The sequence below is a fragment of the Candidatus Binatus sp. genome (assembly GCF_030646925.1).
Classification (GTDB): Bacteria; Desulfobacterota; Binatia; order Binatales; family Binataceae; genus Binatus.
This window is the reverse complement of sequence record NZ_JAUSKL010000114.1, coordinates 1-43,253: the sequence shown is the minus strand read 5'-3', so window position 1 is coordinate 43,253 and position 43,253 is coordinate 1. Positions and strand designations below refer to the sequence as shown.

Here is a 43,253-nt window from a genome sequence, read left to right as displayed (position 1 = left end):
AAAGGCCTGATTGGTCGTGGCATCCACCACCACGCCGCAGGTAGAGCAAGTACCGCCCGAAAAGCTGGTCGTTCCGACTGCGCTACTCGTTAAAGTATTGCTCAAGGTGCTGCCGTTTATGAGGTAAACGTCGGTACCGTTTGAGCTGCATACGGTCTGTCCGGTCGTCGAGTTGGAAGAACACGAATTAACCGCCGTCGGCGTGACGACCGTCGCCCGCGTGATGCCGGTTCCTTCGATCGGAACCAGCTCGACGTTAGGACTGGTCGATCCCCAGTTCCCATCCGGAACGTATGAAGCTACATCGCTGCCCTGAACCAGTACCGACAACGAGCTTGACGGTATGCACGCACTTGCCGGAAGCGGCGTCGGCGTCGAGGTCGGCGTAGTCGTCGGCGATCCGGTCGAGGTGCTCGTGCGGGTCGCCGTCGGACCCACCGGCTTGTGTTTGCAGCTCGGGCAAGGATCGCAACCCTTGATCGAAAGCAGCATCGCGATCACCACCGATAAAGGCACCATCCACTTGAGCGCACGAATCAGCATCGAGAATCCTCCCCCGTCCAGCCCGCCGCCGAGATCTCATCGTCGAATCGCTGAGTCTGCCTCGGGACGGGCGCGGCAACGATAGCGAATTCGCAATCTCGATAGCAATCATTTCTGACCGCCGCTCGACCATGCGCGACCTTCATCTCGCCTCCCGCGGCGCGCCGCTGACCGCATGGTCCGTCGATTGACAGTTCGCCCACCGCATATTAGCCTTAGCCGACTGTAGCGATTTGAGCCTTATCGAGAGCGGCGGAGGGACTGGCCCGCTGATGCCGCAGCAACCGCACCCGCGACGGGTGTCGGTGCTAACTCCTGCAGGATGCTCGGCAGCGAGACATCCTGGAAGATAAGGCGAGTGTGTTCACCACCTCGTCTTTATCGTCATCGCGGGAGAGAGTCCTCGGCTCTCGGGCCTCGAAGTCTCTTCGAGCTTGGGTCGCGGCGGCAGGTTTAGGTGAAGTGGTGACTACGAGAGAATTTTCAATCCTGATCGTGGGAATCGGAGGACTCGGCGTCCCCGCCGCGTGTACGCTCGCTCGCGACGGCGCTCGACGATTGACGCTCGTCGATCCCGACCCGATCGATCTCTCGAATCTCGCGCGCCAGGTGATCTTCACGACTGACGATCTCGGCACGCCGAAAGTCGTCGCCGCCGCGCGATGGATCTCCGCCAAATTTCCGGATTGCGCCGTCGAGACGCACACAACCTCGCTCGATTCATCCAACGCCGCCCGGCTGATCGCGCGTCACGATTTCATTATCGACGCGACCGACAGCCCCGTCGCGAAATTCCTTATCAACGATGTCTGCCTCGATTCGCGCACGCCATTCGTGTACGGCGGCGTGATCGGGATGACGGGACAGGCGATGTCGGTGATTCCCGGCGCGACCGCCTGCCTCCGATGCGTCTTCGAGAACGCGCCCGACGAAACTGAAATCGCGAGCTGCCGCGAGGCAGGAATCTTAGGACCCGTCGCCGGCGCAATCGGCGCGATGCAAGCGGCCGAGGCGATGCGCGCCTCGCGCGCAGAAGAACTCGCACTCACCGGAAAAATTCTGACTTACGATGCCGCCGCGAACGCGCGCGTCCGCCTCACGCCGATATCGCCGCGGCGCGGATGCATCTGCGGCGCATCAAAGTCGCAGCCATCGAGAACATCAAGCACGTCGCGAACATTGCCCGTCGCGCGCCCTTAAGAAACTGGAGCAGGACCAACCATGAGCTACGTCAAATTTCTCAAATGCCGCGAATGCGGCCAGGAATATCCAATCGAGCCGCTGCACGTATGCGAGACCTGCTTCGGCCCGCTCGAAGTCGTGTACGATTATGCGAAAATTCGCGCCGCCATCTCGCGCTCGATTATCGAAAAGCGCCCGCACAACCTCTGGCGCTACCGCGAACTGCTGCCCGTCGATAGCGACACCGACATCGGCCCCAACAGTGGCTTCACCCCGCTGCTGCACGTCAAACGCCTTGGCGCGGAACTCGGCCTCAAGCATCTCTACGTCAAGGACGACACCGTCAATCATCCGACGCTCTCGTACAAGGATCGCGTCGTGGCAGTCTCGATCACCAAGGCGCGCGAGTTCGGCTTCAAGACGGTGTCATGCGCCTCTACCGGCAATCTCGCGACCGCGGTCGCCGCCCACGCCGCGCGCGCCGGCCTGCAATGCTACATCTTCATGCCCGAGGGCGTTGAATCGGGAAAAATCGTCGGCTCGACGATCTACGGCGCCCGCGTGATCACGATTCGCGGCAACTACGACGACGTCAATCGCCTGTGCAGCGAAATCGCCGACAAGTACGGCTGGGCCTTCGTCAATATCAATCTCCGCCCGTACTACACCGAAGGCGCCAAGACCTTCGGCTTCGAAGTCGCCGAGCAACTCGGATGGCGTCTGCCGGATCACATCGTCGTCCCGACTGCCGGCGGCACGATTCTGCCGAAGATCGCCAAGGCATTTAAGGAGTTCAAGGAAGTCGGCCTGATCAAAAGCGGCGATTTCAAGATTCATTCGGCGCAGGCCGCTGGCTCCGCGCCCGTGATCCACGCGCTGCACAAGGGCACCGACCTGATCACGCCGGTGAAACCCGACACGATCGCCAAGTCGATCGCGATCGGCAATCCCGCCGATGGCTACTACGTACTGAAAGCGGTGCGCGAGTCCGGCGGATGGGGCGACGTTGCGACCGACGCCGAGATCATCGACGGGATCAAACTGCTCGCGCGCACCGAAGGAATCTTCGCCGAGCCGGCCGGCGGCACTACGCTCGCGGTCACCCTGAAGCTGCTGAACCAGGGACGCATCAAGCCCGACGAAACAGTAGTCGTCTCGATTACCGGCAACGGCTACAAGACGCTCGAGGCGGTTGTGAGCGCGATCGAGCAGCCCTCGATAATCGACGCTCGCCTCAAGGATTTCGACGCGTTGTTCGAGCGCCTCACCAACGGCAAGCGCGCCGCCGCGGGCGCCGCGTGATCGGCTCGCCGCGAGGGGCGCCTTGTTTGGATGACTGACACCGCATAAATCTAGAATTTCAACTCGGAGGCATTGTTCATTCCATGGGAGTACGGGTCAGGGTTCCAACCCCACTTAGAAGGTTCACCGCAGGTGTCGATGAAGTCCCCGCCGATGGCGCGTCGATCAAGGCCGTAATCGAGGATCTCGAACGGCGGCATCCCGGGATGCGCGAGCGGCTGCTCGACGAGAAAGGCGACATCCGCCGCTTCGTCAATATCTACCTGAACGGCGACGACGTCCGCTTCCTCGATTCGCTGAATTCCAAGGTCAAGGATGGCGACGACATCTCAATCGTTCCCGCGATTGCCGGCGGACGCTAGACCATCCGGCGGCTCGACGCGGGCAGGCGTGGAAGTCGCCCCGATCGCGCGCGCACAAAGCGTGCTCGATCTGGTCGGCAACACGCCGATCCTCGAAATCAGGCGCCTCACCGAGGGCTTGATTCCGCGCGGCGTGCGTATCTTCGCCAAGCTCGAGGGCTTCAATCCCGGCGGCTCGGTGAAAGATCGCCCCGCCAAAAACATGCTCGAGGTCGGCATCGCAGAGGGCAAGCTCAAACCCGGCAAAGTGATCCTCGAATCCACCTCAGGCAATACCGGTATCGCGCTTGCGATGCTCGGTGCGACGCTCGGCTACCCGGTCGAACTAGTGATGGCGTCGAATGTCAGCCGCGAACGCAAAAAAATTATCCAGGCCTTCGGCGCGGCCATCCACTATTCCGATCCGCAGGAAGGTTCCGACGGCGCGATTATCATGTGCCGCCAGATGCTCGAGCAAAATCCCGATCGCTTCTTCAAGCCCGATCAGTACAACAACGAGGCGAACTCGCTCGCCCACTTCAAAACCACTGGCCCCGAAATCTGGCGCCAGACGCGCGGCGAGGTCACGCACTTCCTCGCGGCGATCGGCACCGGCGGCACCGTGATGGGCGTCGGCCGATTCCTGAAAACGCAGAATCGCAACGTCCAGGTGATCGCGGTCGAGCCCGACGATCCGTTCCACGGCCTCGAGGGCCTCAAGCACATGGCGTCGTCGATCGTGCCGGGCATCTATCACGAAAATCAGCTCGACGGGAAAATCCCGGTCAGCACCGAAGACGCCTACGAGATGGTCTACCGCCTCGCCGAGACCGAAGGCCTGCTGGTCGGACAATCGTCGGGCGCGGCGATGGTCGCCGCGATCAAGCTCGCCAACTCGATCCGCCACGGCACAATCGTCACCGTGTTTAGCGATTTCGGCGACAAGTATCTCTCCACCAACTTGTGGATCGGATGGCAGGAGTGGCGCCTCAAGCGCAACAAGTGACTATTCAAGTGACTATCTGGGAAAAGTGACTGACTAATGGACCGAATTCACGAACGTTACTACCTGAGTTATCCGCGCGCCCTGATCAAGGAGCCGATCCTTTATCACCTCGTGAAAAAGTTCGACCTGATTTTCAATATCCGCGGCGCGAGCGTGTCCGAGGAGATGGGCCTGGTCGCCGTCGAGTTCGAAGGCAGCAGCGATCAAATCGAGCGCGCGCTCACCTGGCTGCGCGACACTGGTGTCACCGTCGAGCCGATTGAAAAGAACGTCATCGAGTAGCGGCGCGCGCCCCGCGCGGGCCGAATTGCAATCCCACGATGCCCCTGACTGACGCGCAAATCGAACGCTACAGCCGCCAGATAATCGTTCCTGGCATCGGCGGGCGCGCCCAGGAGCGCCTGCTCGGCGCCAAAATGCTGCTCGCCGGCGAACTGCACGATATTGAACAACCGCTCGCATATCTCGTCGGCGCCGGCGTCGGCTCAATTCGACTCGCGTTAGCTGATAACTCCGATCGCCTGAAAAAATCCGATCATCTAGATAAAATGCGCGTGCTGAATCCCGACGTCACCATCGATCTGGGTAGCGTCCTCGATATCGATTCGCCGAATCGATTCGACCTCGCGATGCTCCTCATAGGCGACGACGCATTGCGCGATCTCGCCGCCACGCTCGCGGATCGCATCGACGCAACCGCATACGTCATCGCGCGCCTCGACGATCCATCGAGGCTCGCAATTCTCGCCGCGGCATCGTCGTGTCCGCGATGCGCCGACGCATCGTTGCTCGCACAATCCGTGTCGAATCATTCCGCGTCAGCAGATTTCGTCGCGATGCTCGCGACCACCGAGTCCCTCAAACTGCTGGCGGGTTACTCCGAGAATCCGTCTTCGGTGATAATCGATTTCGAGGGCTACGCCACCCGCCCGCACCCGGTGACTTCCGCCTGCACTTGCGGCGCCCACGATCGCTCCGTTCCGTCATCCTGAAAGTCTGTGAAACTTTCTCTAGCCAGCGAACTTCACCACCTTCGCCTCAGAATGACAAGGTTGGTCTGGTTCGCTCGCTATTAAAAATTCACAAATTCTGAGCGAAGAAAAGAATCCCGGTCCCGAAATGATCGCGCGGGCCCGCCGAATTGCGAAGGATGAATCCAGGGGTCGCGATGCTACCCTCAATCACGATGACAAAGTTCTGGATCTTCGATTTCGATAACACCATCGCCCGCCTCGAGCCCGAGGTCGATTGGGCCGGCGGCCGCCTACAGCTCGAGCCGTTTCTCCGCTCGGTCGGCGCGCCGGCGGATATTTTCGAGCGGATTCCGCGCGGCAATCTCCCGCTCTACGACGCCTACCGCAAACTGCTCGTCGCCGACGGCATCGGCCCGAGCGAACGCCAGAATCTCCGCTCCGCCTCCGCGATGATTGAGAAGATCGAACTGGCCGGCGTCGATCGCGCGAAGCCGCTCGAAGGCGCAATCGCATTGCTCGCGGCACTGCGCGACCGCGGCGCACAGGTCGCGATCGTCTCCTCGAACTCCTCGCGCACGATCCGCCGCTGGTTCGAGCTCCACCCCCTCCCCCCGCTGCCGCCCGCCGCTCCCCTCCATAATCCGGAGTCGTCGCCTGCCTCACACCGTCATCCCGACGCGCAAGCTGCCGGCTCTTATACCTCGCCCGTTATCAGACCATTGAGAGCCTGCCCTGAGCCTGTCGAAGGGAGGCCGAGTCCCGCCGGGGACGAGGTAGGTGAGGGTGCCGGATCGCACGCTAACGCACCGCGCGATGCCCAGTCCGTTCCTCCCCTCCGTCATCCAGCAGCCGAAGCCCTGAGCGAAGTCGAACGGGGCAGGCTGCCTCCCCTCCGTCATCCTGAGCGGAGGCTGCCGGAGTCGAAGGATCTCAATGCCGTAATCTCCGACCCGCCCGATTGGATCGCAGTAATCGTCGGCCGCGACTCGATGCTCCCCCTCAAGCCCGCGCCCGACATGATCATTCGAGCGCTCGAGCAATTGTCCGCGCGCGCCGACGACGCAGCATTCGTCGGCGACAGCGAGGCCGACTTCGTCGCGGCCCGCTCCGCGCACGTTCGCTTCTATGGAATCGCGCACGACGATAAATCGCGCGATCGATTACTGGCCGCCGGCGCCGGCGAAATCTATTCCTCTCCCGCCGCCCTCTCGATTCATCTCAACCTGATTTTCTCTTCATCCTGAGGTTCCAGTTCTTTCTCTCCGCCATTCGCCCTCCCGCGGCCCCTTGTCACATCACCCCCGATTCAGTAACTTCGCAGGGTTAATCAACCTCACCAGTTCGCCAAGTAATCTATTCGATTAAAGGGAGCTATACATCGCGCATGGATCAGGGTTTTACCTTGTGGTTTACAGGTCTGTCCGGGGCCGGAAAGTCCACCCTCGCTGAATTGCTCGCGACTGAACTCCGCGAACGGGGCCATCGCGTCGAAATCCTCGACGGCGACGAAGTCCGCACCAATCTCTCCAAGGGACTCGGTTTTTCGAAGGAAGATCGCGACATCAATATTCGCCGCATCGGCTACGTGAGCCATCTGCTTGCGCGCAACGGCGTGATCGTGATCTCCGCCGCCATTTCCCCCTACCGCGAAGTCCGCGACGAAGTCCGCCGCCTCCACGATCGCTTCGTCGAAGTCTTCGTCCGCTGCACCATCGACAAACTCGTCGAGCGCGACGTCAAAGGCCTCTACAAAAAAGCCCTCGCCGGCGAAATCAAATCCTTCACCGGCGTTTCCGACCCGTACGAGGAACCGCACACCCCCGAACTGGTTGTCGATAGCAGCATCGAAAGCGTCGCGGAGAGCCTCGGGAAATTGATCGCGCGCCTCGAAGAGCTGAACTACATCAACAAAGGAGCACGCCGATGAGCGTGCATGAAGATCCAATCACGGCGCACGGCGGCGGCGAACTGGTCGATCTGAAAGCGACCGCCTCCGAGCAAGCCAGTCTGCGCGCGCGCGCCGCGACGCTGCCGGTCGTCACGCTCAACGCGCGCGACCTCGCCGATCTCGAGATGCTCGCGTCCGGCGCGTTCTCGCCGCTCACCGGCTTCATGGGCGAGGCGGATTACAAGCGGAGCCGCGACGAGATGCGTCTCGCCTCGGGAATACCGTGGTCGATTCCGATCACGCTCGCCGTCGATGAAGCCACGGCGCGCTCGCTCAAAATCGGCAGCGACATCGCACTCGCGACCGAAGACGGCAAGCGCCTCGCGATCATGCAGCTCGCGGAAATCTACCAGGTCGATCGCCGCGCCGAAGCCAAAGCCGTGTTCGGCACCGACGAGGATGCGCACCCCGGCGCCAAGAACGTCACCTCGATGCCGCCCTATTGCCTCGCCGGATGCATCACGCTGATCGACGAAATTCCCGGCCGCACGTTCCTCGAATATCCGCGTGAGCCGCGCCAGACCCGAGCCGAGTTCCGCAAGCGCGGATGGCGCAAAATCGTCGCCTTCCAGACCCGCAACCCGACTCATCGCGCGCACGAGTATATCCAGAAGGCCGCGCTCGAAATTTGCGACGGCATCATGATTCATCCGCTGGTCGGCGAGACCAAGGGCGACGACGTGCCGGCCGCGGTCCGGATGGAAACCTACAAGGTGCTGCTCGATCATTACTATCCGAAGGACCGCGCGATGCTCGGCGTGTTTCCGGCGCACATGCGCTACGGCGGTCCGCGCGAAGCGATCTTGCACGCGATCGTGCGGCGCAACTACGGATGCACCCACTTCATCGTCGGCCGCGATCACGCCGGCGTCGGCAGTTACTACGGCAGCTACGACGCGCAGAAGATTTTCGATCGCTTCAAGCCGGAAGAAATCGGCATCACGCCGCTGATGTTCGAAAACACCTTCTACTGCAAGCGATGCAACGGGATGGCGTCGTTCAAGACCTGCCCGCATACCGAGGAAGACCGCTTGATCCTGTCGGGCACCAAGGTGCGCGAAATGCTGCGCGCGGGCCAGCCGCCGCCGCCGGAATTTACGCGTCCCGAGCTGGCCGCAATTTTGGTCGCCGCGATGAAGGAATCGAAGTAGTTTTTCAGCTCATCTACTGTCGAGCGCCGGTGCTTTCTCGGAGGCGGCTGTGATTCAGCCGCCTCTTTTTTTCCAATTACTGGCAGCGCGTAGCGCGCATCTGCTGATCGCGATTCAACCGCTTAGCCGGCGACTCGTCGCCCAGGGAAGCGCGAAACCCGGGTGGGTTTCGCACTCCGAAGCTTCTCTCCTACCCGCGGGGCTTCAGCTTGCGCGCGACGACGATCGCGGTGCGATGCGTGAAAAACAGCTCGCCATCGACGCGGCGCGGATTCGCCCCGGTCAAATCTTCGGCGAGGTCGCGCTCGATCATTGCGAGCGCCTCGGCGCGCTTGTCGGCCGGCGTGAAGCCCGCGTCGAGCCATCGCTCGACCGGATTCATCAAACCGTCGGAGCCGAAGCGCACGAGCTCGAGTCCGACCGATGCTATCGTGCGCACCAACTCGCTGAGGGGCAGCGCCCGCGTATGCGACGAATCGCGCAGTCGCTCGTAGCGATTGTAATAGTCCGCGCGCTCGGGATGCTCGCTCGAAATCAGATCCTCGATCGCGACGGCGCCGCCGACGCGGCATAGCCGGCTCATCTCGGCGATCACTTTTTCGGGATGCTCGAAGTGATGGACCGCGAAGCGGCAAATCACGACGTCGAACTCGCCGTCGGCAAACGGCAGGCGCGCTTCAACGTCGCCCTGCATGAAGCGGGCGTTCGCGAGGCCGCGTTCGGCGCGCATCCGCTCGGCAATCTTGAGCGGCGCCTCGGTCAAATCGACGCCGATGACCTCGCGGCACACGCGCGCGAACGCGAGTGCGACGTGGCCGGGTCCGGTGGCGATTTCGAGCACGCGCGCGGCGGCATCCGGCTTGACCTGGTCGAGCAGTTTTTGCAGATGAAGCGGATCCTTGATCACCGGCGCGTCGGCGTAACCGGGGGCTTGGCGGGTGAACTCCTCGCGAACCAGATCCTTATGTTCCATCGTAAACTCCGCGCTTGGGATCGCGCATCTTTCAAGCGTAGCCGCTTACTCTCGCGAATCTTGCACAAACGAATCAAGCAGGACCAAACCGCGATCGACGGCCGTGGCGCGCTTGCGCGCGCGAAAGCGTTAATGGTAGCTGAATCATGGATCCGAGCGCGGTCTGGCGCCGGATTCCCCCATCGAAGCAACGGAGGTTCAATCAAGTTGGATTTCGGGTTTTCAGAAGAACAAGAGATGCTGCGGGATGCGGCCAAGCGCTTTCTGGCCGACAATTGCCCGACCAAGTTTGTTCGCCAGATGATGGCGGATGCCACCGCGCACGACGCCGGTTTCTGGAAGAAACTGGTCGATCTGGGATGGCCGGGACTTTTGATCCCCGAAGAGTACGGCGGCCAGGGCGGCAACTTTCTCGACATGACGGTTGTCGTCGAAGAGGCGGGCAAGGCGCTGGTGCCGGGACCGCTCTTCACGACCGCGCTGCTCGCGGCGCCACTGGTGATCGAGGGCGGCTCCGAGGAGCAGAAAAAGAACATCCTGACGCGGATGGCCAAGGGTGAGTTTATCGGGACGGTCGCGATTGCGGAAGCATCGGGCCGATTCGACGCGGACGGAATCCAGATGAAGGCCACCAAGAGCGGCAACGAGTACACGCTGAGCGGCGAGAAGTTCTTCGTGCCGGACGCGCACGTCGCCAACGGGATGGCGGTGGCGGTCCGCACCGGTGGCAGCGGCGAAAAAGGCATCACGCTGGTTGCGCTGGCGACCAATTCGCCGGGCGTGACGATCACGCAGCTCAAGACCGTCGATATGACGCGGCGGCTCTGCCATGTGAAATTCGACAACGCGAAAACCTCGGAACTGATCGGCAAGGAAGGCGAGGGATGGCCGATTCTGCGCCGCACGCTCGATATCGCGACCGCGGGCCTCTCGGCGGAGATGGTCGGGACCGCGCAGAAGGCGCTCGACATGTCGGTCGAGTACGCGAAGACGCGCGTGCAATTCGGCAAGCCGATCGGATCGTTCCAGGCGGTCAAGCATAAGTGCGTCGATATGATGGTTGCGGTCGAGAACGCGCGCTCGCTGACCTACTACGCGTGCTGGACGGTCGATACGAAAGGCGAGGAGGCCGCGACGGCGGTGCCGATGGCGAAAGCATACGCGTCGGACATGGCGAAGAACGTCACGTCGGAGGCAATCCAGGTGCACGGCGGAATCGGCTTCACGTGGGAGCACGATATGCATCTGTATCATCGGCGCGCGCTGGCTGGAGAAGCGAATTTCGGCAACGCACCGGTGCATCGCGAGACCGTGGCTAAGTCGCTGCTCGGCTAAGTCGATTTTGGTTCAATGCGTAAGGGCCGCTGGAATTTCCGGCGGCCCCTTTTTTTGGTTTGCGCCTATGCCGCTATCCCAGCGCTACATGGCGCGCGGTCTACATAGATGGATCGGCGTGTGCGTGCGCAGCTACCGGCATCGGCAGAAAGATTCCTGGCGGCAGAGTGAGGTACCCGAGCGCGGGTTCAACCTGGTAGTCGGCCTGGTCGCGGACCTGGCGTTGGTCGTCGAGCTTGGCGCAGGCGGCGCGATCGTCGCTTTGGCATCGGCTGGCCATCGCCTTGGTTTCGCTGTTATCAGCGCATCCGGCAGCTAACAGAGAAGCAAGCAACAGGATTGCGGCCACGCCTGGACGGTTCGGCGCAAGCAGCCCCTTCGGACGGCGCGCTACCTGAATTGGATCTAGGTCAATTTTGCCGGCCAGCATAATGCGTACAGTCGAGTACGATGCTCCTTTGCAAAGGCTACCGCAATAAGGAGGGTGACCAGGCGAGCTTGAATTGCGGAATGCGAGCGCCCACTTCAGGTCAGACGCCTTGCTCATCTCAAGCGGTTGCGCGATGGCTCACCCTTGCGCCATCATCGGGCAGGAGAGTTCTCTCATAGCGTTCGCAGCGATCGCAGTGTGGGCTCAAGCTCTCGATGGTGCGGTTTCAACGACCTTCGCGAGGGTGGGTCCATGAAAAAGACGGCGACGAATCTTCTCTTTTCGATCTCGGCGGTTTTGGTTTTCGCGCTATCGCTCGCGACCAGCGCATCCGGCGGAACCAACACCGGCCTCGGGGACGGCGCGTTCATTGGGGGCAACACTGGCGGCTACAATACCGGGCTCGGGTACTATGCATTCTCCACCCACAGCTCGGGTTGGGAGAATACGGCCGTGGGAGCGCAAGCGCTGTTGAACGACACCACCGGCTATTACAATACCGCGACAGGAGTGAATGCTCTCTACAGTAACTCGAGCGGTTACTACAATACTGCCGACGGGGATAGGGCGCTCTTTTCCAACACCGGCGGCTACTACAACACCGCCACCGGATACTACTCCTTGGAGCTCAACACCACGGGCCAGGAAAATACTGCCACTGGAGTGCAAGCGCTGTGGCACAACACCATCGGCAATGACAATACTGCGACCGGAGCAAACTCACTCCTGAGCAACACCAGCGGCAGCTACAATACCGCCACCGGATGGGACTCACTCTTCAGTAACACCACTGGCAGCTACAATACCGCCACCGGATTGCAAGCCCTTTACTCCAACACCACTGGCCATGACAATACCGCTGATGGAGTGGGCGCCCTCGCTTTCAACACCACGGGCTACAGTAATGCTGCCGATGGCGTGGACGCCCTGTACCACAACATCGCTGGTTTCCGCAACGTCGCGGTCGGAGAGTTTGCTCTGTTCGGCAACACTAACGGCTACAACAACACGGCCATTGGATACAACGCCCTCGATCAGAACACGACGGGCAATGACAATACCGCCGCCGGGATGTCCGCTCTTAGGAACAACACCACGGGTAGGAACAATAGCGCCCAGGGAGCGAGTGCTCTTTTCAGCAATACCACCGGCATCCAGAACACCGTCAATGGAGCGCAAGCTCTGTACAGCAACACGAGCGGCAGCTATAACACGGCGGCTGGACTGCAAGCGCTATACAAGAACACGACCGGCCCATCGAATACCGCGCTTGGGTTTCAGGCTGGCTTTAACCTAACCACTGGTAAAGACAATATCGAGGTCGCCAACCTGGGCGTTTCGACCGACACCGGCACCATTCGCATCGGCACGGCGGGCAAACAGACGGCGACTTACATCGCGGGCATCACCGGCAGCGCGGTATCGGGTAGCGACGTGGTAGTCAATGGCAGCGGGCGGCTAGGTGTCGTAGTGTCGTCGGCGCGCTACAAGCGCGACATCCATAGCATGGATAACTCGACCGACGGCCTTATGAAGCTCCATCCGGTGACATTCCGCTACAAAGACGACCCGCAAGCAACCAAGCAATATGGCCTCGTCGCGGAGGAAGTCGATCAGGTCTATCCCGAGTTAGTAGTTCATGGTTCGGATGGCAAGGTCGAGTCGGTACGTTACTCGATGCTCACCTCGATGCTACTGAACGAACTGAAGAAGCAAGCTACCCTGAACCAGCAACAGGCTGAGCGGATAGCTCGGCTGGCCGCGGAAATAGCATCACAGACGGCTTCAACCGAGCATCGGGTTGCCCGGCTGGAAGCAGCCCGCGAGCGGGAATCGGCGACGCGCATTACGCTCGAGCAGCGACTCGCGAAGCTGGAGCAGACGATTGTCGCGGAGCATCGCGGGCGCGAGGTGCAGGCGGCTTTCAATCATTAGTCAGATCCCGCAGCTATAGCGCGCGAGGATAACTCTGGCAGGCTGGTCGCAAAGGCCAGCCTGCTGCAACGTACCTATCATTGGTGAGTAGAGTCTTTAGCCGCGGCCGTTGCTGTGCAGCGCGGGCGACGCGATGACGGTGATAGGAAGCGCCTCGCGCGGCCATCGCCATGCGAATATCAATCCTATCGCCATCAGCACGAAGCAAATCTCGGAAAACAAATCGCCCACGCGAGTGTACGCGGTTTGCACGCGGCGCCACCTGACGGTTTCGATCTCAGTGCCGCGCTTGAATAGCGGCGTGCGATGCGTGATTTCCCCCGACGGCTCGATGATCGTGCTGATGCCGGTATTCGCGACGCGCACCATCGGCACCTTGGTCTCGACCGAACGCATCGCGGCCATCGCGAGCGCCTGATACGGCGCGGAGCTTTGCCCATACCACGCGTCGTTGGTGATATTGATGAGCACGGTGGCGCCGTCCGCGACCTCGCGCCGCGTGAAGTCGGGAAAGATGCTCTCGTAGCAAATCAGGATGCCGAGCGTCGCGCCCTTCACGGAAAAGAGCGTCTGCCGATCGCCGGGGATCAAATCGCCGAAGCCCTCGACGATGCGATTCACAAAAGATCCAAGCAGCGCGCGGGCGGGCACGTATTCGCCGAACGGCACCAACTGCATCTTGTCGTAGTGGCTGGTAACCTCGCCCCTGGCGGAGACGAGGTACGCGCGATTGTAGAATCCCGGGCGGCCGTCGCTATGCGCCATCGCAGGCGCGCCGAAGAGAATCGGATCGCCGATGCGCTGCGCCATCGTAAGCAGCGCGGTTCGGTACGCGGCGTCCTCGGCCCAATCGGCGGGGTATCGATCGTCGGGCTGGAAGAGGAAGGCCGCCGCCGCTTCCGGCCATACGATCAAATCGGCGCCGCGCCGGGCCGCCGCGACGCTTTCATCCTGATAGACCTTGTAGCTATGCGGCAGGAATTCGGGATTCCACTTTAGCGATTGCGGGATGTTGCCTTGCACCATCGCAACCCTGAAACTGCCTTCGGGTGCGATGGTCTTGAGGTTGGCGATTCGCCACGCGCCGAAGCCGAACAGGATCAGCATCAGCGAGGTCAGCGCGGCGAGGCTCGCGATCAGCAGGCGATTACTGCCGCGGCGAAAAATCACGGTGTACACGACCGCGTTGAAAAACACGATCAGCGCAGAGATGCCGTAAACGCCGGTGAATTCGGCGAATTGGATCAATTCGAGATTGCGATAGGCGGTGTAGCCGAGCAGGTTCCACGGAAAGCCGATGGGATAATAGGTGCGAATCCATTCGACGGCGGTCCACGCGAGCGGCATCGTGACGACGATAGGAATGCGCGCGCGGCGCGCGACGAATTCGCCGCTCCAGATCGCGAGCGCGGTGAAAAGCGCGACGATGCCCGCGAGCAGGAACATCGGCAGGATCGCGAACGCGAGGTGAACGTCAGCGAAGTCGTGAATCGGAATCGGAATCCAGTAAAGCCCCACGAGGTTGGCGGCGAAGCCCTGCAGAAACGCCCACCAGAACACGCGGCGCAGGGTCTCGCCCTCGAGCGCGTAGAACATCGGCACGAAGCCAATCCAGGCGAGCAGGCTCAGGTCGAATTTCGGGAAGGCAAGTCCGACCGCGAGGCCGCTCGCGATCAGCAGCCCCGCGCGCGTGAGGTTGTTCGACGAGATCATGCGTTGCGCGGCGCGAAGATTTCGCCGATCGGAATTACGCCGGCGCACGGCGGCCGTCCGTCGAAGCGATCGAAAATTTCATCTACGTCCTTCCAGCTCTCCACCAGCGCCGCCGCTTCGTTCGGCTCGAACACGAGGTCGCCCGCAAGGCGCCATTCGCGCTCGAAGGTCCAGTCGATCGGCGGCGCGCCATTCAAATCGATCGTCACGACGCGCCAGCGCTCCTCTTCATCCAGAATTTGCCGCGCCTCGATTGCCGGCAGGTAAATCACCGGCCGCGCGCCCGTTTTGAAAGCATAGCGTTTGTCGATCGCGATGCCGAAAGGTTCATAGCGGCGGCGATTTCGGCGATCAAGCAGCGCGCCCAATTCGGCGATCGGGACGTCGAAGAGGCATACTGCGGCGCGTCCTCCGCCGACCATCCGGCGGCCGCCGCGAATCGTGCCGCACTTCAAGATCGCGATCAGATTGTCGAGTGCCGACGCGGTCTTCGAGGCGCGGGTAAAATGCGTGAGCATCGCCGCCGCGGGAATCTTCACGCTCACGCGTTTCATCGTGCGATGACGCGGCCGGATGCGGCCTTGCGAGCGCGAGTTTTCGTTCGCGGTCTGGAGATTTCTTTCGGCGGCGCGATCCTGGATTCGAGCGCGCGCGCTCGCGCGAACATCCGCCGCGCCTCGGCCGGCGAGCGCTCGTGATCGTATCCGATCAGATGCAGAAAGCCGTGAATCAAAAGTGCACGCAGCCGCGATGGAATATCGATGCTGAGTTCGCGCGCTTGCCGAGCCGCGGTATCGATCGAGATGACGACGTCGCCGAGCGGCAATCCGCGCCGATTGATCAGCGCGCGAGGATCGGGTGGCGGCACATCGACCTCTTCGAGTTGCGAAAATGAGAGCACGTCGGCGGGCAGATCGAGATGGCGGTAATTGCGATTAAGCGCGCGGATCGCGCGGTCCGATACGAGCATCACGGAGAGTTCGCAATCGGGCACGCCGGCCGCGCGCATCAGAAGTTCGGCGTCCGTGCGAAGAGCGCGAGCATAGCCGCGCGCGCGCGCCGTCGCGGATCGGAACTCCACCGCCACGCGGTCAGTCTCGATGATTGCCGTCGGATGGCGGCGGCGGGGGAAGCGCGTCGTCGCTGAAAGACTCGTAGGCCTTGATGATCGATTGCACCAGGCGATGGCGCACCACGTCGCGATCGTTGAAGCGGATGAATTTGATTCCCGCCGTGTTGCCCAGCACGATACTCGCTTCCTTCAGCCCCGACAGTTTGCCGCTCGGCAAATCGATCTGCGTGACGTCGCCGGTGATGACGGCTTTCGAGTTGTAACCGAGCCGCGTGAGAAACATCTTCATCTGTTCCGAGGTGGTGTTCTGCGCTTCGTCGAGAATGATGAACGAGTCGTTGAGCGTGCGGCCGCGCATGAAGGCGAGCGGCGCGACTTCGATGGTGCCGCGCTCGAGCATCCGGCGCGCGCGGTCGAAATCCACCATGTCGTGCAGCGCGTCGTAGAGCGGCCTGAGATAGGGATTGACTTTCTCGGCGAGATCGCCTGGCAGAAAGCCGAGCTTCTCGCCGGCCTCGACCGCGGGGCGGCATAGCACCATCCGCGTGACCTGGTTTTTCATGAGCGACGCGAGCGCCATCGCCATCGCGAGATAGGTCTTGCCGGTGCCCGCGGGGCCGATTCCGAACACGATATCGTGGCCCCGTATCGCGTCGATATAGAGTTTCTGATTGGTGCTCTTCGGCGAGATGACGCGTTTGTTCGCTGACACGTAGACGGTGTCGAGAAAGATATCTCTCAGCTCGGCGTTGCGATCGCTGCGGATGATACGAATCGCGTATTCGACGTCGCTCGGAAAAACCTGATAGCCGCGCTTGAGCAAATCGTAGAGTTCGCTGATCACCTTGCCGGCCAGCGCCTGCTCGGCGTGCGCTCCCGAAATTTTGAGCGCGGTCCCCGCCACGCCGATGCGGACGCCGAGCGCATTCTCGACCGTACGCACGTGCGCGTCATGTTGGCCGAGTAGATCGGTGAACAGGCGGGGATCGTCGAAATGAAGTTCGAGCGAGTCTTCGCTAGCTAACTGGGAAATCGCCGGGGCCTCTGGAAGTGCTGCTTTCGTCGCTAACGCCAGCCGATCCTGCGTACGCCGGCTACATAATCGTAGTCCAATTCAGCGGTGATGTGAAAGTGGGTTCGCGAATTTTTCATTGAATAACGGGCGAAGCATAAGACGAGATCTTTCGACTCCGGCGGCCTCCGCTCAAGATGACGGACGGGACGGCTACTGCGGCTTGATCATCGAAGCGACTTTCGCGAGCGCATCGTCGAGCTTGCTTGCGTCCTTGCCGCCGGCCTGCGCGAGGTCAGGACGTCCGCCGCCGGTACCGCCAACGATCGGCGCGATCGCTTTGATGATGTCGCCCGCTTTGATTTTATCGATCAGATCCGGCGTCACCGCGACCAGCAGCGCGACTTTTCCCTCGCCGTGAATCGAGCCGAGCGCGACCACAGCCGAGCCGTGCTTTTGACGCATCCGATCGGCAATTTCGCGCATCGCGCGGGGCTCGACTCCGTCGAGCTTGCGGATGACCAGCTTGACGCCCGCGATCTCGCGGACATCCTCGTCGGTGGCAGCGCCCGCCGCGCCGCCAGCCAGCTTTTGTTCCATCGCGCGGAGTTTTTTCTCGAGCTCTTTTTCACGCGCGAGCAATTTTTCCAGGCGATCGACCGCGGCGGAATCGCGCGCGCCCAAGTGCGCGCCGATCTCCTCGAGAATCTTCTCGCGTTTGCGAACGGTCTCGAGCGCGCCCCGGCCGGTGACGGCCTCGATTCGGCGCACGCCCGCCGCTACGCCCGATTCGCTCTCGAGCTTGAAAAATCCGATGTCGCCGGTGCGCGAGACGTGCGTGCCGCCGCATAGCTCGACGGAGAAATCGCCCATCCTGACCACGCGCACGCGGTCGCCGTACTTGTCGCCGAAGAATGCGAGCGCGCCGGCTTTCAACGCGTCGTCGTGCGCCATCTCCTCGGTGGTGACTTCCGCGTTTTCGCGGATGCGCGCGTTGATTTCTTCCTCGATCGATTCGAGCGCGTCGTCCTTGATTGCTCCCTGATGCGCAAAATCGAAGCGCAACCGATCCGGCGCCACCAGCGATCCCGCTTGATGCACCTGATTGCCCAGCGCCTCGCGGAGTGCGTAGTGCAGAATATGCGTCGCCGAATGATTCAGCATCGTGGCGTCGCGCCGCAGCCGATCGACCGTCAGCTTGACCCGCGCGCCGCGCCCGAAGTCGGCGGCGTCGCCGCGAATGATTCGTCCGAGATGCACGATCGAGCCGTCGGACTTCCGCGTATCGGACACTTCGAGAATCGCGCCTGCTTCAGTTTCGATCACGCCGCGATCGCCGACCTGGCCGCCGCCCTCGGGGTAGAAGGGCGTCTCCGCGACGACGACGGCGACCTGCTCGCCGGTTTTGCCACCGGTGGCGAGCACTTCCGACTCGGCCTGGTAGTTGTGGTGACCGACGAAGCGCGACGATACGTGCGCGCCGAGGCTGATTTCGGGTGCGATAGCGTCGTCCTTGCGCGCCGCGCGTCCGCGCTTCTTCTGCTGCTCCATCAGGCTATCGAAGCCCGCGACGTCCACGGTAAATCCGTCTTCGCGTAGAACGTCCTGCGTCAGATCGAGCGGGAAGCCGTACGTGTCATAGAGTTTGAAAGCAGAGTCGGCGGGCAGAATGCTTTTTCCTCGAAGACGCAGTTGCTTGATCGCGTCGCCTAACAAGGAAAGCCCAATGTTCAGGGTTTTCCCAAAACGTTCTTCCTCTATGTGTACCTCGTTGATGATTTTGTGTTTCTTTTGATCGAGCTCGGGATACGCCGAACCCATCGCGGCGATAACCGCCCGGCAAACGTCAAACAGAAAGCTATCGTCGAACCCAATGCGTCGTCCGTGGCGTGCAGCGCGGCGAATTAGCCGTCTCAGAACGTACTCGCGATCGGTGTTCCCCGGAATGAGACCGTCTGCGATCAGGAAGCATATCGCACGGGCATGATCCGCAATTGCCCGATACGAGACATCGGTTTCGATCGAGTCACCATACCTCGCAAGGGACACCACACGGTCAGAAGTTCTCGCTATACTCTCGAATTGCTCAGCTACTCGCTCGATTGATTTAATGATCGCCTGAAACAAATCGATGTCGTAGTTGCCGAGCAGCTTGCCTTGCTCGATGCTCTGCATCACCGCCGCGACCCGCTCGAGCCCGGTGCCCGTATCGACGTGCTTCTTCGGCAGCGGCGTCAGCGTACCCGACGCGTCGCGGTTGTACTGGATGAACACCAGGTTGCCGAGCTCGATAAAGCGCGAGCATCCGTCCACGTTGACGAAACATTTCTCGCCCGGATGATTTTTCTCGGGCTCGCACGCGCCTTCGCCGCGATCGATATCGATTTCCGAGTTGGGGCCGCAGGGCCCCGTCTCGCCCATCTCCCAGAAATTGTCCTTGTCGCCGAAACGCAGGATGCGGTCCTTCGGCAGCACGCCGAGCTTTAGCCAGATGTCCTCGGCCTCCTGATCTTCGTGATGCACGGTCGCGTAGAGCAGCGCGGGATCGATTTCCCAGACTTTCGTGATCAGCTCCCAATGCCACCGAATCGCGTCTTCCTTGTAGTAGTCGCCGAACGACCAGTTGCCGAGCATCTCGAAAAAGGTGTGATGATAAGTGTCGCGGCCGACCGCTTCGAGATCGTTGTGCTTGCCGGAAATTCGGAGGCACTTCTGGCAATCGGCGACGCGCGGATTCGGCGGCGTGCGGAGTCCGAGAAAATAATCCTTGAACGGCACCATGCCCGCGTTGGTGAAGAGCAGCGTCGGGTCGCCCTTGGGAACCAGCGGCGCCGACGGCAGGATCGCATGGCCGCGCTCCTCGAAGAAATCCAGGAACGATTTTCTGATTACGTCAGTAGTCCAGCGCATAGGACCACTAATAGTATGAGAGATTGGGGCGTTTGGCATCCGCCGCGACGCCCGACCTTTTCGATACGCTCCAGCTATTCCACCGTGACTGACTTCGCGAGGTTGCGCGGCTGATCGACGTCGGCGCCCCGCTCGGACGCGATATGGTACGCGAGCAACTGCAACGGCACCGTCATCAGCACCGGCGTGAGCATCCGATTCGTCTCCGGCACCTCGATAATTTCGGCGGCGATCGCGCGCAGTTCGTCGGTCGCGCGATTCGTCACCGCGATAATCCGCCCGTTGCGCGATTCGACTTCCTTCAGATTCGACATCGACTTGTCGAACAGCTCGTCGTTGGGAATGATCACCACCACCGGCATCTGGTCGTCGATCAGCGCGATCGGCCCGTGCTTCATCTCACCCGCCGAATAGCCCTCGGCATGGATGTAGGAAATTTCCTTGAGCTTCAGCGCGCCTTCGAGCGCGACCGGATAGTTGATTCCGCGTCCGAGGAACAGAAAATCACGCGCCATCGCGAACTTGCGCGCGATCTGCTGGATTTGCGGCTCGAGTGCGATGATCGCCTCGATCTGGCCGGGAATCGCAAACGCCGGACGCAGAAGTTCTTCGGCCTGGGCGTCGGTGAGCTTGCCCATCCGCGACGCGAGATGAATCGCGAGCAGGTAAAATGATTCGAGCTGCGTGATGAAGCATTTCGTCGTCGTCACGCTGATCTCGGGGCCGCATCGCGTGTACAGTTGTGCATTGGCCTTGCGCGCGATCGACGAATCGACGGTGTTGGTGATCGCCAGCAGATGCGCCGCGTGCGCGCGCCCTTCCTCCATCGCGGCGAGCGTGTCGGCCGTCTCACCCGATTGCGACACCGCGATGATCATCGTGCGATCGTCGATCGGCGGACGGCGGTAGCGGAACTCCGAGGAGTAATCGACCTCGACCGGAATCCCGGCGAGATCCTCGATCATGAATTTGCCGATCTGCGACGTGATCCACGACGCGCCCGCGCTCACCATCACGATTCGCGAGATCGCCGGCGGTCCCGCCGCGGGCAGCAACTCGCTCTCGAAGCGCACTTTGGGCGAGCCCGCACTGGCGCGTCCCGCCATCGTGTCGATCCAGGCCTGCGGCTGGTCGTTGATTTCCTTGCGCAGGAAGTGGCGAAAGCCGCCCTTCGTCGCTGCGACCGCGTCCCATTCGATATCGCGATGCGCTCGCGTGACCGGCGTGCCGTCGAACTTCATCAGCCGGATACTGTCGGCGGTGACTTCCGCGATTTCGCCGTCTTCCAAAATGATTGCGCGCCGCGTGTGTTCGAGAATCGCGGGGATGTCCGACGCGATAAAATTTTCGCCGTCGCCGAGGCCCAGCACCAGCGGCGTCGCGGTTTTGGCGGCCACTAATTTGTCAGGCTCGGTTTCAGAGAGCACGACGATCGAGAACGATCCGCGAAGGCGCAGCACCGCTTCGCGCACGGCCTCGGTCAGCGCGAGCCCGCGCGCGATGTTCTCCTCGATGAGGTGAGAAATCAGCTCGGTGTCGGTTTCAGATCGGAGTTTGTGGCCGCGACCGATCAATTCCGCGCGCAGCTCGATAAAATTTTCGACGATTCCGTTGTGGATGACCGCGACCGGGCCGGCTTTGTGCGGATGCGCATTCTCTTCGGACGGCCGCCCGTGCGTGGCCCATCGCGTATGTCCGATTCCGATATTGCCGCCCAGATACGGCGCCTCGGCGAGTAGCTTGCGCAGGTTCTCGAGCTTCCCCTTGGTGCGCCGAATTTCGAGCTTGCCGTCAGCGAGCAGCGTCGCGACGCCGGCCGAATCGTAGCCGCGATATTCGAGACGTCCAAGCCCATCGAGCAAAATCGGGTACGCTTCGCCCGTTCCTACATATCCGACGATTCCACACATCTGATTCTCTCCCGTTCCCGGTTGCGGAGTTATCGCATCGCACACGGACATCCGTGCGCTCGTCAGGGAACGATGCGGCCGGTACCGGGTTTTCTGACCCGGATACAACCACGCGATGAAACGGCTAAGCGGGAGAGTTTAGAAATTCAGAACCGGGCCGATTGCCCTGCCACCTGAGATACGTTTGTCGCGCGGTCACCCGCGCGGTTTGAAGCATCTCTTTCGACTGTGGAGCCGGGAAGCCATCCGCCGATCACTCTCGATACTGCTTCCACCTCGTCAACTCACGGCTTCGAGCCATGAGTCCTGGCGCTACTCTCGAAAATTTTTCGCTCGCTGGCGCCGTCACCTCTTCGTTGTGATTTGGCGCATCGCGCCCCTTAGTTTCGATTATTCATTTTAATGCATCTTCAAACAAGGAAAAAATGCAGCCGTTCGGATCAGGCGATTTCTCGGTGCGTCACTTGCTCTTGATTTCGGCCTGATGCTCGCCGTTGACCGCGCGCGTATCATTGTGACGCCGCCGCCAATTCGCGACCCAGCCGAGCTTTTCGCGCTGCGGATGATGCGACATCGCGAGCGCGCCGTTGGGCACCTCGCGCAGGATCGTCGTGCCCGACGCGACGTACACGTCATCGCCGACCTTCACCGGCGCGACGAGCTGCGTGTCGCATCCCACCATGCATCGATCGCCGATCGTCGTGTGATGCTTTTCGTAGCCGTCGTAGTTCACGGTGATAACGCCGCATCCGACGTTGGTATCGTCGCCGATCGTCGCATCGCCCAAATAGCTGAGGTGGCTCGCCTTGCTGCCATGGCCGAGCCGCGCTTTCTTGGTCTCGACGAAATTGCCGATCCGATTGTGCCCGAGGAGCTCGGTGCCGGCGCGCAGATGCGCGAAGGGTCCGATGTCGCAATCCTCGCCGATGGTGCAATCCTCCGCGCGCACGCCGAGCTTCAAGTGACTACGCGCGCCGACGGTGACGTTCGACAGCCACGCGGTGCCATCCATTTTCACGCCCGCGCCGATTTTGCATTTGCCGAGGATTTGCACGTTGGGCCCGATCACGCAGTCAGGCGCAATCGCGGCCTGCTCCGAGATGTACGCGGTCGCAGGATCGATTAAGGTCACGCCCGCATCCATCAGCTTACGGTTAATCGTCTCGCGAGTTTGCTTTTCCATCGATGCCAACTCCTCGCGCGAATTGATTCCGGCGAACTCAGCCGGATCGTGCGCAATCCACGCTGCAACTTTTTCGCCGCGACTCACCGCGTCCGCGACAATGTCGGTCAGGTAGTATTCCTTTTGCGCATTGTTGGGTTTCAGATTTGCCAACGCAGAGCGCAGCAACGATGCCTCGACCAGGTAAACGCCAGTGTTGATTTCGCCGATCGCGCGCTCGGCGGGCGACGCGTCGCGTGCTTCCCTGATCGATATCACGCGGCCCGCGCTGTCTCTAATCACGCGGCCGTATGCCGCAGGATCGGCAAGCCTGATGCTGATGAAGGACAACTTCGCGCCGCTTTGGCGATGGGACTCGACAAAGTCCCGCAGTGTCGCCGGCGAAATGCTCGGCATATCGCCGTACGTAATCAGCACCTCGCCGTTGAACGTCGGAGCAATCTCGCTGAGCCCGCATCGTGCGCTGTCGCCGGTGCCGCGCTGCGGCTCCTGGAGCGCGAATCTGCATGACGACGTTGCATCGCTGGCAGCGACTGCCGCCTCGACCTCGGCTGCCTGATGCCCCACGACGACCACCAGCGGATCCGGCGCGAGCGCGCGCACCGATCGAATCACGCGCGCGATCATCGGCTCGCCTGCGATCTCGTGCAGCACCTTGGCGCGTGCGGATCGCATCCGGGTGCCCTTGCCGGCGGCCAGAATAATCGCGGCAACGCTCATAACGTTGAGGTTATCACTCGTACTCGCCGAAATTCGAAACCTTCCACGTATCGCCGTCCTTGCGCGCCGCGATCAGCCAGTTGCGCTGAAACGAGCCGCCCTCGGGCACGTCGATCGTCGCGCGGAACAGGAACTCGGTATGATCCTTGGCGTCGCGCTGCGCCGTGAGCTTGTAATGCACCACGGGCTTGCGCGTGTTGGCGTCGATTCGCTGGCCCGCGGTCAATTCAATTTCGTGATGAAGTTTATCGAGCGCGAGGCCGACACAATATGGTTCGGCTGCTTTGAGATTGATTGCCAAGTAATACTGATCGACGAATCGATCGACGACGCCGCGCGCGGAATTGGCGGGATGGCATCCGCTGGAAATCAGTGCAGCAAACGCAAACAGAGCAATCAACAGACTGAAATCGCGGCGCGATCGAAAGAGGCTCGTGTGGGTCGTCATGATTTTTTCTTGAACAGAGCCTCCAGTTTTTTCTGCGCCTCGGACTTCGGCGGCGCCGCTTGAACTGACCTGCCGCCGGCCGGTTTGAAATACTCGCGGAAGTTCGCGCGTTCCTTGTCGGCTACGAGTTCGGCCATCGGTTCCCGGCAACTGTTGTTAAAGGCCGGGTCGTAAAATCCGCAGTTGCGGCAGACGTGCAGCGGCCGGCCGCATGATGCGCAGTCTTCGCGAAAGCCGACGCGATCCTTGCCTGCAACGATTTCGATCGCGCGGCCGCAATGCCAGCAATTCATCTCTCACCGAACGGGAACCGGCGCTGCACGCGGCGCGGTTTGCACCCGCTTTTCCCCCCAAATCGCCGCTGATAGCATAGCTGCGGCACTTTGGTTGTGCGAGACGATGCGGCGAGACGATGCTTGATGCAATCGAGGATTTCGCCGCGGCGCTGCAGAAGGCGTCGCGCGCTGCGGAAAATACCGTAACGAACTATCGCCGCGATCTGCTCGCGTTCCGAAATTTTCTCCTCGAACGCGCATCGCTGATTGGCAAAGCGGTCGAAGAAATCAGCGTCAGCGGCATCACCGCCGATCACGTCCGTTCGTACCTTGCCGACTTGATGAAAACCGCGCGGCGAGCAACCGTGCAACGACGCCTCAGCGCGATAAAAGCATTTTTTCGTTACCGGGAGACCACACTCGGGAAAGCCAGTCCAGCCCGCACAATTCGTTCGCCAAAGAACGAACGCCGCCTGCCCTCGGTGCTTCAGCAAAATGAAGTTCAACAATTGATCGAAGTCAATTCTGAAAATTCATCGCCCGCGGCGCTCCGCGATCGCGCGATCTTCGAGACGCTCTACTCGTCGGGCCTTCGCGTCAGCGAACTGGTCGGGCTCGATTGGCGCGATATTAACGAGGAAGTAGGCATGGTTATGGTGCGAGCGGGCAAGGGCAACAAGGATCGCCTGGTGCCGTTGGGAGAGCCGGCGCTCGATGCGCTACTGGCGTGGCGGCGCGCGATGCCGATCGCATGGGAGCCCGACGGCCCCGTGATCGTCAATCTGCGCGGCACGCGCCTGACCACTCGCAGCGTCGAAAAGATTCTCCAGCAGCGAATTGTGGACTCGGGGCTGACCGCGGGATTTACCCCGCATGGGCTGCGTCACTGCTTCGCAACGCATATGCTTTCTAATGGAGCGGACTTACGATCGATCCAGGAAATGCTCGGTCATGCGAGCCTGGCGACTACGCAGCGCTATACTCATGTGAGCGTGAATCATTTGAAAGAGGTTTATAAGCGTGCCCATCCGCGAGCGTGACGCCGAGATTTTTCGCCACACCACCATTTTGTGCGTGCGCCATAGCGGGCACGTGGTGATGGCGGGTGACGGGCAGGTGAGCGTCGGCCAGACCATCATGAAAGGCACCGCGCGAAAGGTTCGCCGGCTGCATCAGGATCGCGTGATCGGCGGATTCGCCGGCTCGACCGCCGACGGGCTCACGCTGTTCGACAAATTCGAATCGAAGCTGCAGGAGTACAATGGCGTGCTGCGCCGCGCGGCGGTCGAACTCGCGAAGGATTGGCGCACCGATCGAATACTGCGCCGGCTCGAGGCGATGCTCATCGTCGCGGATCAGGAAAGCTCGCTGCTGATTTCTGGCGTGGGTGACGTGCTCGAGCCCGACGACGGCATCCTGGCGATCGGCTCGGGCGGCAATTTCGCACTCTCGGCAGCGCGCGCGCTGGTGCGGCATGGTAACGGCATGAGCGCTCGCCAAATCGCCGAAAGTTCGCTCAAGATAGCCTCGGAGATTTGTGTTTACACCAACGATCAATTTGTGATCGAGGAGATTTAATTTCTTGACGCATCGTGGCGTCGTAACCTGATGTCAGTTCCACAAGTAATGACCCCGCGCGAGATTGTCTCCGAGCTCGACCGCTACATTATCGGCCAGCACGAAGCCAAGCGCGCCGTGGCGATCGCGCTGCGCAATCGCTGGCGCAGGCAGAATGTCGCGCCCGAGTTGCGCGACGAAATCGCGCCGAAGAACATCCTGATGATCGGGCCGACCGGCGTCGGCAAGACCGAAATCGCGCGGCGGCTCGCCAAACTCGCGCAAGCGCCGTTCATTAAAGTTGAAGCCTCGCGCTACACCGAAGTCGGCTACGTGGGCCGCGACGTCGAATCGATGATCCGCGATCTCGTCGAAATCTCGGTCAAGATGGTGCGCGAGGAAGCGCGCGAACGGGTCGCGGTGAAGGCGCGCGAAAGCGCCGAAGAACGCCTGCTCGATATCCTGTTTCCCGCGCCGACCAAGGTGCGCAGGGCGGCGGGTATCACGCCGGACGGGCATATCGAGCCGGTCGCCAGCGACTCGCACAAGGACACGCGCGAAAAATTGCGCAAGCTGCTCCGCGATGGGCATCTGGACGATCGCGAAGTGGAACTCGAAGTCAGCGCGAACGCCTCGCCGATGGTCGAGGTTTTCACCCCGCAAGGGATGGAAGAGATGGGCCTCAACATGAAGGACCTGATGAATCAGTTGATGCCGAAGAAAACGCGCAACCGCAAGGTCAAGATTCCCGAGGCGATGGAATTGCTGATCCAGGAAGAGGCGGCGCGGCTGGTCGATATGGAAAGCGTCGCGCAGGAAGCGATTCAGCGCGCGGAGCAATCGGGCATCGTGTTTATCGACGAGATCGACAAGATTGCGGCGCGCGACGCGCACGGTCCGGACGTCTCGCGGGCCGGCGTGCAGCGCGACTTGCTGCCGATCGTCGAGGGCTCGACGGTCAACACCAAGTACGGCGCGGTCAAGACCGATCATATATTGTTCGTCGCGTCGGGCGCGTTTCACACCTCGAAGCCGTCGGACCTGATTCCGGAATTTCAGGGCCGCTTTCCGATTCGCGTCGAGCTGAAAGCGCTCACTCGCGAGGATTTCATCCGCATCCTGACCGAGCCCGAGAACGCGCTGACCCGCCAATACGTCGCGTTGCTCGCGACCGAGGGCGTGCGGATTGCGTTCACCGCCGAAGGCGTCGGCGTGCTCGCGGATATCGCGGCCAAGGTCAACGGACGTTCGGAAAATATCGGCGCGCGCCGCCTGCACACGATCCTCGAGCGCCTGCTCGAAGAGTTGTCGTTCAACGCGCCCGAGATGCACGATCACGAACTCACAATCGATGCTGACTACGTGCACGGGCGCCTCGACGCAATCGTCGAGGACGAGGATCTCTCGCGCTATATTCTGTGATTTGCTTCGCTCGCCTCGATACGGGAGAGGCGTGACCGGCCGAGTCGAATTAATTAGCCGGCGGAGCGATTGCGCCGCGCGTGCAATACTGTTTTGATTTTCTTTTTTCAGAGGACCAGCCCCACACCGTGAAAGACACCATCCACCAGCGCGCCGAAATGCTAATCGAGGCGCTGCCGTATATCCGGCGCTTTCGCGGCAAAACTTTTGTGATCAAGTACGGCGGCCATGCGATGCTGACGCCGGAACTGCGCGAAAGTTTCGCGCAAGAGGTGGTGCTGCTCGACTTGGTCGGGATCAATCCGATCGTGGTGCATGGCGGCGGTCCGCAAATCACCGAACTGATCGGCAAGCTCGGCCTCAAGTCGCGTTTTGTGCGCGGGATGCGCGTGACCGATCCGGCCACGATGGAAGCCGCCGAGATGGTCCTGCAGCGAATCAATAAGGATATCGTCGCGACGATTTCACGCAACGGCGGCCGCGCGGTTGGACTCTCGGGCAAGGATGGCGACCTGATCAGATCGCGCAAGATGCGCATGGTCGTCACCGACGAAAACGGCAAACGCAGCCGCGTCGATATCGGATTGGTCGGCGAAGTTGACCGCGTGAATCCGGAATTGTTGCGCACGCTCGAGGCCAACAATTTCATACCGGTGATCGCGCCGACCGGATTTGGCAGCGACGGCGAGACCTACAATATCAACGCGGATGTCGTCGCGGGCGAAATCGCCGCGTCGCTCAAGGCGGAGAAATTGATTCTGCTGAGCGACGTCGAAGGCGTGAAGGATCAAAACGGCAAATTGCTGCCGACGCTCGATGCGGCCGAGGCGAAACGGCTGATCGCGCGCGGCGTGATTCACGAAGGGATGATCCCGAAGGTCGAATGCTGCATCGACGCGCTCAGCAAGGGCGTCGCGAAGACGCATATTATCGACGGCCGCGTGAGGCACGCCGTGCTGCTTGAGATTTTCACTCGCGCCGGAATCGGCACCGAAGTCGTCGCGCGGCGCGCGAAAGTATCGGACCTCTCGGCCAATTCGCGCCGAGCATCGAACGGTCGCAGAGCAAACAGTTAGCCAAGGCATGAGCAATGTGGAATCGCGATGAACAATACTGAAATCATCGAACTCGCGCATCGAAACATGGTCGATGTTTACGGATGTCTGCCGCTCGCCTTCGCGCGCGGTCACGGCTCCTATCTATATGATGCGGACGGCAATCGCTTTCTCGATTTCTTTTGCGGCTTGGCCGTCACCAGTCTCGGCCACGGCCATCCGCGCGTGGTTCGCGCGATCAAGGAGCAGGCCGAAAAGCTCACTCACGTCTCGAATGTATTTCACACCGAACCGACGGCGCGCTTGCTCGAGCGGCTCGCAAATCGATTCGGCGGAGGCAAAGTATTTCTGGGCAACTCGGGCGCCGAGGCCAACGAGGCCGCGATCAAGCTCGCGCGTCGATGGGGCAGCAACGAAGGCGGCGGACGTTTCGAAATTCTCGCGACGCTCGGTTCATTCCACGGCCGCACGCTCGCGACTTTGAGCGCCACCGGCCAGGAAAAATATCACCAGGGATTTCATCCGCTGATGCCCGGGTTCAGGCTCGTGCCGTTCGACGATGTCGCGGCGTTCGACAAGGCGCGCCAGGACCAGACTGTCGGCATCCTGATTGAACCGATTCAGGGCGAGGGTGGCGTCGTCGTCCCGCACAACGATTACCTGAAGCGGATGCGCGAATGGTGCGATCGCAACAACGTGCTGCTGATTCTCGACGAAGTGCAAACCGGCATCGGCCGCACCGGCAAATTCTTCGCGTACGAGCACGCGGGCATCAAGCCCGACATCGTGACGCTGGCCAAGGCGCTCGGCGGCGGACTGCCGATCGGCGCGATGATCGCGCGTCCGGAAATCGGCGCGAGCTTTACGCCCGGCAGTCACGGCAGCACCTTTGGCGGCAACCCGGTCGCGTGCGCGGCGGCGCTCGCGGTGCTCGACGCCCTCGAGCAGGACGGCGTGATGGATAACGCCGCGACGGTCGGCGCGTACATGCTCGAGCGGCTCGGCAAATTCGCGAAGACCTGCGATCGGATCGTCGAAGTGCGCGGCCTCGGCATGATCATCGGCGTGGTGCTGAAGCATGACGCGCGCCCGATCGTCGATGCGTGCGTGAAGGATCGTTTGCTGGTCAACGGCACCGCGGGCAATGTTTTGCGCTTGCTGCCGCCGCTCAATCTCACGCGCGAAGAAGCCGACGCGGGCCTCGCGATTATCGAAAACGCGCTCACGACGGTGCCGGTCGCGAAGTGAACGCCGCCACGCAGACCAAGCGCGACTTTCTCGATTTCAGCTCGCTCAGCGAGGCCGAACTGGCGGGCCTGCTCGCACTTGGCGCGCGCCTCAAGGCCGAGTTGAAAATCGGTATCGAGCATCCGTATCTGCGCGGCAAAACGCTGGCGATGATTTTTCAAAAGCCGTCGCTGCGCACGCGGATCACGTTCGAGACCGGGATGGCGCAGCTCGGCGGCCACGCGATTTATCTCGCGCCCAACGATATCGGGATCGGCGAGCGTGAATCGGTCAAGGATGTCGCGCGCAACATGGCGCGATGCGTCGATCTGATCATGATTCGCACGTTCTCGCACGAGACTGCGGTCGAGTTGGCGCGCGAATCGACGGTGCCGGTGATCAATGGCCTCACCGACTTGCTTCATCCATGCCAGTTGCTCGCCGATCTCCTCACGATGCAGGAGCGATTTGGCCGCGACTTGAGCAAACTTCGGGTTGCGTTCGTCGGCGACGGATTCAACCTCGCGCAGAGCTGGATCGAAGCGGCGTCGCTCGCGGGATTTGAACTGCGACTCGCGTGTCCGAAGGGCTATGAGCCTGAAAAAAGTTTCGTGGAGCTCCTTCGCAACGACGAAAGCGGCACCATCAGCGACAATCCGGTCGAGGCGGTCACCGACGCCGACGTGGTGTACACCGACACGTGGACCTCGATGGGCCGCGAGAAAGAGGCGGCGCAGCGGCGGCGCGATTTCAAGGGCTTCCAGGTTAACGACGCGCTGTTGAAGCATGCGCGAAAGGACGCGATCGTGATGCATTGTCTGCCGGCGCATCGCGGCGAGGAAATCACCGACGACGTGATCGACGGCCCGCGCTCGGTCGTGCTCGATCAGGCAGAGAATCGTTTGCACGCGCAAAAAGCCGTGATGGTCTGGCTGTTGCGGCCCGACATTTTGCGGATTGCCCCATCGCCGGACTTGCGGCGTTTCAAGAAGGATCACTGAGGCGTTTCGCAGAGGAATCGTGGCGCAAGAGAAGATCAAAAAAGTAGTGCTGGCCTACTCCGGCGGTCTCGATACGTCGGTGATACTGCGCTGGATCAAGGACGAGTTCGGCTGCGAGGTGGTCGCCTACTGCGCGGACGTCGGGCAGGCCGAGGAGACCGAAGGCCTCGAAGAAAAGGCGCTCAAGACCGGCGCAAGCAAATTTTACCTCTCCAATCTGCGCGAGGAATTCGCCCGCGATTTCGTTTTTCCGATGATGCGCGCGAACGCCGTGTACGAAGGCTACTATCTGCTCGGCACTTCGATCGCGCGGCCAATAATCGCGAAGAAGCAGGTCGAAATTGCGATCGCAGAAGGCGCCGACGCCGTTGCGCATGGTGCGACCGGCAAGGGCAACGATCAGGTTCGCTACGAGCTGACTTTTGCGCGGCTCGCGCCCGATTTGAAAATCATCGCGCCGTGGCGTCGTCCTGAATGGACGTTCACGGGCCGCGCCGACATGATCGCCTACGCCAATCAAAAGAAAATCCCGTTGCCGGTGACCGCCGAGAAACCGTACTCGATGGATCGCAACCTGGTGCACGTCAGCTACGAGGGAGGGATTCTCGAGGATCCGTGGCGCGAGCCATACAACGACATGTTTCGGCTGACGGTCGCCGCCGAAGATGCGCCGAATCAGCCCGAGTACGCCGAGATCGAATACGCGCACGGCAATCCGATCGCGATCAACGGCGAGCATCTTTCGCCCGCGCGAATAATCGAGCGCGCGAATGAAATCGCGGGCCGCCACGGTATCGGCCGCGTCGATATGGTCGAGAACCGCTACGTCGGCATCAAGTCGCGCGGCGTTTACGAAACGCCTGGCGTGACCCTGCTCTTTCACGGGCATCGCGCGGTCGAGCAACTCACGCTCGATCGCGAAGTGATGCATCTGCGCGACTCGCTTATCCCGCGCTACGCCGAAATGGTGTATTACGGTTACTGGTTTGCCCCGGAGCGAGAGGCGTTGCAGGCGCTGGTGGACGACACGCAGAAAAACGTAAACGGGATCGCGCGCTTGAAGATGTTCAAGGGCGGCGTCTGGATTGCCGGCCGCAAATCGCCCAACTCGCTCTACGATCAGAAAATCGCGAGCTTCGAGGAAGCGGGCGGCTACAATCAGGCCGATGCGGAAGGCTTCATCCGGCTCGCCGGCGTGCGGCTTCGCGCATTGGCGCGCGCGACCGCGAAGGATTAACGAGGTCGTGGGCAAGGTACTCCAGTTCAAGCCGCCGCGCTCGCAGCCGAAGCTGGTGCCGCGTCCGCGCACCGGAGAATGCGATCATTGCCATCACAAGCTCGACGTTCACATCACGCATCCCGACGGCTCGATGAGTTGCGCGGCGCGTGGATGCTCGTGCCATTTGCGGCCCACCACTTGATGCGCATCGCAAATACTTCGCGTCTCCGATCGCTTCTCCCACAGTGAAAAAATCGCGCGATCGCAAACCGAAGCGTGGTTCCGTCGCGCCCGCCGGCAGCGGCAAGAACCTGATTCGGGGGCGATTCGCGCGCGCGCGATTGCCGGAGGTCGAGGCCTTCACCGCGTCGCTGCCATTCGATCGCCGGCTCTTTCGCCACGACATACTGGGCTCGATCGCGCATGCGCGGATGCTCGCCAAAGTTGGATTGCTGACGCCTGCCGAGCTGGGCGCGATCATCAGCGGTCTCGAGCAGATTCGGGTCGAGATCGAGAGTGGCAGCTTCAAGTTTGATATCGCCGACGAAGACATTCATCTCGCGATCGAGCGCCGACTGATCGCGATCGCAGGAGCGCCGGGACTCAAGTTGCATACGGCGCGCTCGCGCAACGATCAGGTCGCACTGGATTTGCGGCTTTTTCTGCGCGACGAAATCGCCGCCGTGATCGAACTGATCGAACATTTGCGCCGTTCTCTAATCGCGGTCGCGAAGCGGCACGTCGAGACGATCATGCCGGGCTACACGCATATGCAGCGCGCGCAGCCGATCACGCTCGCGCACCATTTGCTCGCGTACATCGAAATGCTCTCGCGCGATCGCGAACGATTCGAGCAAACCGCGGCGCGCATGTCCGTGATGCCGCTCGGCGCGGGCGCTCTCGCCGCGACGACGCTGCCGCTCGATCGCCGGATGGTTGCGCGCGAACTGGGATTCAAGTCGGTCACCGCGAACAGCCTCGACGCGGTAGCGGATCGCGATTTCGCCGTGGATTTTCTTTCGGCGTCGGCGCTGACGGCGGTTCATCTATCGCGAATGTGCGAGGAGATCATTCTCTGGACGACCGCCGAATTTGGCTTCGCGCTTCTGCCCGATGAATTTTCGACCGGCAGCTCGATGATGCCGCAGAAGAAAAATCCCGATCTGCTCGAATTGATTCGCGGCAAGACCGGCCGCGTCATCGGCGACCTGGTTGCGATGCTGACGGTGCTGAAAGGCTTGCCACTCGCCTACAATTCCGATTTGCAAGAAGACAAGGAACGCGTGTTCGACGCGCTCGATACGCTGAAGCCCGCGCTCGACCTGACGGCGAAATTCTGGCCGGCGCTCATTTTCGAGCCCGCGCGGATGAAGGCGGCGGCGGGCGGCTTCGCGCTCGCGACCGATTTGGCTGAATATCTCGTGAGCCGCGGGATGGCGTTTCGCGAGGCGCACGAGATCGTCGGCGCGATCGTGCGCGAGGCAATCGGCGCAGGGAAATCGCTCGAGGATTTGAGCGTGGCAGATCTCCGCCGTCATTCAACTACTTTCGGCGACGACGCGAGCAATCTGCTGCGCGCGGAAAATTCCGTCGCGGCGCGTACAATCGAAGGCGGACCAGCCCCTTCGACCGTGAGGCGGCGTCTCAAGGAACTCGAACGGCGATGATGGACGCGCGCCTGCAACGAATCGAGCGAAATCAAGAATGACGAGAACCGAAATCAATCGATCGAGAGCATTTCTCTATTTCGCGGTCCTCGTCGCGATCTGTGAATTGACGTGGCTCGGATGCGGCGTTAAGTCGGCGCCGATTCCGCCAGAATCCGCACGGCCCGAACGAATTCTCGACCTTCAAGCGGCGAGCGCCAAAAATGGCGTCCGCCTGACCTGGAGTCGTCCTGAGAAATATGCCGGCGGCGACAAACTCACCGATCTCAGCGGCTTCACCGTGTCGCGCGCCGAAGCGGACGGCGCGTTTCAGAATGTCCGCGATGTGCCGGTCACCGATCAGGGCCGCTTCCAGGTTCAGCCGACCTTCACGATCACCGACGACGCGACGCAGGTCGGCAAGACGTATCGTTACACGGTGACGTCCAACACCACCGATGACTATCACAGCCAGCCGTCGAACGAGGTGACGATTCTCCGCAAAGTTCCGCCGCCGCCGCCCAACCCGGAAACCTTTATGCTGCCGACTCCGACCCAGCTCCCCTAGCCGCCCACCGCACCCGCTAGTGCGCGGTCGTTTATTCGCACGGCCCGCGTGTGATAAAAACGACGCTCACCAGCTCACCGTGGCGATGCGCGCAGAGGGCCGCATCCGGAACCAATGAACTACTTCGATTATCGAGACGACCAGCTTTACGCGGAGGATGTATCGATCGCCGATCTCGCGGCTCGAATCGGCACACCGCTTTACGTTTACAGCGCGCGCACATTGCGGCGTCACTTCCGCGTTTTCGACGAGGCTTTCGCCGGCACCGACCATCTGATTTGCTACGCGATGAAGGCGCTGTCGAATCTCAGCATCCTGAAACTGTTCGCGTCGCTCGGCGCCGGCTTCGATATCGTTTCGGTCGGCGAGCTGATGCGATGCCTGCGGGTCGGCGCGGACCCCGGCAAAATCGTTTTTTCGGGCGTCGGCAAGACCGACGAGGAAATCGCGGCCGCGCTCGAAGCCGGCATCCTGATGATCAACGTCGAGTCGCGCCCCGAGCTGCATCGAATCGCCGAAGTCGCGGGCAGGATGAAACGCCGCGCGCCGGTGAGCCTGCGGGTGAATCCGGATCTCAATCCGGGCACGCATCCGCACATTTCGACGGGGCATCGCGACAGCAAATTCGGCGTGCCGCTGTCGCAGGTTGATGAGTATTACGCGGAGGCGCGCAGTCTAAAGAATCTCGAAATCGTCGGCCTCAGCACGCATATCGGATCGCAGATTTCCGAACTGGATCCATTCACCGAAGCGGGCGAGAAGGTTGCTGCGATCGTTGGCCGGCTGCGCACCGCCGGTATCATGCTCAAATGCCTCGACTTGGGCGGCGGCCTCGGCATCCCGTACCAGGAAGCGATGCCCCTGCCGTCGGAATACGCCGCCGCTTTGCTGAAGCCAATCGCCGGCCTCGGACTCAAAATAATCACCGAGCCGGGCCGCGTGATCGTCGGCAACGCGGGTATCCTCGTCACGCGCGTGCTGTACAACAAGGAAACTGACGTGAAGCGATTCGTCGTGATCGACGGCGCGATGAATGATCTGATTCGTCCCGTATTATATGAGGCGTATCACAACATCATTCCTGTCGATCGCCGCAAGCCCGGACATTCGGTAACTGCCGATGTGGTCGGCCCGGTCTGCGAGAGCGGCGATTTCTTCGCGCGCGATCGCGAGATGCCCGAGCCCAAATCCGGCGATCTGCTCGCCGTGATGAGCGCCGGCGCTTACGGTTTTGTGATGTCGTCGAATTACAACAGCCGCCCGCGCGCGCCCGAGATTCTCGTCGATGGCGCCGACGCCCACGTGATCCGCGAGCGCGAAAGCTTCGACGATCTGGTGCGCGGCGAAAACATCGTCACGCTGAAGCCGGCGTCGGCATAGTCGCATGGCCAAACTCGAATTCACCAAGATGCACGGATGCGGCAACGACTACATTTACGTAGTCGCGACGCGGACCCGCCCCGCCGATCCTGCCGCGCTTTCCGTCAGGCTCTCCGATCGCCACTTCGGCGTCGGCGGCGACGGCTTGATCATGCTGGCGCCGTCGAGCAACGCCGACCTGCGGATGGAGATGTACAACGCCGACGGCAGCCGCGGCGACATGTGCGGCAACGGCATCCGATGCCTTGCGCGGCTCGCCTTCGAACGCGGGATCGTGCGCGCAAATCCGATGATCGTCGAGACCGACGCGGGGCTCAAAACCGTTTCGCTGAAACTCGAAGGCCGCCAAGTTGTCGCCGCGACGGTCGATATGGGCGAGCCGATTCTCGAGGGCCGCGAGATTCCCGTCAATGCCGAAGGACGCATCATCGACTATCCGCTCGAAGTCGCGGGACAGATCGAGCAAATCACCGCGGTCTCGATGGGCAATCCGCATTGCGTCATTTTCGTCGGCGACGACGCCGTGTTCGGACTCGGCGATCTCGATTTTGCCGCGCTGGGCCGGAAGTTCGAGCATCACCCGTTTTTTCCGAAGCGCGTGAACACTGAATTTATCCAGCCGATCTCCCGCACCCGGCTCAAGATGCGTGTGTGGGAGCGCGGTTCGGGCGAGACCTGGGCCTGCGGCACTGGCGCTTGCGCGGCGCTGGTCGGCGCAGTGCTCACGGGACATGCGGAGCGCGCCGCGACGGTCGAACTGCGCGGCGGCAATCTCGAAATCGAATGGCGTGAGAGCGGTCCCGACGCAAATCACGTCTTCATGACCGGTAACGCAATCGAAGTGTTTCGCGGCGGAATCGAACTCGGCGCCGACGAACTAATTTCCGCCCGCAAAGCGTAGCAGACGCGGAGGCCCATCATGTTCAACGGTGCATTGACCGCGCTCGTTACCCCGTTTCGCGACGGCTCGGTGGACGAAACCGCGCTGCGCGATTTGATCGAATGGCAAATTCAAAGCGGCATCGACGGCCTCGTGCCGTGCGGCTCCACTGGCGAATCCGCCACGCTTTCACATTCCGAGCACGACGCCGTGATCAAGATCACGATCGAGCAAACGCGGAGGCGCGTGCCCGTCGTCGCCGGCACCGGCTCGAACTCGACCGCCGAGGCGATTCGGCTCACCGCCGCCGCGCGCGAGATGGGCGCCGACGGCGCGCTGTTGATCTCGCCGTACTACAACAAGCCCACGCAGGACGGCATCTTCCGCCACTACAAGACGATCGCCGCGAGCGTCGATCTGCCGCTGATCGTGTACAACATCCCGGGCCGCACCGGCTCGAATATCGCGCCCGAGACGTTCGCGCGGTTGGCCGAAATCAAGAATGTCGTCGGCGTGAAGGAAGCTTCCGGCTCGATGGATCAGTCGTCGGACATCCTGCACCTATGCGGCGAGAAATTGACGATCCTGTCCGGCGACGACGCCTTGACGCTGCCGCTGATGTCGCTCGGCGCGAAGGGCGTGATCTCGACGACCAGCAACATCATGCCGCGCGAGATGCATGATCTCGCTGCCGCCGCACTGGGCAAGGACTTCGACCGGGCGCGCGAAATTCATTTCCAGATGCTGCCGGTGATGCGCGCGCTGTTCATCGAGACCAATCCGATCCCCGTGAAACAAGCGCTGGCGTTCATGGGCAAGTGCGCCAACGAACTCCGGATGCCGCTGGTCACAATGACCGCCGGTCTCGCCGAAAAGCTCCGCACCGCGATGAAAGAGTCGCACCTGATCTGAGGTGCAAATTCGCGCGGCGCATCAACGCGATGAAGATAATCTCCTTTGGCGACGTTCACATGGCGACGCGCAATCTGGCGCGCATGGATGAGGTGATGCGCGATTGCGATCTCGTGATTGTTTCGGGCGATCTCACCAACTTCGGCGGCGCGGCCGAGGCCCGCAAAGTGCTCGACGAGGTGCGCGCGGCGTGCCCCAACGTGCTCGCGTTGCCGGGGAACCTCGATCAGCTCGAAGTGATTCCGTATCTCGAAGCGGAGGGAATCGCGCTGCATGGGCGCGGGCAGGTCGTCGATGGAGTCGGCATCTTCGGATGCGGCGGCTCGAATATCACGCCATTCGGCACACCGACCGAACTCACCGAAGACGAAATCTACGAGAAGCTGCGCGCCGGCTACGAGATGGTCCGCGATGCGCGCCCGCTCCTGATGATCTGTCATACGCCGCCATTCGAAACGAAGTGCGATCGAATCAGGAGCGGCATGGCGGTCGGCAGCACGGCGGCGCGGCGCTTTATCAGCGAGGTGCATCCGGACGTTTGTATCTCGGGGCACGTCCATGAATCGGCGGGCGTCGATCAAATCGGGCCGACCAAAGTTCTGAACGCCGGACCGTTCAAGGGCGGCGGATATATCGTGGTGCGCGCCGAGGGCGGGACGCTGGATGCGAGGCTCGAATTTCTTTGACGTGCCGCGAATTTCGCGCGCCGATCAATCGCTCAGGATGTACGCGAGCAAAATCGCCAACGGCTGGCCGCTGGTACTGCGCAACGCGTTGCGATTATTGTGGCGCTTTCGACCCGGCCGCGCCGCGCGATAAAGCGGTCATTTCGAGACGGTGCGCCAGCGGCGCAGCTTCCATTGCAGACGAATCGCTTTGACGAAGGATTTGCAAACTTGAATTGAGGTTTGCCGCGCTCACGAGCGCATCGAGGAAAAGGGAGATTGGCCCGAAGATGGCAGGGACTGACGACATCAGGATGAGGTTCGACCACGTTTCGATCGCGGTGAAGTCGATCGATCGCGCGTACGATTTCTTCTCGAAGTATTTTCCGATCACGCTGCGCAGCCCGAAAACGATGGACGAGCAGGTCAGCGGCTCGTTCTACTGGCAGGACTTTCATCTCGGCGGATTCGTCGTCGAGCTGATCGAGGATCCCGCCGGCAAGCCCGGCTTCGTCACCAGGTTTATCGAGAAGCAGGGCGAGGGGATGCATCATCTGTCGATTGAGGTGGACAATATCGAGGCGCTGACCTCGAAGCTGAAGGCGGGCGGCGTGCGCGTCGTAGATGAACAGCAATACGATTCGGGCTCGGCGACGGCGTTCATCTCGCCGCGGTCGTCATTCGGCACGCTGATCCAGTTCTGGCACGTGCCGGACTGGAGCCAGTTGCATCCGAAGCCCGCGCCCGACGGCAAGGCGAATTTCGATCACGTCTCGATCGCGGTGAAGGATATCGACGCGGCGTACTCGTTTTTCCGCACTTATTTTCCCGGCACCAAAATCGAGCACGAGCCGCACGTCAGCAATTCGGAGGGCAACTTCAGGCTGGGGCATCTCGAGGTCGCCGAATTCAAGCTGGAATTTATCCAGAGCCCGCCAAATCGGACGGCGAACGATTTCGTGGGGAAGTTTATCGAGCGCTACGGCGAGGGGATGCATCACATATCGATCGATCTCAAGGATTTCGACGAGACGCGCGAGCGGCTGAAGCGCGACGGCGTGCGGGTGGTCGATGAAAAGCTCAACTGGCGCGGCGAGCGGCAGTATTTCATCTCGCCGCAATCGGCGTTCGGGGTGTTGATCCAGGTTTGGGACGGGTTGAATTAGGCGCGGAGCGAGTTCGATGATTCGCGCGGCATACTTCGATGCGGCCGGGACGCTGTTCGACTCGCGCGAGCCGATCGGGCGAAGCTATGCGCGGATCGCGCGGCAGTTCGGCGTCGATGCTTCCGAAGACGCAGTCGCGGCGCGCTTCCGCGAGGCGTTTCACGCATCGGAGGGATTGGCGTTTGGGCAGGGCCATCGCGCCGACGAGATTCGCCGCCTCGAGCGCGAGTGGTGGCGGGCGCGGGTCGTGGCGACGTTCGAGCCGTTCGGCCGGTTTCGCGATTTCGACGCCTATTTTGCCGCGCTGTTCGAGTACTTCGCCGACCCCGCCCACTGGCGCGTCTTTCCTGAAGCAAGCGAGACCCTTCTTCGTCTAAAGAATCGTGGATTCAAACTGGGCGTGATCTCGAACTTCGACCATCGGCTGTATCGAATTCTCGACGGCCTCGACCTGGCGCGCTATTTCGATTCGATTTCAATTTCATCGGAAGTCGGCTACGCCAAGCCGCGCCGCGAGATTTTTGAGGCGGCGCTGGGCCGGCTCGGCGTAGCGGCCGGCGATGCGATGCATATCGGCGACTCGGAGCGTCTCGACTATGCGGCGGCCGAAGCGGCGGGGATCGCGGCGGTATTGGTGGATCGAGGGCGGGGGAATCGCGCCCCACAAATCGAAGCGCGGCGGGCGAAAATCGCTTCGCTTGCGCAAGTGATCGAGGTTACGCAAGTATTTGGATCTGCTTGACGCCAAAGACGGGTTATCCTTATGTAAGGCAACCCGAATCCAGAACATTTCACGTGGGGACTAGACAAATGAATCTTGTGCGCTTTTCGCATCGCATGACGGTGGCGTTGATCGTGCTCTCCGCCGTCGCTCTTTCCGGCGGTATCGCCGCCGCTCAGAGTCTGGCCGATTTGAACGGTCAACTCGCCGGCCTGTCAGGCGAGATGAGCGCGGCTGAATCCAACGAAGCGACCGCCGACCAGGTAATCGGCAAGCTCGACGCGGCGGAGGCGACCTTCGCCAAGCTAGCCTCGGCCGGCAAGGTCGATAAGGGCGCGTTGATCCCGATGTACCGCCAGCTCGATTCGATGCTGGACAAGATGTACACGACGTATCGCAAAAAGAAGGACGACTGTATTGCCCAGATGGACAGCGGCAGCCAGTGCGACTACGACAAGCCTGAGCAGTACGCGCTGCGCGCGCTGTATCCGCTGTCATGGCTGCGGTTTCAGGCCGCGACCACGCTGTTCGACGACAACGCGGAACAATCGAAGAAGCTGCTGAACCAGGCGATCGACGGGTTTACCGAAAGCACGCTCGCGATGCCCGATCCGAACCTGGTGCGCGAGAACACGCTCGGCCGCGCCTATTGCGAACGCGAACTCGGCAAGTTCAACAAGGCTGACTATGACCGCGCGATCGCCGACTTCAAGCAGATCATGGAAGGCGGCACCGGGACGCAGCAATACAAGGCGGCGCAGGAAGGACTCTCGACCACCTACATGAAGATGGGCAAGGCGGACGAGGCGCTCAAATACCAACCCGCCGGTGGTGGCAGCAAGGGCGGCGGCCAGATGCTGCATCTGCAGACCCTGTTCGCGGCAGAGAAGGCGAATAGCGACCCGGCGAAAAAGGCGGAGATTCACAAGCAGATCATCGACGCGATGAAGAGCCAGGAGAACGACAAGGAAGGCTGGGCAATCGACGTCGCGGCGGCCTCGAAGTATCCGAACAACGTGGTTGAGGAATTCGGCAATTCGAGCGATCCGTTCGAGAAGTGGCTGCTCGCCAACGTGTTGCTCTCGCGCAAGGACGAGAACGCGGCGGCGAAGTATTACGCGGAAGCGGCGGCGTCGGGGAAATATCCCAAGGGCTACAAATTTGCCGCTGACATCTATCTGAAACAGAAGCGCTACGATCAGGTCGAAGCCTTGCTGAGCAAGATTGCGGGCGGCGGCGGCGCCGACGCGCAATGGGCGCAGTACACGAAGTTCGCGCTTGCGCGTCATCGCTGGGAAGAGGGCGGGTCGAAGGACAAGGCGCTCGAGGATCAATGGACCAAATCGGGACAGGATTACCTGGCGAAGAATGCGCAGGGTGAGCATTCCGCCGAGATTCGATTGGCGTTGGCCGAGCAAATGCAGCGCACTGGCAATTTCCTGGAGGCGGCGAAGCTCTATGGCGAAGTGAAGGGCAATCCTGAGTTCACTTTCACCGCGAAGTTCAAGAGCGCCGAGTGCTACTATAAGGCGCTGCTGGCGGCGGGCACCGAGAAGGACGCGAAAGCCCCGAAGGACAGCAAGGCACCTAAGGTCGATACGGCTGCTTTGAAGAAGTTGGCGGTCCAAAATCTGAACGAAGCAATCAAGATGGCGCCGGAAGCAGAGCGGAGTTCGCCGGGTGCCGCGAAGAAATCGATTCATGAAATTCGCGGACAGGCGATCTTCATGCTGGCGGCGTTGCTGGAAGAGGATCCCGCCAAAGTCGACTACCCGCAAGTCGCGTCGCTGCTGGACAATTACGAAGCGCAGTACCCGAAGATGAGCGAGAAGTTTCACGACATCGCCGAATGGCGGATCACGGCGCTCGATCATCTGGGCAAGTATGACGAGGTCAATCGCGATGTCTCAGCGCTGGTCGAGCGCAACAAGGGCAACAGCGCGCAGAGCGATTTTATCAAGGGGCTCGGCATCGATTTCTGGAAGGCGGCGCAGGAAGCCAAATCGAACAACGATCAGAAGGCTTTCCTGGCCAACGCGAAGTTGACCGTGACGGCGTATTCGTACTTCGCGGACATGGCCGCGGCCGGCAAAATCCCGGTGAAAAACCTGACCGGTACGTTGTCGATCTACGCGCAGGCGTTGCAGGCAACCGGTCAGAATGACAAGGCCGACACGATCTTCCAGCAGGTCGTCAAGGCTGACCCGGCGTCGCCCGATGCGAATGCGGGGCTCGCGCGTATCGCACAGGCGAAGAAGAACTGGAAGGACGCGATCACAAGCTGGACCGCGGTCGAGAATACCGCCGCCGAGTCGGACAACCTGTGGTACGAGGCGAAGTACAATATCGCGCTGGTGTACGTCGAGCAGAAAAATGTCCCGGGCGCTTGCAGCAAGCTCGCGCAGACCCGCGCCGAGCACCCGACGCTGGGCTCCAAAGAAATGCAGAAGCGGTGGGACACTCTGCAGAAACAGATCTGCCTCGATCACAAGAAGTAGTAGATGCTGAAGAAGATCCATCATGTGGGCGTGGTCGTGCCGAACCTGGATGAAGGTCTCAAGTTCTGGCGCGATACGCTCGGCCTGCATTTCACCAAGAGCGAGACGATCGAGGAGCAAGGTGTCAAAGCAGCCTTGCTGAAGGTCGGCGAAAGCGAGATCGAGCTGCTGGAGCCGCTTAACCCGGATAATGGCGTCGGCAAGTTTCTCGCGCGGCGCGGCGGCGGACTTCATCACGTGTGCTTCGAAACTGACGATATCGATCGCGAACTGGAAATAGCGCGCGGGAAAAATATCCAGCTTATCGATCAGAAGGCGCGGCGCGGACTCGCCGGGATGATCTGTTTTCTGCATCCCAAGGCCACCCGCGGCGTGCTGGTCGAGTACGCGCAGCCGATCGACGAGTGAGGGGTCCATGCCAATCTACGAGTATCGATGCGTCGAGTGCGATCGTTCCTTCGAGGCGTTCGTGCGCGGCGGCGGCGACGAGGCGAGCTGTCCCGAATGCCACGGCTCGCACCTGACGCGCGAGATGTCCACGTTTGCGGCGCGCGGCAGCAATGGCGACGGCGCCAGCGCTGCGATGAGCGCGATCGCGGGCAACGGCGCGTCGGCGGGCCGGATGACGGGCGGCGGATGCTGCGGCGGCGGCTGCGGCTGCCACTAACCTCGAAAGCTTTCCACAGCAGCATCACCGATCGCGGTGACCATAGCGCCGCGCGCAGCGGGCTACATCCTCGGCGGAGCTGCCTGAAGGGTTCGCGGCGCTCGCGCATCCGCGGGCACCGTTAAACCTTCAGGCACAATGAATCCAGCCCCGACTCAAAAGGCGGCAGTCCGTGCCCGCAGGTTCGAGGCTTTCGGGAACTCGCACTGAAGTCGAGACCGCCTAGATAACGTACTTGTCGCGGAACTGTCTGTAATGTGCTCGCGCACGATCATTCAGCGGGAGCCTTTCAATTGAATCGAGCAA

Annotated in this window: 41 protein-coding genes, 1 pseudogene and 1 riboswitch; of the genes and pseudogenes, 30 read left to right on the top strand and 12 right to left on the bottom strand. The window is 61.4% G+C overall.

Going from position 1 to position 43,253, the window contains the following annotated elements:
* Positions 1 to 543, bottom strand: a pseudogene (locus tag Q7S58_RS19880) (hypothetical protein); the annotation flags it as partial.
* Positions 544 to 780: 237 nt separating this feature from the next.
* A riboswitch (SAM riboswitch) is annotated at positions 781 to 899 on the top strand.
* A gap of 109 nt (positions 900 to 1,008) precedes the next feature.
* Here Q7S58_RS19880 and Q7S58_RS19875 point away from each other — a divergent pair.
* From Q7S58_RS19875 to sat, 9 genes are all read left to right on the top strand, one after another.
* A complete protein-coding gene (locus Q7S58_RS19875) occupies positions 1,009 to 1,743 on the top strand; it encodes a ThiF family adenylyltransferase (RefSeq protein WP_370655557.1) in 735 nt (244 codons plus the stop codon).
* 21 nt (positions 1,744 to 1,764) lie between these two features.
* A complete protein-coding gene (locus tag Q7S58_RS19870) occupies positions 1,765 to 3,027 on the top strand; it encodes a threonine synthase (RefSeq protein ID WP_304830200.1) in 1,263 nt (420 codons plus the stop codon).
* A gap of 83 nt (positions 3,028 to 3,110) precedes the next feature.
* The gene (locus Q7S58_RS19865; RefSeq protein ID WP_304830198.1) at positions 3,111 to 3,389 is read left to right on the top strand and encodes a ubiquitin-like small modifier protein 1; all 279 of its coding nucleotides are present in this window, start codon (positions 3,111 to 3,113) and stop codon (positions 3,387 to 3,389) included.
* A complete protein-coding gene (locus tag Q7S58_RS19860; RefSeq protein ID WP_304830196.1) occupies positions 3,343 to 4,374 on the top strand; it encodes a PLP-dependent cysteine synthase family protein in 1,032 nt (343 codons plus the stop codon). The genes Q7S58_RS19865 and Q7S58_RS19860 overlap by 47 nt, the downstream gene beginning before the upstream one ends.
* 36 nt (positions 4,375 to 4,410) lie before the next feature.
* Positions 4,411 to 4,656: an NIL domain-containing protein gene (locus Q7S58_RS19855; protein ID WP_304830194.1), complete on the top strand. Its 246-nt coding sequence runs from the start codon at positions 4,411 to 4,413 to the stop codon at positions 4,654 to 4,656.
* A gap of 38 nt (positions 4,657 to 4,694) precedes the next feature.
* Positions 4,695 to 5,366 carry a ThiF family adenylyltransferase gene (locus Q7S58_RS19850; RefSeq protein ID WP_304830192.1) on the top strand — a complete coding sequence of 224 codons (672 nt, stop codon included), beginning with the start codon at positions 4,695 to 4,697 and terminating at the stop codon, positions 5,364 to 5,366.
* 176 nt (positions 5,367 to 5,542) lie between these two features.
* The gene (locus tag Q7S58_RS19845) at positions 5,543 to 6,592 is read left to right on the top strand and encodes an HAD family hydrolase (protein WP_304830190.1); all 1,050 of its coding nucleotides are present in this window, start codon (positions 5,543 to 5,545) and stop codon (positions 6,590 to 6,592) included.
* A gap of 140 nt (positions 6,593 to 6,732) precedes the next feature.
* On the top strand, positions 6,733 to 7,275 hold the full coding sequence (gene cysC, locus Q7S58_RS19840; RefSeq protein ID WP_304830188.1) for an adenylyl-sulfate kinase: 543 nt from the start codon (positions 6,733 to 6,735) through the stop codon (positions 7,273 to 7,275).
* The gene (gene sat / locus Q7S58_RS19835; protein ID WP_304830186.1) at positions 7,272 to 8,447 is read left to right on the top strand and encodes a sulfate adenylyltransferase; all 1,176 of its coding nucleotides are present in this window, start codon (positions 7,272 to 7,274) and stop codon (positions 8,445 to 8,447) included. Before cysC ends, sat begins: the two co-directional genes overlap by 4 nt.
* A gap of 190 nt (positions 8,448 to 8,637) precedes the next feature.
* Here the strand turns inward: sat and Q7S58_RS19830 are convergent, their stop codons facing one another.
* Positions 8,638 to 9,420 (bottom strand): class I SAM-dependent methyltransferase, encoded by a 783-nt coding sequence (locus tag Q7S58_RS19830; protein ID WP_304830184.1) that lies wholly within the window; start codon positions 9,418 to 9,420, stop codon positions 8,638 to 8,640.
* On the opposite strand from Q7S58_RS19830, the gene Q7S58_RS19825 reads away from it, so the two are divergent.
* Positions 9,334 to 10,755: an acyl-CoA dehydrogenase family protein gene (locus Q7S58_RS19825; RefSeq protein WP_370655556.1), complete on the top strand. Its 1,422-nt coding sequence runs from the start codon at positions 9,334 to 9,336 to the stop codon at positions 10,753 to 10,755. The two genes, Q7S58_RS19830 and Q7S58_RS19825, sit on opposite strands and share 87 nt — an antisense overlap.
* 100 nt (positions 10,756 to 10,855) lie before the next feature.
* Here the strand turns inward: Q7S58_RS19825 and Q7S58_RS19820 are convergent, their stop codons facing one another.
* On the bottom strand, positions 10,856 to 11,185 hold the full coding sequence (locus tag Q7S58_RS19820) for a hypothetical protein (RefSeq protein ID WP_304830181.1): 330 nt from the start codon (positions 11,183 to 11,185) through the stop codon (positions 10,856 to 10,858).
* Positions 11,186 to 11,437: 252 nt separating this feature from the next.
* On the opposite strand from Q7S58_RS19820, the gene Q7S58_RS19815 reads away from it, so the two are divergent.
* Entirely contained in the window at positions 11,438 to 13,120 is a 1,683-nt protein-coding gene (locus Q7S58_RS19815; protein WP_304830180.1) for a tail fiber domain-containing protein, read from the top strand.
* A gap of 96 nt (positions 13,121 to 13,216) precedes the next feature.
* Here the strand turns inward: Q7S58_RS19815 and lnt are convergent, their stop codons facing one another.
* From lnt to Q7S58_RS19770, 9 genes are all read right to left on the bottom strand, one after another.
* Complete coding sequence (lnt, locus tag Q7S58_RS19810; protein WP_304830179.1) at positions 13,217 to 14,833, bottom strand: apolipoprotein N-acyltransferase; 1,617 nt, start codon at positions 14,831 to 14,833, stop codon at positions 13,217 to 13,219.
* Positions 14,830 to 15,387 carry a hypothetical protein gene (locus Q7S58_RS19805; protein ID WP_304830177.1) on the bottom strand — a complete coding sequence of 186 codons (558 nt, stop codon included), beginning with the start codon at positions 15,385 to 15,387 and terminating at the stop codon, positions 14,830 to 14,832. Before Q7S58_RS19805 ends, lnt begins: the two co-directional genes overlap by 4 nt.
* Positions 15,384 to 15,920 carry an rRNA maturation RNase YbeY gene (gene ybeY, locus Q7S58_RS19800; RefSeq protein ID WP_304830174.1) on the bottom strand — a complete coding sequence of 179 codons (537 nt, stop codon included), beginning with the start codon at positions 15,918 to 15,920 and terminating at the stop codon, positions 15,384 to 15,386. Before ybeY ends, Q7S58_RS19805 begins: the two co-directional genes overlap by 4 nt.
* A gap of 4 nt (positions 15,921 to 15,924) precedes the next feature.
* Positions 15,925 to 16,848, bottom strand: a complete 924-nt coding sequence (locus Q7S58_RS19795) for a PhoH family protein (RefSeq protein ID WP_304830172.1) — start codon at positions 16,846 to 16,848, stop codon at positions 15,925 to 15,927.
* Positions 16,849 to 17,130: 282 nt separating this feature from the next.
* Positions 17,131 to 19,827, bottom strand: a complete 2,697-nt coding sequence (gene alaS, locus Q7S58_RS19790) for an alanine--tRNA ligase (RefSeq protein ID WP_304830170.1) — start codon at positions 19,825 to 19,827, stop codon at positions 17,131 to 17,133.
* 74 nt (positions 19,828 to 19,901) lie between these two features.
* Complete coding sequence (gene glmS, locus Q7S58_RS19785) at positions 19,902 to 21,737, bottom strand: glutamine--fructose-6-phosphate transaminase (isomerizing) (RefSeq protein WP_304830169.1); 1,836 nt, start codon at positions 21,735 to 21,737, stop codon at positions 19,902 to 19,904.
* Positions 21,738 to 22,197: 460 nt separating this feature from the next.
* Positions 22,198 to 23,640, bottom strand: a complete 1,443-nt coding sequence (gene glmU / locus Q7S58_RS19780; protein WP_304830167.1) for a bifunctional UDP-N-acetylglucosamine diphosphorylase/glucosamine-1-phosphate N-acetyltransferase GlmU — start codon at positions 23,638 to 23,640, stop codon at positions 22,198 to 22,200.
* 13 nt (positions 23,641 to 23,653) lie between these two features.
* Positions 23,654 to 24,088, bottom strand: coding sequence for a hypothetical protein (locus tag Q7S58_RS19775; RefSeq protein WP_304830165.1), 435 nt, complete (start codon positions 24,086 to 24,088; stop codon positions 23,654 to 23,656).
* Entirely contained in the window at positions 24,085 to 24,381 is a 297-nt protein-coding gene (locus tag Q7S58_RS19770) for a hypothetical protein (RefSeq protein ID WP_304830163.1), read from the bottom strand. The genes Q7S58_RS19775 and Q7S58_RS19770 overlap by 4 nt, the downstream gene beginning before the upstream one ends.
* A 119-nt stretch (positions 24,382 to 24,500) precedes the next feature.
* Between Q7S58_RS19770 and Q7S58_RS19765 the strand changes: the two genes are divergently transcribed.
* The 19 genes from Q7S58_RS19765 (at position 24,501) to Q7S58_RS19675 (ending at position 42,947) form a co-directional block, all read left to right on the top strand.
* Positions 24,501 to 25,403 (top strand): tyrosine recombinase XerC, encoded by a 903-nt coding sequence (locus Q7S58_RS19765; RefSeq protein ID WP_304830161.1) that lies wholly within the window; start codon positions 24,501 to 24,503, stop codon positions 25,401 to 25,403.
* Positions 25,404 to 25,410: 7 nt separating this feature from the next.
* Entirely contained in the window at positions 25,411 to 25,941 is a 531-nt protein-coding gene (hslV, locus tag Q7S58_RS19760) for an ATP-dependent protease subunit HslV (RefSeq protein WP_304830204.1), read from the top strand.
* Between the two features lie 30 nt (positions 25,942 to 25,971).
* Positions 25,972 to 27,342: an ATP-dependent protease ATPase subunit HslU gene (hslU, locus tag Q7S58_RS19755; RefSeq protein ID WP_304830158.1), complete on the top strand. Its 1,371-nt coding sequence runs from the start codon at positions 25,972 to 25,974 to the stop codon at positions 27,340 to 27,342.
* Positions 27,343 to 27,500: 158 nt separating this feature from the next.
* Positions 27,501 to 28,418 (top strand): acetylglutamate kinase, encoded by a 918-nt coding sequence (gene argB, locus Q7S58_RS19750; RefSeq protein ID WP_370655559.1) that lies wholly within the window; start codon positions 27,501 to 27,503, stop codon positions 28,416 to 28,418.
* Between the two features lie 27 nt (positions 28,419 to 28,445).
* The gene (locus Q7S58_RS19745) at positions 28,446 to 29,645 is read left to right on the top strand and encodes an aspartate aminotransferase family protein (protein WP_304830154.1); all 1,200 of its coding nucleotides are present in this window, start codon (positions 28,446 to 28,448) and stop codon (positions 29,643 to 29,645) included.
* Positions 29,642 to 30,625: an ornithine carbamoyltransferase gene (argF, locus tag Q7S58_RS19740; RefSeq protein ID WP_304830152.1), complete on the top strand. Its 984-nt coding sequence runs from the start codon at positions 29,642 to 29,644 to the stop codon at positions 30,623 to 30,625. The genes Q7S58_RS19745 and argF overlap by 4 nt, the downstream gene beginning before the upstream one ends.
* A 16-nt stretch (positions 30,626 to 30,641) precedes the next feature.
* Positions 30,642 to 31,862 carry an argininosuccinate synthase gene (locus Q7S58_RS19735; protein ID WP_370655558.1) on the top strand — a complete coding sequence of 407 codons (1,221 nt, stop codon included), beginning with the start codon at positions 30,642 to 30,644 and terminating at the stop codon, positions 31,860 to 31,862.
* Positions 31,863 to 31,869: 7 nt separating this feature from the next.
* On the top strand, positions 31,870 to 32,046 hold the full coding sequence (locus Q7S58_RS19730) for a hypothetical protein (RefSeq protein WP_304830148.1): 177 nt from the start codon (positions 31,870 to 31,872) through the stop codon (positions 32,044 to 32,046).
* Between the two features lie 43 nt (positions 32,047 to 32,089).
* Positions 32,090 to 33,511, top strand: a complete 1,422-nt coding sequence (gene argH / locus Q7S58_RS19725) for an argininosuccinate lyase (RefSeq protein ID WP_304830146.1) — start codon at positions 32,090 to 32,092, stop codon at positions 33,509 to 33,511.
* 37 nt (positions 33,512 to 33,548) lie between these two features.
* A complete protein-coding gene (locus Q7S58_RS19720; protein ID WP_304830145.1) occupies positions 33,549 to 34,058 on the top strand; it encodes a hypothetical protein in 510 nt (169 codons plus the stop codon).
* A gap of 114 nt (positions 34,059 to 34,172) precedes the next feature.
* Positions 34,173 to 35,438 (top strand): diaminopimelate decarboxylase, encoded by a 1,266-nt coding sequence (gene lysA, locus Q7S58_RS19715; RefSeq protein ID WP_304830144.1) that lies wholly within the window; start codon positions 34,173 to 34,175, stop codon positions 35,436 to 35,438.
* A 4-nt stretch (positions 35,439 to 35,442) separates the two neighbouring features.
* Positions 35,443 to 36,339 carry a diaminopimelate epimerase gene (dapF, locus tag Q7S58_RS19710; protein ID WP_304830142.1) on the top strand — a complete coding sequence of 299 codons (897 nt, stop codon included), beginning with the start codon at positions 35,443 to 35,445 and terminating at the stop codon, positions 36,337 to 36,339.
* Between the two features lie 18 nt (positions 36,340 to 36,357).
* A complete protein-coding gene (gene dapA, locus Q7S58_RS19705) occupies positions 36,358 to 37,230 on the top strand; it encodes a 4-hydroxy-tetrahydrodipicolinate synthase (RefSeq protein WP_304830140.1) in 873 nt (290 codons plus the stop codon).
* Positions 37,231 to 37,259: 29 nt separating this feature from the next.
* Complete coding sequence (locus tag Q7S58_RS19700; RefSeq protein ID WP_304830138.1) at positions 37,260 to 37,916, top strand: metallophosphoesterase; 657 nt, start codon at positions 37,260 to 37,262, stop codon at positions 37,914 to 37,916.
* A gap of 269 nt (positions 37,917 to 38,185) precedes the next feature.
* Entirely contained in the window at positions 38,186 to 39,061 is an 876-nt protein-coding gene (locus Q7S58_RS19695; protein WP_304830136.1) for a VOC family protein, read from the top strand.
* Between the two features lie 16 nt (positions 39,062 to 39,077).
* Entirely contained in the window at positions 39,078 to 39,803 is a 726-nt protein-coding gene (locus tag Q7S58_RS19690; RefSeq protein WP_304830135.1) for an HAD-IA family hydrolase, read from the top strand.
* Between the two features lie 68 nt (positions 39,804 to 39,871).
* Positions 39,872 to 42,280, top strand: a complete 2,409-nt coding sequence (locus tag Q7S58_RS19685; protein WP_304830133.1) for a lipopolysaccharide assembly protein LapB — start codon at positions 39,872 to 39,874, stop codon at positions 42,278 to 42,280.
* A gap of 3 nt (positions 42,281 to 42,283) precedes the next feature.
* Positions 42,284 to 42,688, top strand: coding sequence for a methylmalonyl-CoA epimerase (gene mce / locus Q7S58_RS19680; protein ID WP_304830132.1), 405 nt, complete (start codon positions 42,284 to 42,286; stop codon positions 42,686 to 42,688).
* A 7-nt stretch (positions 42,689 to 42,695) separates the two neighbouring features.
* Positions 42,696 to 42,947: a zinc ribbon domain-containing protein gene (locus tag Q7S58_RS19675; protein ID WP_304830130.1), complete on the top strand. Its 252-nt coding sequence runs from the start codon at positions 42,696 to 42,698 to the stop codon at positions 42,945 to 42,947.
* Positions 42,948 to 43,253: the final 306 nt, after the last annotated feature.

Bases quoted from the DNA above. Each gene is read 5' to 3' on its own strand.
- Q7S58_RS19695 (WP_304830136.1), top strand. From the start codon at position 38,186: ATGGCAGGGACTGACGACATCAGGATGAGGTTCGACCACGTTTCGATC.
- dapA (WP_304830140.1), top strand. From the start codon at position 36,358: ATGTTCAACGGTGCATTGACCGCGCTCGTTACCCCGTTTCGCGACGGC.
- mce (WP_304830132.1), top strand. From the start codon at position 42,284: ATGCTGAAGAAGATCCATCATGTGGGCGTGGTCGTGCCGAACCTGGAT.
- Q7S58_RS19825 (WP_370655556.1), top strand. From the start codon at position 9,334: ATGAAGCGGATCCTTGATCACCGGCGCGTCGGCGTAACCGGGGGCTTG.
- Q7S58_RS19805 (WP_304830177.1), bottom strand. From the start codon at position 15,387: ATGAAACGCGTGAGCGTGAAGATTCCCGCGGCGGCGATGCTCACGCAT.
- lnt (WP_304830179.1), bottom strand. From the start codon at position 14,833: ATGATCTCGTCGAACAACCTCACGCGCGCGGGGCTGCTGATCGCGAGC.
- Q7S58_RS19685 (WP_304830133.1), top strand. From the start codon at position 39,872: ATGAATCTTGTGCGCTTTTCGCATCGCATGACGGTGGCGTTGATCGTG.
- Q7S58_RS19855 (WP_304830194.1), top strand. From the start codon at position 4,411: ATGGACCGAATTCACGAACGTTACTACCTGAGTTATCCGCGCGCCCTG.
- lysA (WP_304830144.1), top strand. From the start codon at position 34,173: ATGAACTACTTCGATTATCGAGACGACCAGCTTTACGCGGAGGATGTA.
- Q7S58_RS19720 (WP_304830145.1), top strand. From the start codon at position 33,549: ATGACGAGAACCGAAATCAATCGATCGAGAGCATTTCTCTATTTCGCG.
- Q7S58_RS19820 (WP_304830181.1), bottom strand. From the start codon at position 11,185: ATGCTGGCCGGCAAAATTGACCTAGATCCAATTCAGGTAGCGCGCCGT.
- glmS (WP_304830169.1), bottom strand. From the start codon at position 21,737: ATGTGTGGAATCGTCGGATATGTAGGAACGGGCGAAGCGTACCCGATT.
- glmU (WP_304830167.1), bottom strand. From the start codon at position 23,640: ATGAGCGTTGCCGCGATTATTCTGGCCGCCGGCAAGGGCACCCGGATG.
- argB (WP_370655559.1), top strand. From the start codon at position 27,501: ATGCTAATCGAGGCGCTGCCGTATATCCGGCGCTTTCGCGGCAAAACT.
- Q7S58_RS19775 (WP_304830165.1), bottom strand. From the start codon at position 24,088: ATGACGACCCACACGAGCCTCTTTCGATCGCGCCGCGATTTCAGTCTG.
- cysC (WP_304830188.1), top strand. From the start codon at position 6,733: ATGGATCAGGGTTTTACCTTGTGGTTTACAGGTCTGTCCGGGGCCGGA.
- Q7S58_RS19850 (WP_304830192.1), top strand. From the start codon at position 4,695: ATGCCCCTGACTGACGCGCAAATCGAACGCTACAGCCGCCAGATAATC.
- Q7S58_RS19765 (WP_304830161.1), top strand. From the start codon at position 24,501: ATGCTTGATGCAATCGAGGATTTCGCCGCGGCGCTGCAGAAGGCGTCG.
- Q7S58_RS19865 (WP_304830198.1), top strand. From the start codon at position 3,111: ATGGGAGTACGGGTCAGGGTTCCAACCCCACTTAGAAGGTTCACCGCA.
- sat (WP_304830186.1), top strand. From the start codon at position 7,272: ATGAGCGTGCATGAAGATCCAATCACGGCGCACGGCGGCGGCGAACTG.
- Q7S58_RS19675 (WP_304830130.1), top strand. From the start codon at position 42,696: ATGCCAATCTACGAGTATCGATGCGTCGAGTGCGATCGTTCCTTCGAG.
- Q7S58_RS19690 (WP_304830135.1), top strand. From the start codon at position 39,078: ATGATTCGCGCGGCATACTTCGATGCGGCCGGGACGCTGTTCGACTCG.
- Q7S58_RS19870 (WP_304830200.1), top strand. From the start codon at position 1,765: ATGAGCTACGTCAAATTTCTCAAATGCCGCGAATGCGGCCAGGAATAT.
- Q7S58_RS19860 (WP_304830196.1), top strand. From the start codon at position 3,343: ATGGCGACGACATCTCAATCGTTCCCGCGATTGCCGGCGGACGCTAGA.
- alaS (WP_304830170.1), bottom strand. From the start codon at position 19,827: ATGCGCTGGACTACTGACGTAATCAGAAAATCGTTCCTGGATTTCTTC.
- Q7S58_RS19745 (WP_304830154.1), top strand. From the start codon at position 28,446: ATGAACAATACTGAAATCATCGAACTCGCGCATCGAAACATGGTCGAT.
- Q7S58_RS19770 (WP_304830163.1), bottom strand. From the start codon at position 24,381: ATGAATTGCTGGCATTGCGGCCGCGCGATCGAAATCGTTGCAGGCAAG.
- Q7S58_RS19830 (WP_304830184.1), bottom strand. From the start codon at position 9,420: ATGGAACATAAGGATCTGGTTCGCGAGGAGTTCACCCGCCAAGCCCCC.
- Q7S58_RS19815 (WP_304830180.1), top strand. From the start codon at position 11,438: ATGAAAAAGACGGCGACGAATCTTCTCTTTTCGATCTCGGCGGTTTTG.
- hslU (WP_304830158.1), top strand. From the start codon at position 25,972: ATGTCAGTTCCACAAGTAATGACCCCGCGCGAGATTGTCTCCGAGCTC.
- dapF (WP_304830142.1), top strand. From the start codon at position 35,443: ATGGCCAAACTCGAATTCACCAAGATGCACGGATGCGGCAACGACTAC.
- Q7S58_RS19845 (WP_304830190.1), top strand. From the start codon at position 5,543: ATGCTACCCTCAATCACGATGACAAAGTTCTGGATCTTCGATTTCGAT.
- Q7S58_RS19700 (WP_304830138.1), top strand. From the start codon at position 37,260: ATGAAGATAATCTCCTTTGGCGACGTTCACATGGCGACGCGCAATCTG.